Source organism: Mesorhizobium sp. M0601 (genome assembly GCF_040320845.1).
In the GTDB taxonomy this organism is placed as follows: domain Bacteria; phylum Pseudomonadota; class Alphaproteobacteria; order Rhizobiales; family Rhizobiaceae; genus Mesorhizobium.
Genome location: NZ_JAMYQK010000035.1, coordinates 1 through 56,716, shown reverse-complemented (window position 1 = coordinate 56,716; position 56,716 = coordinate 1). Strand labels below are relative to the sequence as shown.

The 56,716-nt window shown below is 62.0% G+C and carries 55 protein-coding genes and 2 tRNA genes (1 of these 57 cut by a window edge); 29 read left to right on the top strand and 28 right to left on the bottom strand.

Annotated features, from left to right (window positions below; genetic code table 11):
* Positions 1–66, top strand: partial view of a DNA topoisomerase IV subunit B gene (parE, locus tag NKI41_RS25335; RefSeq protein WP_352685547.1) — the end only. 1,986 nt of this gene lie to the left of the window's left edge; 66 of the gene's 2,052 nt are visible here — the last part of the coding sequence; the start codon falls outside the window, past its left edge; its stop codon occupies positions 64–66.
* A 42-nt stretch (positions 67–108) separates the two neighbouring features.
* A complete protein-coding gene (locus NKI41_RS25330) occupies positions 109–2,175 on the top strand; it encodes an FUSC family protein (RefSeq protein WP_352685546.1) in 2,067 nt (688 codons plus the stop codon).
* Here NKI41_RS25330 and NKI41_RS25325 read toward each other — a convergent pair.
* Positions 2,172–3,293 carry a DUF2336 domain-containing protein gene (locus NKI41_RS25325; protein ID WP_352685545.1) on the bottom strand — a complete coding sequence of 374 codons (1,122 nt, stop codon included), beginning with the start codon at positions 3,291–3,293 and terminating at the stop codon, positions 2,172–2,174. The genes NKI41_RS25330 and NKI41_RS25325 overlap by 4 nt on opposite strands.
* Positions 3,294–3,403: 110 nt before the next feature.
* Here NKI41_RS25325 and NKI41_RS25320 point away from each other — a divergent pair, with 110 nt between their 5' ends.
* Complete coding sequence (locus NKI41_RS25320; RefSeq protein ID WP_502896453.1) at positions 3,404–3,895, top strand: MaoC family dehydratase; 492 nt, start codon at positions 3,404–3,406, stop codon at positions 3,893–3,895.
* Between the two features lie 3 nt (positions 3,896–3,898).
* Positions 3,899–4,780: an HpcH/HpaI aldolase/citrate lyase family protein gene (locus NKI41_RS25315; protein ID WP_352685543.1), complete on the top strand. Its 882-nt coding sequence runs from the start codon at positions 3,899–3,901 to the stop codon at positions 4,778–4,780.
* Positions 4,781–4,800: 20 nt separating this feature from the next.
* On the opposite strand, the gene NKI41_RS25310 is transcribed toward NKI41_RS25315, so the two are convergent.
* A complete protein-coding gene (locus tag NKI41_RS25310) occupies positions 4,801–5,385 on the bottom strand; it encodes a nitroreductase family protein (protein WP_352500844.1) in 585 nt (194 codons plus the stop codon).
* Between the two features lie 156 nt (positions 5,386–5,541).
* Here NKI41_RS25310 and NKI41_RS25305 point away from each other — a divergent pair, with 156 nt between their 5' ends.
* Complete coding sequence (locus tag NKI41_RS25305; RefSeq protein WP_352685559.1) at positions 5,542–6,507, top strand: RgsD C-terminal domain-containing protein; 966 nt, start codon at positions 5,542–5,544, stop codon at positions 6,505–6,507.
* Between the two features lie 157 nt (positions 6,508–6,664).
* On the opposite strand, the gene thrS is transcribed toward NKI41_RS25305, so the two are convergent.
* The 4 genes from thrS to NKI41_RS25285 form a co-directional block, all read right to left on the bottom strand.
* Positions 6,665–8,638, bottom strand: coding sequence for a threonine--tRNA ligase (gene thrS, locus NKI41_RS25300; RefSeq protein WP_352473907.1), 1,974 nt, complete (start codon positions 8,636–8,638; stop codon positions 6,665–6,667).
* Between the two features lie 167 nt (positions 8,639–8,805).
* On the bottom strand, positions 8,806–9,621 hold the full coding sequence (gene blaOXA / locus NKI41_RS25295; RefSeq protein ID WP_352473908.1) for a class D beta-lactamase: 816 nt from the start codon (positions 9,619–9,621) through the stop codon (positions 8,806–8,808).
* 146 nt (positions 9,622–9,767) lie between these two features.
* Positions 9,768–10,142, bottom strand: coding sequence for a membrane protein insertion efficiency factor YidD (gene yidD, locus NKI41_RS25290; protein ID WP_352685558.1), 375 nt, complete (start codon positions 10,140–10,142; stop codon positions 9,768–9,770).
* A gap of 79 nt (positions 10,143–10,221) precedes the next feature.
* Positions 10,222–10,389, bottom strand: coding sequence for a hypothetical protein (locus tag NKI41_RS25285; RefSeq protein ID WP_352473909.1), 168 nt, complete (start codon positions 10,387–10,389; stop codon positions 10,222–10,224).
* Positions 10,390–10,480: 91 nt separating this feature from the next.
* Between NKI41_RS25285 and NKI41_RS25280 the strand changes: the two genes are divergently transcribed.
* A complete protein-coding gene (locus NKI41_RS25280; RefSeq protein ID WP_352685542.1) occupies positions 10,481–11,395 on the top strand; it encodes a LysR substrate-binding domain-containing protein in 915 nt (304 codons plus the stop codon).
* Here NKI41_RS25280 and NKI41_RS25275 read toward each other — a convergent pair.
* Entirely contained in the window at positions 11,392–11,838 is a 447-nt protein-coding gene (locus NKI41_RS25275) for an iron-sulfur cluster assembly scaffold protein (protein WP_023678879.1), read from the bottom strand. The two genes, NKI41_RS25280 and NKI41_RS25275, sit on opposite strands and share 4 nt — an antisense overlap.
* Before the next feature lie 240 nt (positions 11,839–12,078).
* Between NKI41_RS25275 and folE the strand changes: the two genes are divergently transcribed.
* From folE to NKI41_RS25260, 3 genes are all read left to right on the top strand, one after another.
* On the top strand, positions 12,079–12,714 hold the full coding sequence (gene folE / locus NKI41_RS25270) for a GTP cyclohydrolase I FolE (RefSeq protein WP_352466975.1): 636 nt from the start codon (positions 12,079–12,081) through the stop codon (positions 12,712–12,714).
* Between the two features lie 35 nt (positions 12,715–12,749).
* Complete coding sequence (gene hisI, locus NKI41_RS25265; RefSeq protein WP_352540664.1) at positions 12,750–13,220, top strand: phosphoribosyl-AMP cyclohydrolase; 471 nt, start codon at positions 12,750–12,752, stop codon at positions 13,218–13,220.
* A gap of 84 nt (positions 13,221–13,304) precedes the next feature.
* On the top strand, positions 13,305–14,276 hold the full coding sequence (locus NKI41_RS25260) for a patatin family protein (RefSeq protein WP_023678882.1): 972 nt from the start codon (positions 13,305–13,307) through the stop codon (positions 14,274–14,276).
* A gap of 19 nt (positions 14,277–14,295) precedes the next feature.
* Here the strand turns inward: NKI41_RS25260 and recJ are convergent, their stop codons facing one another.
* The 5 genes from recJ to NKI41_RS25235 all read right to left on the bottom strand — a co-directional run bounded on the left by recJ (position 14,296) and on the right by NKI41_RS25235 (position 20,266).
* Positions 14,296–16,080: a single-stranded-DNA-specific exonuclease RecJ gene (recJ, locus tag NKI41_RS25255; RefSeq protein WP_352685541.1), complete on the bottom strand. Its 1,785-nt coding sequence runs from the start codon at positions 16,078–16,080 to the stop codon at positions 14,296–14,298.
* A 60-nt stretch (positions 16,081–16,140) separates the two neighbouring features.
* On the bottom strand, positions 16,141–17,124 hold the full coding sequence (gene glpX / locus NKI41_RS25250; protein ID WP_352540666.1) for a class II fructose-bisphosphatase: 984 nt from the start codon (positions 17,122–17,124) through the stop codon (positions 16,141–16,143).
* 143 nt (positions 17,125–17,267) lie between these two features.
* Positions 17,268–18,581 carry a homoserine dehydrogenase gene (locus NKI41_RS25245; RefSeq protein WP_352500850.1) on the bottom strand — a complete coding sequence of 438 codons (1,314 nt, stop codon included), beginning with the start codon at positions 18,579–18,581 and terminating at the stop codon, positions 17,268–17,270.
* A gap of 40 nt (positions 18,582–18,621) precedes the next feature.
* The gene (locus NKI41_RS25240; RefSeq protein WP_352451361.1) at positions 18,622–19,839 is read right to left on the bottom strand and encodes an LL-diaminopimelate aminotransferase; all 1,218 of its coding nucleotides are present in this window, start codon (positions 19,837–19,839) and stop codon (positions 18,622–18,624) included.
* A 40-nt stretch (positions 19,840–19,879) separates the two neighbouring features.
* Positions 19,880–20,266: a hypothetical protein gene (locus NKI41_RS25235; RefSeq protein ID WP_352540667.1), complete on the bottom strand. Its 387-nt coding sequence runs from the start codon at positions 20,264–20,266 to the stop codon at positions 19,880–19,882.
* Positions 20,267–20,363: 97 nt separating this feature from the next.
* Between NKI41_RS25235 and phaC the strand changes: the two genes are divergently transcribed.
* From phaC to NKI41_RS25220, 3 genes are all read left to right on the top strand, one after another.
* Positions 20,364–22,199 carry a class I poly(R)-hydroxyalkanoic acid synthase gene (gene phaC, locus NKI41_RS25230; protein WP_352540668.1) on the top strand — a complete coding sequence of 612 codons (1,836 nt, stop codon included), beginning with the start codon at positions 20,364–20,366 and terminating at the stop codon, positions 22,197–22,199.
* Positions 22,200–22,526: 327 nt separating this feature from the next.
* The gene (locus NKI41_RS25225) at positions 22,527–23,645 is read left to right on the top strand and encodes a YcbK family protein (RefSeq protein WP_352685557.1); all 1,119 of its coding nucleotides are present in this window, start codon (positions 22,527–22,529) and stop codon (positions 23,643–23,645) included.
* A 174-nt stretch (positions 23,646–23,819) separates the two neighbouring features.
* Positions 23,820–23,894 (top strand) — tRNA-Glu (locus NKI41_RS25220).
* A gap of 124 nt (positions 23,895–24,018) precedes the next feature.
* Here NKI41_RS25220 and NKI41_RS25215 read toward each other — a convergent pair.
* Positions 24,019–24,315, bottom strand: coding sequence for a DUF982 domain-containing protein (locus NKI41_RS25215; RefSeq protein WP_023678889.1), 297 nt, complete (start codon positions 24,313–24,315; stop codon positions 24,019–24,021).
* A gap of 296 nt (positions 24,316–24,611) precedes the next feature.
* Here NKI41_RS25215 and map point away from each other — a divergent pair, with 296 nt between their 5' ends.
* Both map and radC read left to right on the top strand, forming a co-directional pair.
* On the top strand, positions 24,612–25,439 hold the full coding sequence (gene map, locus NKI41_RS25210) for a type I methionyl aminopeptidase (RefSeq protein ID WP_352451363.1): 828 nt from the start codon (positions 24,612–24,614) through the stop codon (positions 25,437–25,439).
* Between the two features lie 52 nt (positions 25,440–25,491).
* Positions 25,492–26,238, top strand: a complete 747-nt coding sequence (radC, locus tag NKI41_RS25205; RefSeq protein WP_352540669.1) for a RadC family protein — start codon at positions 25,492–25,494, stop codon at positions 26,236–26,238.
* Between the two features lie 88 nt (positions 26,239–26,326).
* Here the strand turns inward: radC and NKI41_RS25200 are convergent, their stop codons facing one another.
* The 3 genes from NKI41_RS25200 to NKI41_RS25190 all read right to left on the bottom strand — a co-directional run bounded on the left by NKI41_RS25200 (position 26,327) and on the right by NKI41_RS25190 (position 31,551).
* Entirely contained in the window at positions 26,327–28,906 is a 2,580-nt protein-coding gene (locus tag NKI41_RS25200; protein WP_352473926.1) for a bifunctional diguanylate cyclase/phosphodiesterase, read from the bottom strand.
* A 447-nt stretch (positions 28,907–29,353) separates the two neighbouring features.
* Entirely contained in the window at positions 29,354–30,397 is a 1,044-nt protein-coding gene (locus NKI41_RS25195; RefSeq protein ID WP_352685540.1) for a class I SAM-dependent methyltransferase, read from the bottom strand.
* A 59-nt stretch (positions 30,398–30,456) separates the two neighbouring features.
* Positions 30,457–31,551, bottom strand: a complete 1,095-nt coding sequence (locus NKI41_RS25190; protein WP_352685539.1) for a glycosyltransferase family 4 protein — start codon at positions 31,549–31,551, stop codon at positions 30,457–30,459.
* A gap of 494 nt (positions 31,552–32,045) precedes the next feature.
* On the opposite strand from NKI41_RS25190, the gene NKI41_RS25185 reads away from it, so the two are divergent.
* The 10 genes from NKI41_RS25185 (at position 32,046) to NKI41_RS25140 (ending at position 39,817) form a co-directional block, all read left to right on the top strand.
* Positions 32,046–32,402, top strand: a complete 357-nt coding sequence (locus NKI41_RS25185) for an SPW repeat protein (RefSeq protein ID WP_352451366.1) — start codon at positions 32,046–32,048, stop codon at positions 32,400–32,402.
* Positions 32,403–32,533: 131 nt separating this feature from the next.
* The gene (locus NKI41_RS25180; RefSeq protein ID WP_352539756.1) at positions 32,534–32,983 is read left to right on the top strand and encodes a DUF2231 domain-containing protein; all 450 of its coding nucleotides are present in this window, start codon (positions 32,534–32,536) and stop codon (positions 32,981–32,983) included.
* A complete protein-coding gene (locus tag NKI41_RS25175; RefSeq protein WP_352685538.1) occupies positions 32,983–34,329 on the top strand; it encodes a PQQ-dependent sugar dehydrogenase in 1,347 nt (448 codons plus the stop codon). The genes NKI41_RS25180 and NKI41_RS25175 overlap by 1 nt, the downstream gene beginning before the upstream one ends.
* 93 nt (positions 34,330–34,422) lie before the next feature.
* Positions 34,423–34,611: a hypothetical protein gene (locus tag NKI41_RS25170; protein WP_352567649.1), complete on the top strand. Its 189-nt coding sequence runs from the start codon at positions 34,423–34,425 to the stop codon at positions 34,609–34,611.
* Between the two features lie 59 nt (positions 34,612–34,670).
* On the top strand, positions 34,671–35,486 hold the full coding sequence (gene coxB, locus NKI41_RS25165) for a cytochrome c oxidase subunit II (protein ID WP_352500857.1): 816 nt from the start codon (positions 34,671–34,673) through the stop codon (positions 35,484–35,486).
* 91 nt (positions 35,487–35,577) lie between these two features.
* Positions 35,578–37,347, top strand: coding sequence for a cytochrome c oxidase subunit I (gene ctaD, locus NKI41_RS25160; RefSeq protein WP_352470447.1), 1,770 nt, complete (start codon positions 35,578–35,580; stop codon positions 37,345–37,347).
* Positions 37,344–38,048, top strand: a complete 705-nt coding sequence (locus tag NKI41_RS25155; protein WP_352539753.1) for a cytochrome c oxidase subunit 3 — start codon at positions 37,344–37,346, stop codon at positions 38,046–38,048. Before ctaD ends, NKI41_RS25155 begins: the two co-directional genes overlap by 4 nt.
* A gap of 13 nt (positions 38,049–38,061) precedes the next feature.
* Positions 38,062–38,784, top strand: a complete 723-nt coding sequence (locus NKI41_RS25150; protein WP_023678903.1) for a heme-copper oxidase subunit III family protein — start codon at positions 38,062–38,064, stop codon at positions 38,782–38,784.
* Between the two features lie 10 nt (positions 38,785–38,794).
* A complete protein-coding gene (locus NKI41_RS25145; protein WP_352470444.1) occupies positions 38,795–39,199 on the top strand; it encodes a cytochrome C oxidase subunit IV family protein in 405 nt (134 codons plus the stop codon).
* A gap of 144 nt (positions 39,200–39,343) precedes the next feature.
* A complete protein-coding gene (locus NKI41_RS25140) occupies positions 39,344–39,817 on the top strand; it encodes an aminoacyl-tRNA deacylase (RefSeq protein ID WP_352470443.1) in 474 nt (157 codons plus the stop codon).
* A 65-nt stretch (positions 39,818–39,882) separates the two neighbouring features.
* Here the strand turns inward: NKI41_RS25140 and NKI41_RS25135 are convergent, their stop codons facing one another.
* From NKI41_RS25135 to tig, 5 genes are all read right to left on the bottom strand, one after another.
* Entirely contained in the window at positions 39,883–40,695 is an 813-nt protein-coding gene (locus tag NKI41_RS25135) for a DUF2189 domain-containing protein (protein WP_352685537.1), read from the bottom strand.
* Between the two features lie 315 nt (positions 40,696–41,010).
* Positions 41,011–41,943, bottom strand: coding sequence for a heme o synthase (locus tag NKI41_RS25130; protein WP_352685536.1), 933 nt, complete (start codon positions 41,941–41,943; stop codon positions 41,011–41,013).
* A 147-nt stretch (positions 41,944–42,090) separates the two neighbouring features.
* Positions 42,091–42,471, bottom strand: a complete 381-nt coding sequence (locus NKI41_RS25125) for a c-type cytochrome (protein WP_352685535.1) — start codon at positions 42,469–42,471, stop codon at positions 42,091–42,093.
* A gap of 185 nt (positions 42,472–42,656) precedes the next feature.
* Positions 42,657–43,178 carry a hypothetical protein gene (locus NKI41_RS25120; protein ID WP_352470439.1) on the bottom strand — a complete coding sequence of 174 codons (522 nt, stop codon included), beginning with the start codon at positions 43,176–43,178 and terminating at the stop codon, positions 42,657–42,659.
* 160 nt (positions 43,179–43,338) lie between these two features.
* Complete coding sequence (gene tig / locus NKI41_RS25115; protein ID WP_352685556.1) at positions 43,339–44,814, bottom strand: trigger factor; 1,476 nt, start codon at positions 44,812–44,814, stop codon at positions 43,339–43,341.
* A gap of 343 nt (positions 44,815–45,157) precedes the next feature.
* On the opposite strand from tig, the gene NKI41_RS25110 reads away from it, so the two are divergent.
* Positions 45,158–45,242 (top strand) — tRNA-Leu (locus NKI41_RS25110).
* A gap of 90 nt (positions 45,243–45,332) precedes the next feature.
* On the opposite strand, the gene NKI41_RS25105 is transcribed toward NKI41_RS25110, so the two are convergent.
* Entirely contained in the window at positions 45,333–45,917 is a 585-nt protein-coding gene (locus tag NKI41_RS25105; protein WP_352614037.1) for a GDYXXLXY domain-containing protein, read from the bottom strand.
* Entirely contained in the window at positions 45,914–47,032 is a 1,119-nt protein-coding gene (locus NKI41_RS25100) for a DUF2157 domain-containing protein (RefSeq protein WP_352685534.1), read from the bottom strand. Before NKI41_RS25100 ends, NKI41_RS25105 begins: the two co-directional genes overlap by 4 nt.
* A 222-nt stretch (positions 47,033–47,254) precedes the next feature.
* Here NKI41_RS25100 and NKI41_RS25095 point away from each other — a divergent pair, with 222 nt between their 5' ends.
* From NKI41_RS25095 to trmFO, 3 genes are all read left to right on the top strand, one after another.
* Positions 47,255–47,395 carry a DUF1127 domain-containing protein gene (locus tag NKI41_RS25095; protein WP_091596947.1) on the top strand — a complete coding sequence of 47 codons (141 nt, stop codon included), beginning with the start codon at positions 47,255–47,257 and terminating at the stop codon, positions 47,393–47,395.
* A 48-nt stretch (positions 47,396–47,443) separates the two neighbouring features.
* A complete protein-coding gene (locus NKI41_RS25090; protein ID WP_023678914.1) occupies positions 47,444–47,584 on the top strand; it encodes a DUF1127 domain-containing protein in 141 nt (46 codons plus the stop codon).
* Between the two features lie 363 nt (positions 47,585–47,947).
* Positions 47,948–49,357, top strand: a complete 1,410-nt coding sequence (trmFO, locus tag NKI41_RS25085) for a methylenetetrahydrofolate--tRNA-(uracil(54)-C(5))-methyltransferase (FADH(2)-oxidizing) TrmFO (RefSeq protein ID WP_352685533.1) — start codon at positions 47,948–47,950, stop codon at positions 49,355–49,357.
* 26 nt (positions 49,358–49,383) lie between these two features.
* On the opposite strand, the gene NKI41_RS25080 is transcribed toward trmFO, so the two are convergent.
* Genes NKI41_RS25080 through yajC form a run of 4 tightly spaced genes read right to left on the bottom strand, consistent with a single transcriptional unit; the run spans position 49,384 to position 53,588 of the window.
* Positions 49,384–50,211 (bottom strand): phytoene/squalene synthase family protein, encoded by an 828-nt coding sequence (locus tag NKI41_RS25080; protein WP_502896454.1) that lies wholly within the window; start codon positions 50,209–50,211, stop codon positions 49,384–49,386.
* 25 nt (positions 50,212–50,236) lie between these two features.
* Complete coding sequence (locus NKI41_RS25075) at positions 50,237–50,626, bottom strand: Mth938-like domain-containing protein (RefSeq protein ID WP_352500864.1); 390 nt, start codon at positions 50,624–50,626, stop codon at positions 50,237–50,239.
* Positions 50,627–50,641: 15 nt separating this feature from the next.
* Entirely contained in the window at positions 50,642–53,194 is a 2,553-nt protein-coding gene (gene secDF / locus NKI41_RS25070; protein ID WP_352470433.1) for a protein translocase subunit SecDF, read from the bottom strand.
* A 52-nt stretch (positions 53,195–53,246) separates the two neighbouring features.
* On the bottom strand, positions 53,247–53,588 hold the full coding sequence (yajC, locus tag NKI41_RS25065; RefSeq protein WP_352451381.1) for a preprotein translocase subunit YajC: 342 nt from the start codon (positions 53,586–53,588) through the stop codon (positions 53,247–53,249).
* 293 nt (positions 53,589–53,881) lie between these two features.
* On the opposite strand from yajC, the gene NKI41_RS25060 reads away from it, so the two are divergent.
* The gene (locus tag NKI41_RS25060; RefSeq protein ID WP_352539745.1) at positions 53,882–54,757 is read left to right on the top strand and encodes an ATP-binding protein; all 876 of its coding nucleotides are present in this window, start codon (positions 53,882–53,884) and stop codon (positions 54,755–54,757) included.
* 96 nt (positions 54,758–54,853) lie between these two features.
* On the opposite strand, the gene NKI41_RS25055 is transcribed toward NKI41_RS25060, so the two are convergent.
* A complete protein-coding gene (locus NKI41_RS25055; protein ID WP_352539744.1) occupies positions 54,854–56,386 on the bottom strand; it encodes a peptidoglycan DD-metalloendopeptidase family protein in 1,533 nt (510 codons plus the stop codon).
* Positions 56,387–56,716: the final 330 nt, after the last annotated feature.

The window sequence follows — 56,716 nt, the reverse complement described above, 5'->3', positions numbered from 1 at the left end:
GAGGCCCGTTTCCGCTTCATCCAGGAACGCGCGGAATTCGCCGAGACGGAAGTGCTGGATATCTGAGCTCCCGCCGCTAGCTTGGCCTTCTGAGCTGGAGACGAGCACTTGACCTGGGCGCGGCTGAAGGACGATATCGGCACGCGGATCGCTGGCCTGACGCGGCCGACGCGTTCGGACTGGATCTTTGCCCTGCGCACCGTTTCGGCCGGCCTCATCGCGATATTGGCCGCCTATGCGCTGAAGCTCGACCACCCGCAATGGGCGATGATGACGGTGTTCATCGTCGCACAGCCGGTCGCCGGCATGGTGCTGGCGAAGGGGTTTTATCGTCTCCTCGGCACGTTTGCCGGCGCGCTGGCGGCGATCGGCATTACCACTCTTTTCGATGCCAACCCCTGGTTGCTGGTTGCAGTTCTTGCCGTCTGGATCGGCATCTGCTCGCTGGTCTCGTCGCTGCTACGCAATCCGGAAGCCTATGGCGCGGCGCTTGCCGGCTACACCGCGATGATCATCGGCCTGCCGGCTTTCGGCCAGCCGCACCTCGTCATCGATCTCGCCGTGGCGCGCTGCGCGGAAATCGTGCTTGGTATCGTCTGCGCTGCGCTGACCAGCCGGCTGATCCTGCCGAAACTGGCCGCCGACGCCATCATCTCAAGACTGAAACGCAGCATTCTCGACCTGGCGGCCTATGCGGACGGCGCTTTTTCCGGCGGCGATACGGAAAAGCTTGCCGGGCTGCACCGCAAGCTGATCGGCGACGTCCAGACGCTCGGCGAGATGCGCACCTACGCAAGGCTGGAGGGGCCGAGCCTCGCCACCCGCGCCTATCCGGTCCGGCGTACCATCGGCCAGCTTCTGTCGGCCCTGTCGGCGGCGCGTGCGCTGCATGCCCATGCCGCTCCGAAGAATGTAGCCCTCATCCCAGTTCGCGCCGAGTTGCAGGCCGTTGTCCGCGAACTGGTAGCCAAGCCGGGCGCGCTGGACGATACGGCGCCCTGGGTGGCGCGGCTCGACGCAATCGCCGGCAAGGCGCGACAGATGCCTGACGTCGCGGCCGGGCAAGACATTAACTGGGCTGGCACTGTCACCCGTCTAACCATTGCCGCCGACTTCGCCGGGGCAATGCAGCAAGTGCTGCGCGGCCTGGATGCACTCCGCTCTCCCCCGTCTCGTGCCAGTCGCGAACGGCGGCAGCCAGCGCTGGTGGTGCACCGCGATTACCGTGCGGCATCGCGCAATGCGGTGCGCGCAGCAATCGCCACGCTCCTGGTCGCCGGCTTCTGGCTGGCGACGAAATGGTCGGACGCGACCGGCACGGTCATTCTGGTCGCCGTTGTCTCCAGCTTGTTCGCCGCGCGCGCCGATCCGATCCGGTCGGCATGGAACTTCTTCGAGGGCACGTTGCTCGCCCTGCCGTTCGCGTTTGTGGTCGGGCAGATAGCACTTCCAGCGCTGCCGGGCTTTGGCTGGTTCATGGTCTTTGTCGTGCCGATCCTGGTACCAGCGGCACTGGCCATGGCCAATCCGCGCTATGTCGGCGTGGCAACGGCCTTTGCGATCAATTTCCTCGCCTTCCTCAGCCCACATCAGGTCATGACCTACGATCCGGAGCCGTTCCTCGCCAATTCGGCAGCGGTCCTTGTCGGCATTCTTCTGGCGATCGGCGTCTTCGCCGTCGTGCTGCCCGCCGACCCTTGGGTTACAGTCAACCGCATCCTGCAAACCATGCGCGAAGATCTTGCACGCCTTTGCCTGCACGACCGCCTGCCGCGGCGATCGGCCTTCGAAAGCCTTGCCTACGACCGGATCAACCAGTTGATGCCACTGCTGCAGAACGCCGGCAAGAAAGGCGACGCGGTTCTCGGCGGCGGCATAGCTGCGGTTACCGTCGGCCTCGAAATCCTGCGGCTGCGCAACGCGCAACAGAGTTCCGCGATCCCACCTCAAACAGCACTTTCCATCGCCAATTTCCTGCGCGGTCTGGCACGCGAGCTGCTGTTCAGGCGGCCCGGCGAGCCGCAGACGGCGACCGTCGCCGTCGCCAGGCAATATGCAGCTGGCATCGCGGAGCGAAGCGAAGCAGCCGAAATGCTGCAGATCGCCGCCTCGCTGCGCATCATTGCCGCCGCGATCGAGGATTTTCCGGATTTTTTCGAGAAAGACCGGGTTTAAGCAGCGGCGATCGCCAGCGCGTGCCCGCGTGCGTTCTCGCGCAGCGCGTCGAGATGGATCGATTTGACCAGCCCGGCGAGATCGCCTTCGGCGGACTGTCCGCCCAATTCCTTCAGCATCAGCCAGCTGACTTCCTGGACGCCGGCGAGGCGTTTGCCATTGGCGACCTCGCGCCAGACCTTCAGCGCGCGCAGAATGATGGCGTGGGTGGCGGCGGCAAGCCCGGCGCTGCGGAACAGTGCCTGCAGAGCCACGTCATGGCCGCCGGCCAGCAGTGCTCTCACCCGTTGTTCGGACTGTTGGCTGAGCACGACCAGCGCCGAACCAAAGAAGTCGACCTTGCCGTGCGCAATGGTGCGGACGACGAAGCTTGCGGTCAGGTCGCCGCGCAGGCGCAGATGTTCGACAAGTGCGGTATGTTCCTCTGTCCGCGTGCCTTCGATCAGCGTCACCGAAGCCTTGATGCAAGCATCGCGCGTGACGCGCTCGGCCCTGGCGGCGCCCATCAGCGCCAGCACCAGCGGCGACCCCTTGAGCATCTCCCCGAGCTTGACCAGCAGCATATGCCGGCAATCGGCGGGCAGCCGGGTGTCGGCGATCAGCGCCTCGCGCACCAGAGGCAGATGGCCGTGCCGCTCGGCCATGCGGCGAAAGCTGACGGATGCGATATCGGCGCCGCTGTTGGCGAGCAGCGTGTTGCAAGCCTCCGGCTCACCGATCTCGGCGATCGCCGCCGCAACCGACATCGAGACACGCGGCCGGTCGGCGATCACCTTCTGCGTCGCTTTCTGGCCGCCGGCAACCCGATCAATCAGGTCGGCATCGGTAAGCAGCGGCGAGCGCGCCAGTACCAAAGCGGCCACCTCGGGCTGGTCCGACGCCAGCGCGCTGACGATCTGCGGCGGCGCGTGGTGGCTCATGGAAAGCGCGTCGGCGATTGCCAGTCGCACCTTCGACGATGCGTCGTCGAGCAGCAGCGTCAGCGCCGCCTCCGCAGCGCAGCGGTCCTCGAAAGGCAGGTCCGAGTCGACATAGGCGCGAGCCAGCGCGCTTGCCGCCGCAGCACGCTCCGACACCTTCGCCGTGTGGATCCATTTCAGGAAATGCGAAACGACCATGTCGCCTGCTTACGCCCTTTGCCAGAAGGTTTCTGGTCCCTGTCGAGACCGTAGGCACAAATGGTTTATGAACGGTTCACCATGTTCGTTAACTGGCTTGCGAGCCCGGTATGCAACGCCTATCAACCCTTAAGCAGCGGAGGAGATCGACCATGGCCGGACTTTACCTTGAGGAGTTCGTTGTCGGCCATGTGTTCAAGCACACGCTGCGCAAGACCGTGACCGAAGGCGACAACATGCTGTTTTCGGTGATGACGCTGAACCCGCAACCGCTGCACATCGATTTCGACTTCGCGGCGAAGAGCGAATGGGGCAAACCGCTGGTCAATTCGCTGTTCACACTGGGCCTGATGATTGGCATTTCAGTCAACGACATCACCGTCGGCACCACTATCGCCAATCTCGGCATGAGAGAGACGGTGTTTCCGCACCCCGTCTTCCATGGCGACACCATTCGCGTCGAGACCACGGTGGTTTCGGTGCGCGAATCCAGGTCGAAGCCGGACCGCGGCATCGTCGAGCTCGAGCATCGCGCCTATAACCAGAACGACGTGCTGGTTGCCAAATGCACGAGGCAAGCCATGATGATGAAAAAGGCATAGCCGATGCGTTCTCTGCTCTTCGTTCCCGGCGATTCGGAAAAGAAGCTGGAGAAGGGCTTTGGCGTAGGCGCCGACGTGGTCATCGTCGACCTTGAGGATTCGATTGCTGCGCAGAACAAGGGGTTGGCGCGCGACACAGCGGCGCGTTTCATCGCCGAGCACAGGCACCGGACCAGCTCCGCGATCTATGTGCGCGTCAATGACCTTTCGACCGGACTGACCGACGACGATCTGGCGGCGCTCGTGCCAGCAAAACCAGACGGCATCATGCTGCCTAAGTCGAATAGCGGACTGGATGTCCAGCATCTCTCGGCCAAGCTCAGGGTGCACGAAGCCGAAAGCGGCCTGCCGGATGGCGCGATAAGGATCCTGCCGATCATCACAGAAACGGCCGCAGGCGTCTTGGCCGCAGCGACCTACGCCCGTGCAAGCGCGCGGCTTGTCGGCGTCACCTGGGGGGCGGAAGATCTGTCGGCGGCGATTGGCGCGCGCGCGACGCGCGACGCGAATGGCCGCTACACGGATGTGTTCCGCCTCGCCCGCACCAGGACCATGCTTGCCGCAAGTGCCGCGGAAGTCGCGGCAATCGACACCGTCTTTCCGGATTTTCGCGACATGGCCGGCTTCGAGGCCGAATGCGCCGAGGCCGAGCGCGACGGTTTCACCGGCAAGATGGCGATCCATCCGGCGCAGGTGCCGGTCATCAACGCCGCCTTCACGCCTTCGGCGCAAGCGGTGAAAAGCGCCCTGGCGATCGTCGAGGCGTTCGAGGCGGCAGGAAATCCAGGCGTCGTCGGCATCGACGGCAAGATGTACGATCGGCCGCATCTCAAGCTCGCAGAGCGGCTCCTGGCGCGAGCCAAGGCAGCGGGGCTTGATCCTTAGGGTCTTGTTCCGCGCCGGAATTATCCCACCCACGGCCCTGAATAGTCGGCATAGAGCTTTGCCGGATCGGGCCGCGGTCGTTCCGGCGCTGGCCCCTGGTAGGAGCCGATATGGACGAAGCCGACGACCCGCTCATGCGGCGCCAGGCCGAGGATCGCCCTGCCCTCGGGCACGTCGGAATACCAGTTGCTGATCATGTTGGTGCCGTAGCCCAGCGCATTGGCGGCAAGCATCAGGTTCATCGCCGCCATGCCGCCGGACAGGAACATCTCCCATTGCGGGATCTTTGGGTTTTCCCTGGGGATAGAAATCACGCCGATGACCAGCGGCGCGCGCGAAAAGCGCGCCAGTTCCTGGTTGCGGCGGCCTTCCGGCAGCGGCCCTTCGCGCTGTTCGGCAAGTGCTGCCAGCTTCTTGCCGATATCGACGCGAGCCTCGCCGCGATAGAGGATGAAACGCCAAGGCTCCAGCCGGCCGTGGTCCGGCACCCGCGAGGCGGCGGCGATCATCGTCGCGATCTCCGCATCGCCCGGTGCCGGTTCTTTCAAATCCGGGATCGGCGCGGAATTTCGGGTCAGCAGAAAATCGATGATCGGCGACGCCATGGGCGCAAGTCTCCTGGAATTTGAGCTGAAGCGCACCATCGGGACATCGGGCGGCTTGGGCATTGGCGCGGCGCGCCGGACAAAGAGCCCTGTAGCAGAAGCCGACCGGACTCTTAAGCCTTGAAATTGCCACCGCCTTGGGCTTCAACGCAAGGCATGTTTGAGGGGACATTGCGTCTTTTCCTGATATGGCTCGCTGCCGCACTGTTGATGGTGCCGGTTTCGCTTGCCGTCGCCCAGGATGTGGACGGCCTTGGCGAGCTGAAGCTTCCCGGAATTTCGGGCTATGCACCTCCGAAAAGCGAGACATCGCTGGCATTGGGCAGCAGCGGGGCGATCACGCTGTCGGCGCAATTGACCGACAAGGGCGCCGACATCACGCGCGGCATAGTCTGGCGCGTCTTCAAACCCGAATCGGCCAGCGACGGCAAGCTGACGATGGTCGCCTCCTCTCATGGCGGCACCGCCATATTCCAGCTCGAGCCGGGTTCGTATCTGGTCCACGCCTCCTACGGGCGGGCCGGCGCCACCAAGCGCATCACCGTCGGCAAGGAAGCCAAGCGCGAGAGCCTCGTGCTCGATGCCGGTGGCCTCAAGCTCGATGCAGTGCTGTCCGGCGGGGTACGCATACCGCCGAAGAAGCTGCGCTTCTCGATCTATGAGAGCCACGCCGCGGCCGATAGCGATCGCGCCCTGATCATACCCGATGTCGAGCCGAACAGCGTCGTGCGGCTCAATGCCGGCACCTACCACGTCGTGTCGACCTATGGCGCGGTGAACGCGGTCATCCGCTCCGACATCCGCGTCGAGGCCGGCAAGCTGACCGAAGCGACCGTCGAGCACCGTGCCGCCGAGATGACCATGAAGCTGGTGCGCGAACCAGGCGGCGAGGCGATCGCCGACACCTCCTGGTCCCTGCTCAACGAATCCGGCGATCCGATCAAGGAAACCGTCGGCGCCTTTGCCTCGATGGTGCTGGCCGAGGGCGACTACACCATCATCGCCAAGAACCGCGACCGCATCTACCAGAAGGATTTTACGGTGGTGGCTGGGCACAACCAGGACATCGAGGTTCTGGCCACCGAGGCTTCGGCCATCGATTCCGAGGAAGGCGCCGACTGAGACGCGCCCCTCTAAGCTGCCTTGTGCATGGGTCGCGCCAGCGCGTCGCCGACGCGCACGTCGATCGATTTGCCAGATAGGCGTGCGGCGTGACAGGCATACAAAATATAAAATGGCGGTGGATCGCTCCACCGCCATTCATTGCTCGTCGACTGGTTCAGGCCGCGCGGCGCTTGCGGTCGGGTGTCACCGCCTCGTCGGCAAGCAGCCTCACGGCGGCTGCGAGGCCGAGTGATTCCTGGTCACGCGACCCGAGACGACGGATATTGACCGTTTCTTCCTCGGCCTCGCGCTTGCCGCAGACGAGGATGACCGGCACCTTGGCCAGCGAATGCTCGCGGACCTTGTAGTTGATCTTCTCGTTGCGCAGATCGGCTTCGGCGATCAGCCCCGCCGCCTTCAGCTGCGCAACGACCTTCTGGGCGTAATCGTCGGCATCGGAAGTGATCGTCGCCACCACCACCTGCAGCGGCGCGAACCAGAGCGGGAAATGGCCGGAATAATTCTCGATCAGGATGCCGAGAAACCGCTCCATCGAGCCGCAGATGGCGCGATGCACCATCACCGGCTGCTTCTTTTCCGAATCCGAGCCGATGTAGAAGGCGCCGAACCGTTCAGGCAGGTTGAAATCAACCTGCGTGGTGCCGCATTGCCAGTCGCGGCCGATGGCGTCCTTCAGCACATATTCGAACTTCGGCCCGTAGAACGTGCCCTCGCCCGGATTGACGCCCGTCTTGATCCGGTTGCCCGACCGCGCCGCGATCTTGTCGAGCACGTCCTGCAGCACGCCCTCGGCATGATCCCACATCGCGTCGGTGCCGACCCGTTTTTCGGGGCGGGTCGCCAGCTTGACGGTGATTTCGTCGAAGCCGAAATCGGCATAGGTCGAGAGGATCAGATCGTTGATCTTGATGCACTCGTCGGCGAGCTGTTCCTCGGTGCAGAAGATGTGCGCATCATCCTGGGTAAAGCCGCGCACGCGCATCAGCCCGTGCAGCGCGCCGGACGGCTCATAGCGATGCACATTGCCGAATTCCGCAAGTTTTACCGGCAGATCGCGGTAGGATTTCAGCCCGTGCTTGAAGATTTGGACGTGACCGGGGCAGTTCATCGGCTTCAGCGCAAACACCCGGTCGTCGTCGGTGTCGTCGCCAGCAACGGTCACCTTGAACATGTTGTCCCGGTACCAGCCCCAGTGGCCTGACGTCTCCCACAGGCTCTTGTCGAGCACCTGCGGCGCGTTGACTTCCTGATAGCCCTGCTCGTCGAGGCGGCGACGCATGTAATTGACCAGGTTCTGGAACATCCTCCAGCCCTTGGCGTGCCAGAAGACGACCCCGGGGCCCTCCTCCTGGAAGTGGAACAGGTCCATCTCACGGCCGAGCTTCCTGTGGTCGCGCTTCTCGGCCTCCTCCAGCATCGTCTGATAGGCTTCGAGCTGCGCCTGATCGGCCCAGGCCGTGCCGTAGATGCGGGTCAGCATCGGATTGTTGCTGTCGCCGCGCCAATAGGCGCCGGCGACCTTCATCAGCTTGAAGGCGCTGCCGATCTGGCCGGTCGCGGCCATATGCGGGCCGCGGCAGAGGTCGAACCAGTCGCCCTGTGCATAGATCTTGAGATCCTGGTCCTCGGCGATGGCGTCGATCAACTCGAGCTTGTAGCGCTCGCCCTTGTCGGCAAAGATCCTTTTCGCCTTTTCGCGCGACCAGACCTCCTTGGTGAACGGCTTGTTGCGTGCAATGATCTCGCGCATCTTCTTCTCGATCACCGGGAAATCGTCGGGCGTGAACGGCTCGTTGCGGGCAAAATCGTAGTAGAACCCGTTTTCGATCACCGGCCCGATGGTCACCTGCGTTCCCGGCCAAAGTTCCTGCACGGCTTCGGCCAGCACATGGGCTGCATCGTGGCGGATGAGCTCCAGCGCACGCGGGTCCTCGCGGGTGATGATCTCGACTTTGCCCGATCTGCCGATCGGGTCGGAAAGATCGCGCAGCGTGCCGTCGATCGAATAGGCAACGGCCTTCTTGGCCAGCGACTTCGAGATCGATTCCGCCAGGCCGGCGCCGGTCATCGCCGCGTCGTAATCGCGAACGGAACCATCGGGAAATGTCAGGGAAACGGAATTCAGCATAAGATTCTCCTATCCAGTCCCGCAAACGAGCGCGGGTGGTAAAATGCATGTCGCCCAAGACTGCTTAGCGGTTTTGGCGCTACGACATGCATCAGTAAGAGCCGGATGCGTCCGGCGGCGAGCGGTCTTTTATGGGCAGTTTTCGGCGCCGTAAAGCCGGATGTAGGTCACCTGAGGAGATTCGGCAGATCTTTCAGGAACATCGCCCGCGTCTTGAGTCCCTTTGGCGTGTCGGAACGTTTCGTATCGACTACCAGGCGGGCAAAGACGATCTTGCGAGCATCGGTCTGCGCCCAGCCGACAAACCAGCCAAGCGAGCGCTTGTCGGCGCTGTCGCCGAGCCTGGTCGTTCCGGTCTTGCCCTGCACCGTCCAGCCGCCTGCCCGGAAGGTCGGGACAATCGCGCTGGTCATCGCATGGGCCTTGTCCGAAACCGGCAGTTTTCGCGCCAGCAGCTTGCGCAGGAAATCGACCTGCTCGACCGGCGATATCTTGAGCGAAGAATTCACCCAGGAATGGGTGAGGCCGTCATTCTTGCCGGCAGTGCCGGAGACTTCGGTGTTGCCATAGTCCAATCTGGACACATAGCCGGCAAACTGTTTGCTGCCGAGCCGGCGCGTAATCTCGCGTGAGAACCAAAGGACCGAATCCCTTTCCCAGATCGTCGGGTCGACGGTCTTGCGGTCCCGTTTCGGGGCATTGAACTCTGCCTTGTACTCCCAGCTTGGCGTATGCTCGTCGCTCAGGATTCCAGCATCATAGCCGATCAGCGCCAGCGGAACCTTGAATGTCGAGGCGGGGCTGAAGCGCTGATCACAGGTCCCTTGGCGATACAGCGTCTCGCCGCTTGCGGCGTCGACGATCAGCGTGCATTCGACGTCCCCGAGCGGCGCCGATTGCGCACGGATCGGAAAACCCATCAGCCACGCCAGGACGTAGAGAACCACGGCGAAAATGAAGGGACGACGATCTATCCGGCGCATTTGGTAATCTCTCCTGAAGGGTGTCAGGAGCGGCTTAGCGAGGTGTCTTGTCTCGATTTTGTCTCAAATGCGCTATGTCAGCGCAAGCTGCGGTTAACCCTACCAGATCGTAAAAAGCGACCCCTCTGTGCACCGCACAGTTGCGGTCAACTGTCCAGGTCGCCACGTTTTTTCCCGATCCGCCAGTACCGCCATGGCATGAACCAGAGGTAGCGATCAGCCAGTGCCTCAGGCACCCGGTCGATGCCGTGCGTGCCGAACGGTCCGCAGCGCAGCACCCGGAAAAACCCCATCCAGCCGCCGGCCCACAGCCCGTGGCGGGCGATCGCTTCGTACGCGTATTCGGAACAGGTCGGCAGATGCCGGCAGGAATTGCCGACGAAGCCGGACAGCGTCAGCTGGTAAAGTCGGACAAGCGACGTGCCGAAGACGCGGCCCGGCGTCTTGCGCCACGGGCCGGACCAGTTGCGTCCTTGTCGAATCGGCCTGGCGCCGTGCGCATGCCGATGTTGGCCGACCACCGCAGTCTCCACATCGCGTTTCCCTACGCGATAGATGTGCGCATCGGGCCAGGAACGCAATGCCGTTCCGGCAATCCCGTCATGGCCTGGTAGGGCGAACCGGATAGCGGTCGGGCGTCGGCCTTCGGCATACGGCGACGCTGGTCGGCGGCCTCTCCTCGCACCAATCCCTATGCGGTTTCTCGTCGTACCATTGAAACGTCGCGATCCGCATCACATCGCCCAGAATGTTGAGAAACTGGATCATGGCGGCACTCCTTGAGCACCGATTAGAGCGCCGCTGGCCTTGCTCTTCAAACGAGTATAACGTCCACGTCAGATAACTCTGAGTTATGCGAATGAAGCGCGGACACCTCCCCCTGACGGCTCTGAGAAGCTTCGAAGCAGCCGGTCGTCAGCTGAGCTTCAGCCGTGCGGCCGAGGAGCTTTATGTTTCGCAGGCGGCGATCAGCCGACAGATCCGCGAGCTCGAAACCTTCCTGCGCCAACCTTTGTTCTTCCGCCATCATCGCCGCGTCGAGTTGACCGACACCGGCCAGCGGCTGCTCGACCAGTTGGTCAGAAGTTTCGAGGGCATCGACAGGCTGCTTTCGGAATTGACGGCGGCCCCGACGCAGTCCGTGGTGCGTGTCAGCGTCGAGCCATCGCTTGCATCCGTATGGCTGGTGCCGCGGCTCAACCGCTTTCGCGAGTTGCGACCCGACATCGACGTTTCCCTTGAGGTCGACCCGAGATTGATAGAGTTTCGCAGCGATCAGCCCGAACTTGCCCTGCGTTTCAGTGCGCACGCCACCTCATGGCCACGCAGCGAAGCCGAACAGCTTGCCGCGGTCGTCGATTCCCCAGTTCTGTCGCCGGCACTTCTTGCATCCGGCCCAGCTCTGGAAAAGCCGATCGACCTTGGTCGCTATACGTTGCTGCACGAAGAAAACCGTCAGGCTTGGGCACGCTGGTTCGAAGCGGCGGGCGTGACGGCTGATGCCGTGCCTGCGCGCGGTCCGATGCTGGCCGATGCTTCGCTTTCGAAGCAGGCAGCCTTGCTTGGACATGGTGTCGCGCTGGGCGATCTATTGCAGATCGGCGAAGAACTTGCGTCCGGCGCGCTGATCAAGCCTTTCGACATCGACGTCGCGTCGGGCGCCTATTGGCTAGTGGCCAGAAGGCTGAATGACCTTTCCGAGCCAGCCAGGGCTTTTGCCGACTGGGTCCGGGCGGAATTCGCCGAAAGCCGGCGTTTTCTCGCCAAGGTTTAAGCCGCCTCTTCCGCCCGCTTCTTTTCGATCTGGCCGATGGCGTCGACCACTGCGTCGAAGGTCAGCATGGTCGAGGCGTGGCGTGCCTTATAGTCGCGCACCGGCTCCAGGTATTTCAGGTCGGCGAAGCGGCCTTCGGGCGGCGGGCCATTTTCCTTCAGCATCTTCAGCATCGTCTCGCGCACGCTGCGCAATTCTTCTGCACTGGCGCCGACGACATGCTGCGCCATGATCGAAGACGACGCCTGGCCAAGCGCACAGGCTTTCACGTCATGCGCGAAATCGCTGACGACGCCATCATCCATCTTCAGATCGACGGTCACCGTCGAGCCGCACAGCTTGGAATGTGCTCGTGCGGTTGCGTCGGGCCGGTCGAGCCGGCCGATCCGTGCGATGTTTCCGGCAAAACCCAGAATTTTCGCATTGTAGACATCGTCGATCATATTTTTCCAATCCGTCGCCGCCCAGCGAACAGTCATTGCCGCTCTGGCGTCTTCCTTTCGCTCGGCACGAACATATATAATGGCGGTAGTCGGGTATCGACAAGGCGACCACAAACCTCGTCATACCCAATTCTGTTCACGCCACTTACGGGCTGGAAACCGGGCGAGTTTCTGACACCCGAAAGGTCGTGGTCCGTTCAACTCGTTCCTCCTGAGAGAGGAACTACGGGAGACGCCTTTATGGACGCCGTTATCAAGAAACTCATGCCGCGGTCTGCCTATATGGAAAAGCCGGTCACCGACCGGCCGAGCGAGGCCGAAGTCGAAGCCGCTGTGCGCACCTTGTTGCGCTGGACCGGCGACAACCCTGACCGCGAGGGCCTGATCGACACGCCGAAGCGCGTCACCAAGGCGTTCAGCGAAATGTTCAACGGTTATGATATGTGCCCAGCCGAGGAACTTGGCCGCACCTTTGAGGAAGTTGCCGGCTATGACGACCTCGTTCTCGTCAAGGACATATCCTTCCACTCGCATTGCGAGCATCACATGGTGCCGATCATCGGCAAGGCGCATGTCGGCTATCTGCCTGACGGCAAGGTTGTCGGCCTGTCCAAGATAGCCCGTGTCGTCGACATCTTCGCCCATCGCTTGCAGACCCAGGAAGCGATGACCGCGCAGATTGCCGGCGTCATCCAGGACGTGCTCAATCCGCGCGGTGTGGCCGTTATGCTTGAGGCCGAGCATATGTGCATGGCCATGCGCGGCATCCGCAAGCAGGGCTCCACCACGCTGACCTCAACCTTCACCGGCGTCTTCAAGGACACACCCGAAGAGCAGGTCCGCTTCGTCACCATGGTGCGCGGCGGCAGGATCTGATCGGCCTGCCGGCTTCGCTAGATAAGGACCGGCGAATGTCGGCATTGGAATTCCCGAAAGCTCCAACAGACAAGAAGGCACTCGAGGAAGGCGCGGTCCTTTCACCGCGCTTCGATGCTGCCGGCCTCGTCACTGTCGTGGTCACCGATGCCGAAGACGGCGTGCTGCTGATGGTCGCGCATATGAATGCCGAGGCGCTGGCGCTGACGCTCGAGACCGGCATCGCGCACTACTGGTCGCGTTCGCGCAACGCGCTGTGGAAGAAGGGCGAAACCTCGGGCAATGTCCAGCAGGTCGTCGAGATGCTCACGGATTGTGACCAGGACGCGATATGGTTGCGCGTCAAAATGCTGGGTCACCAAGCAACTTGTCACACCGGCCGACGTTCATGCTTTTATCGGACGGTGGGGCTGAGCGATGGCAAAGGGACGCTTGCCAGCGACGGCAGCAAGCCGCTGTTCGATGCGGAAAAAACCTATCGAAAGCCCAATACACCATCAATATGAACCATTCGCAGCACTTCAGCCACGTATATTCATGATTTCGATACGGCCCGCCTATAGGATGACCGTGGGACAAGGGAGATTGTGATGCTCGACTGGGCGTCATTGCGCAACAGACCTGACGTTCGGGAGGCCAATGGCCTCTCCTCGGCCGCGGGCGCATCCGAAACCAAATCTCCGGGCAAAACTGGGATTTCGCTGGCATTGGGTGGCGGCTGTGCGCGCGGCTGGGCGCATATCGGCGTGCTGCGCGCGCTTGATGAAGCCGGCATCGAAGTGTCGATGATCGCCGGCACCTCGATCGGCGCGCTGGTCGGCGGCTGCTATGTTGCCGGCAAGCTCGACGAGTTGGAAGAATTCGCGCGCAGCCTGACCAGGCGGCGCATTTTTGGCCTTCTCGACCTCAATCTACGCGGCAGCGGCCTGTTCGGTGGCATGAAGCTCGATGCGCGGCTGCGCGAGCACATAGCCGGCATCCGCTTCGAGGACCTGCCAAAACCATTCGTCTGCGTCGCTTCGGAAATCCGCACCGGCCATGAGATCTGGCTGTCGAGCGGCTCGTTGAGCACCGCAATGCGCGCCTCCTACGCGCTGCCCGGCGTGTTCGAGCCGGTCGCCTGCAATGGGCGTGTGCTGGTTGACGGCGCACTGGTCAATCCGGTGCCGGTCTCGGTCTGCCGTGCCTACGAGCAGCCGCTCGTAGTTGCGGTGAACCTTCACTACGATCTGTTCGGCCGCGCCGCGGTGATCAAGCACAATGCCGGCGAGCTGGTCATCGAGAAAGACGCGCCGAGGGCCGGCCACGCCGATCCCGAACGCCAGTCGCGCGAGACGCGGCTCGGCATTACCGGCGTCATGGTCGAGGCCTTTAACATCATCCAGGACCGCATTTCGCGCGCCAGGCTGGCCGGCGACCCGCCGGACATATCGCTGCAGCCGAAGCTCAGCCATATCGGCCTGACCGAATTCCACCGCGCCGACGAAGCGATCCGTATCGGCTACCAGGCAACGATGGCGCAGATCGGCGACCTGACCCGGCTGCAGACCGTCCTCGCTTAGGCAGGGCGGCAGCGAGCTCTCAGGCAAGCGCCGCGTCGATGATGCGGAACTGCACCGTGCGGTTGCCGTTCCAGTGATTGCCCGACAGCGAGCCGGCGACGTGCACCGGTTTGCCCCTGTTCTTGAACAGGAATTCGCCGAGCGCAGTATCGACGGCGCGAAAGGCGATCGCCTGGATGCGGCCGCCGCTTTCCGACTGCAGGTCGGCGCGGATGTGGTTGCTGCCGACCGCCCGCGCATCGACAAGCCGGTGGCGCGGCAGCGCGAACACCGGCGCAACATGCCCGGCGCCGAACGGCCCTGCCCTCTCAAGCGCATCGAGCAGCGCAAGCGTCGCGCCCTCGGCGGCAAGCGCGCCGTCGATCGCCAGGCTCTCCTCGCCTTGCAGGCGGAACACATCCACCGCCGCGCGCTCTTCGAAGAAAGCCCTGAGTTCGCCGAGCTTCGCCCGCTCGACAGTGATGCCGGCCGCCATTCCGTGGCCGCCGCCCTTGACGATAAGCCCGGCATCGGCAGCCTCGCGCACCAGCCGGCCGAGGTCGAAGCCCGACACCGAACGGCCTGACCCCGTACCGACACCATTGGCGTTGAAGGCGATGGCAAAGGCCGGCCGTCTTGCATGGTCCTTGAGCCGCGAGGCAAGCAGGCCGACAATGCCAGGATGCCAGTTGCTGCTGGCTGTCACCACGATGGCCGGACCATTGCCGCCGGCAAGCTCGGCATCGGCCTCTGAGCGCGCGGCGGCCAGCATCTCCTGCTCCATCGACTGCCGTTCCTGGTTGAGCCGATCCAGCGTCTCGGCGATGGTGCGGGCCTCGAGCGGGTCGTCGGTTGCAAGCAGGCGGCTGCCAAGTGCTGCGTCGCCGATGCGCCCGCCGGCGTTGATGCGCGGACCGATCAGAAAGGCCAGATGGAACGTGCTGATCGGCTCGCCTATACGCGAGACCCGCGCCAACGCCGCCAGCCCTTCGTTTCTCTGCTGCCGCGCCACCTGCAGCCCCTTGACCACGAAGGCGCGGTTGACGCCGGTGAGCGGCACCACGTCGCAGACTGTGCCCAGCGCCACCAGGTCGAGCAGGCCAAGCAGGTCCGGCGGTGCGGCATCCGGCAAGCGGCCGCGCAGGATCTTCGCGGTCTGCACCAGGCAAAGGAAGACGACGCCGGCGGCACAAAGATGACCTTGGCCGGAAAGGTCGTCCTCGCGATTTGGGTTGACGACCGCAGCCGCCGCCGGCAGCGGCCCGCCGACCTGATGGTGATCGAGCACCACGACGTCGGCGCCGGCGGCCTTTGCGGCGTCGATGGAAGCAGCACTGTTGGTGCCACAATCGACGGTGACGATCAGCGTCGCGCCGCGCGAGACGAGTTCGCGCATCGCTTCCGGATTGGGGCCGTAACCCTCGAAGATGCGGTCCGGTATGTAGATCTCCGACGCCACCGAGAAATATGCGAGAAAGCGCTTGAGCAGCGCCGACGAGGCGGCGCCGTCGACATCGTAGTCGCCAAAGATCGCCACTTTTTCCCTGGCCATCACCGCCTGGGCGATGCGAGCGGCGGCCCTGTCCATGTCGGTCAGCGATGCCGGGTCGGGCAGCAGATTGCGGATGGTCGGATCCAGAAACCGCTCGGTCTGCTCGGCGGTGACACCACGCCCGGCCAGCACACGTGCCACGATGTCAGGCACGCCATACCCTTGCGCGATGGCGAGCGCGGCCATGTCCTGACGCTCGGTCAGCCGGTGTTCCCAGGAAACGCCGGTGGCCGACTGCCTGACATCGAGGAAAAAGCGTCTTTCCCCCGTCACGTGACGCGCCGTCTGCAATTTGTCATTGCGCACAATATGCAACGGCTAACTGAGTCGAAATCAAAACTTTTCCAGATCCTGATGCCTGGCTTTGATTTCGCGCACGGTCCGCGATGACGAGCGCAGCACGATCGTGTGCGTGGTGATGAAATTGCGGCCGAACTTGACGCCGGCCAGCATATTGCCGTCGGTAACGCCGGTCGCGGCAAACAGCACGTCGCCGCGTGCCATGTCTTGCGTGTGGTAGATCCGTTTAGGGTCGGAGATGCCCATCTTGGCGGCGCGCGCCAGCTTTTCCGGCGTATCGAGGATCAACCTGCCCTGCATCTGGCCGCCGGTGCAGCGCAAGGCGGCAGCTGCGAGCACGCCTTCGGGCGCGCCTCCGGTGCCGAGATAAATGTCGATGCCGGTTTCGTCCGGGTCGGTGGTGTGGATGACCCCGGCGACATCACCGTCGCCGATCAGACGGATCGCGGCTCCGGTCGCCCGCACGGCTTCGATCAACGCGCCATGGCGTGGCCGGTCGAGAATACAGGCGGTGATCTCCGCCACCGGCACGCCCTTGGCCCTGGCGAGGCTGGCGATGTTTTCGGCCGGCGAGGCATCGATGTCGATGATGCCGTCGGCATAACCCGGACCGATCGCGATCTTGTCCATATAGACGTCCGGCGCGAACAAAAGGCTGCCTTTTTCGGCAATGGCGATAACGGCCAGTGCGTTGGGCAGGTTCTTGGCGCAGATCGTCGTGCCTTCGAGCGGATCAAGCGCGATGTCGACAGCCGGGCCTTGGCCGGTACCGACCTCCTCGCCGATATAAAGCATCGGCGCCTCGTCGCGCTCGCCTTCGCCGATCACCACCGTGCCGTTGATGGCAAGACGGTTGAGCTCCTGCCGCATGGCATCGACCGCGACCTGGTCGGCGGCTTTCTCGTCGCCGCGTCCGCGCAATCTGGCGGCCGCGACCGCGGCGCGTTCGGTGACGCGCACCAATTCCATGGTCAGTATCCGGTCGAGGCCGGCGACAATGTTCTGGGCCACATTCATCGATGGACAATCCTCGTTGGCAGTTTAGCCTCCCGCCAGAGACGCGCTTCTTGTGTCAAAGCCCCGTGACAACAGCAAGACCTGCGTTGGACCTTTTTGAAAGCGCAGCAATATCAATCGATTAAACGCAAAATGTGAGACTGCTATCCGGCCCGCTCGATGCGGATGACTTGCGGCTTGTCGGTCAGAAGGCTGTCCCTGGTGATGCCGTCGACGGCCTTGCGCACCGCCGCCTCGGTCGTCTCGTGGGTCACCAGGATGACCGTCTTCTGTGCCTCGGTTTCCGGCCCGGCGGCATGCTGGACAATCGATTCCAGCGAAATGTCGTTGTCGGCCATGCGCTTGGCTATTGCCGCGAAGACGCCGAGGCGGTCGTGCACGGTCAGCCGGATGAAATAGCCGCCGGCATGGCTGCGCATCTGCGCCTTCTTGTAAGGCTTCAATTCCTTTGCCGGCCGGCCGAAGACCGGACCATGCTGGAAGCCAGGCCGGCTCTTGGCGATGTCGGCAATGTCGCCGATCACCGCCGACGCGGTGGCGTTGCCGCCGGCGCCAGGGCCCGAAAGCAGCAATTCGCCGAGGATGTCGGTTTCTATCGCCACCGCGTTGGTGACGCCGTGTACCTGCGCGATGACCGAGGCCGTCGGCACCATGGTCGGGTGCACGCGCTGCTCGATGCCGCTTTCGGTGCGTTGGGCGACGCCAAGCAGCTTGATCCGGTAGCCGAGATCGCCGGCCGCGCGGATGTCGGCCTGGCTGATGTTGGAGATGCCTTCCATATAGATATCGTTGGCGGCGATCCTCGTACCGAAGGCAAGGCTGGTCAGGATCGACAGCTTGTGCGCGGTGTCGTGGCCCTCGATGTCGAAGGTCGGGTCGGCTTCGGCATAGCCCAGCCGTTGCGCATCCTTCAGGCAGGCATCAAAGGACAGGCCCTCGGCTTCCATGCGCGTCAAAATATAATTGCAGGTACCGTTGAGGATGCCGAAAACGCGGGTCACCGAATTGCCGGCCATCGCCTCGCGCATCGTCTTGATGACCGGAATGCCGCCGGCCACCGCCGCCTCGTAATTGAGCAGCACGCCTTTCCTCTCGGCGATCTCGGCCAATGCCACCCCGTGCTTGGCAAGCAGTGCCTTGTTGGCGGTGACGACGTGGCGGCCGGCCTCGAGCGCCGCTTTGACGGACGAGCGTGACGGGCCTTCGTCGCCGCCAATCAGCTCGACGAAGACATCGATCTCGGCGGTCTGCGCCATCTTGACGGCGTCGTCGAACCACTGTGCTGTGCCAAGATCAACGCCGCGGTCGCGTTTGGGATCGCGGGCCGAAACCGCCGACACGACGATGTCGCGCCCGCACTGCCGCGTCAGTTCGGCCGCCTTGTCGCGTAGCACGCGGGCCACCGACGCACCGACGGTGCCGAGCCCGGCAATTCCAACACGCAACGCTTCAGCCATGTCCGGCGACGCCCCATTCAGTCGGTTGATGTGTAGAAAATCAGCGATGCGCGGCGAGCGGCACGACATTGTTTGGCTGCTTGGCGCTGGACGTCAGGAAGCGCTTGATGTTGCGCGCCGCTTGCCGGATCCGGTGCTCGTTTTCGACCAGCGCGATGCGCACGTGATCGTCGCCATGCTCGCCGAAGCCGACGCCCGGCGCCACCGCGACGTCGGCGTGCTCGATCAGGAGCTTGGAGAATTCAAGCGAGCCAAGGTGCTTGAACGGCTCCGGGATCGGCGCCCAGGCGAACATCGATGCCGCCGGTGCGGGAATGGTCCAGCCGGCGCGGCTGAAAGCGTCGACCATGACATCGCGGCGTTTGCGGTAGACGTCGCGCACTTCCGCGATGTCGGCGCCATCGCCGTTGAGTGCATGCGCCGCCGCCACCTGGATCGGCGTGAAGGCGCCGTAGTCGAGATAGGATTTCACTCGCGTCAGCGCCGAGATCAGCCGTTCATTGCCGACCGCAAAACCCATGCGCCAACCCGGCATCGAAAAGGTCTTCGACATCGAGGTGAACTCGACGGCGACGTCTATGGCGCCCGGCACCTGCAGCACCGAAGGCGGCGGATTGCCGTCGAAATAGATCTCCGAATAGGCAAGATCCGACAGGATGATGATGTCGTTCTTCCTCGCGAAGGCCACCACCTCCTTGTAGAAATCGAGCGAAGCGACCAGTGCCGTCGGATTGGACGGATAATTGAGGATCAGTGCCAGCGGCTTCGGGATCGAATGGCGGATGCCGCGCTCCAGGGCCGGGATGAAGCCGTCGTCCGGCTCGACCTGCAGCGAGCGGATGACGCCGCCCGACATGATGAAGCCGAACGCATGGATCGGATAGGTCGGATTAGGGCAAAGGATCACGTCGCCGGGGGCGGTGATCGCCTGCGCCATATTGGCGAAGCCCTCCTTCGAGCCGAGCGTCGCCACCACCTGGCTGTCCGGGTCGAGCTTCACACCGAAGCGGCGGGCATAGTAGTTGGCCTGGGCACGACGCAGGCCCGGAATGCCGCGCGACGACGAATAGCGGTGCGTGCGCGGATCGCGTACCACCTCGCAGAGTTTGTCGACGATGGCCTTGGGCGTCGGCAGGTCCGGATTGCCCATGCCAAGGTCGATGATGTCGGCGCCGCGCGAACGGGCGCTGGCCTTCAGCCGGTTGACCTGTTCGAAGACATAGGGCGGAAGCCGGCGGACCTTGTGAAATTCTTCCATGGCAGTTCCAGACAGTGAGGTTGCGGTCGCGCGTATAAGCTTATTTGCAACTAGGGTCGAGAGCGGGGTCGCATTTGCCTTCGATCTGCTTCAGCGCCTCGGCGCCGTGTTTTTTTGCCAGCTGGTCCAGCGCTGCCTGGTCCGCAACCTTGACGCCCCCGCCCTTGGCGGCCTGGCTCTGTTCCTCGGCCTTCAGTTGGGCGAGCTTGGCGTTCTTTTCCTCGTCGGTGAATTGTTCGGCCGCCACCTGCGGCCGGATGTTCAGGTTCGGATAGGAACCGGTGTCCTTCGCGCCGACAAGGCCGGTGGCGGGCGCCGCACCTTCCATGTTGCTGCTCGTGCAACCGGCCATCGCCAACAGGACGAGCGCCATGCGGCAAAAACGACCAGTGCCGGAAAAAACGTTCTTGCCAATATTAATCGTCATATTGTTTTCCTGGCGGCCGGGTTAGAGCACATTGGACCCTGTTCGATATCCCATGGTAATATGTCAACAAAACGCTTCGGGAGGAACCCCGCGAACCATGGCCAAAACACCCGATTCGGGCAAAGCGGAAGATGACCAACCTTCGACCGTCGAGCAATATCTGGTGAAGGACCCGGAACGCTTCGCGCTGAACATGGCTCGCATGATCGAGCAGGCCGGCAAGGCCGCCTCGGCATGGGCCGAGCCGCGGGAAAAAGGCGAGGTGCGCGATCATGTCGCTGAGCCGGTCGTCGACATGGTGAAGACGTTCTCCAAGCTCACCGAGTACTGGCTCTCCGACCCGCAGCGCGCGCTGGAGGCGCAAACGCGGCTGTTTTCCGGCTACATGACCGTCTGGGCCAACGCCGTCCAGCGCATCGGCGCCGGCGCCGAGGACGCCGAGGACGCGGTCAAGCCCGAGCGCGGTGACAAGCGTTTCCAGGACCCGGAATGGGGCCGCAACGCCTTCTTCGATTTCCTCAAACAGGCGTATCTGGTCACCTCGCGCTGGGCGGCCGAACTGGTCGAGCACGCCGATGGCCTGGACGAGCACACCCGCCACAAGGCCGGCTTTTATGTCAAGCAGGTGTCCAATGCCATCTCGCCGTCGAATTTCATCCTGACCAATCCGGAATTGTTTCGCGAGACTGTCGCCTCCAACGGCGAAAACCTGGTGCGCGGCATGAAGATGCTTGCCGAGGACATCGCCGCGGGCAAGGGTGACCTGAAGCTGCGGCAGGCAGATTATTCGCCCTTCGAGATCGGCAAGAATCTCGCCGCCACCCCGGGTAAGGTGGTCGGCCGCAGCGACGTCGCCGAAATCCTGCAATACGAACCGACTACCGACACCGTGCTCAAGCGGCCGCTGCTGATCTGCCCGCCATGGATCAACAAATACTACATCCTCGACCTCAACCCGCAAAAATCCTTCATTCGCTGGGCAGTCGAGCAAGGCCACACCGTCTTCATCATCTCCTGGATCAACCCGGACGAGCGGCACGGCGCCAAGAGCTGGGAGGCCTATATCAGGGAGGGCCTGCAATACGGCCTCGACACGATCGAGAAGGCCACCGGCGAAAGGCAAGTCAACGCCATCGGCTATTGCGTCGGCGGCACGCTGTTGGCGGCAGCGCTGGCCTTGATGGCGCAGGAAGGCGACCACCGCATCAAATCGGCGACCTTCTTCACCACCCAGGTCGATTTCACCTATGCCGGCGATCTAAAAGTGTTCGTCGACGAGGAGCAGGTCGCGGCCGTCGAAAAGGCGATGAACGAGAAAGGCTATCTCGACGGCACCAAGATGGCGACCGCCTTCAACATGCTGCGCTCGGGCGACCTGATCTGGCCCTATGTCGTCAACAACTACATGCGCGGCAAGGATCCCCTGCCCTTCGACCTGCTCTACTGGAATGCCGATTCGACCCGCATGGGCGCTGCCAACCATTCTTTCTATTTGCGCAATTGCTATCTCGAGAACAGGCTTTCGCAAGGCATGATGGAACTGGCGGGCCGCACGGTTTCGCTGAAGGACGTTACCATGCCGGTCTACAACCTCGCCTCTAAGGAGGACCATATCGCGCCGGCGCTGTCGGTATTCCTCGGCTCGAAATATTTCGGCGGCGAGGTCGATTACGTCATGGCCGGCTCCGGCCACATCGCCGGGGTCGTCAATCCGCCGGCGGCGCAGAAATATCACTACTGGACCGGCGGCAAGCCGGCCGGCGACTTCGACCAGTGGCTCGCCGGGGCCACCGACCATCCCGGTTCCTGGTGGCCGCACTGGCAACGCTGGATCGAAGCCAAGGACAATACCCGCGTACCGGCCCGCAAACCGGGCGAGCATATGCAAGTTCTAGGCGAAGCCCCCGGCACCTATGTCAAGGTGCGCGTGTAACCATCTGTAATGTGTGGTGAGTTGACGCGCCGCCAAAAGCGGGCGAAATGGTGCCGTCAACCCTGAGCAGCCTTGATTCATCCTCTAGCCGCCAAATTACTTTGAGGCTTGCAGATTTGACACAGGTCTCGTCTCCGGTTCGGGGAACAAGGGTCATTTCGACGAGACGTTTCGACGCCGCGCCAATGACGAACCGGTCGGATATCGAGGGGGAATTTTGTTTTGAGATCAGCAGGATCGCGCCTCGCGAAGGGAGAAAGCCGCGCCATTGTGGCGGCGCTTTTCTCGGTGCTCCTGGCGTCCTGCACCTCGGCCGGCGACCCGACCATGTCGGTCGGCATGCCAGGCTATAATACCTCGGCTACCGAAATCAGCACGGCCGCCGGTGCGCCCCAGGCCAGCACGGCTGCATCATCGTCGCAGATGATAACCGCACAAATGACGATGAATGCCGACGGTGACGCCAACCTTCCCGAGCAGGTCGCCTATGTGCCAGTGGCCAAGCCAGGGGCCAAGCCCGATGCCGGCTTCCCGATCGCCGTTCCCACGGCAGCCGAGACGATCGCGGCACACACGACGCAGCCGCTGCAACCAAACGCCCAGACGGCTGAACAGGCCGAGGCACAGAACAGTGCTGATGCATCGAAGCCCGACGCCAAGGCCGCCGCGCCGGCGATGAACAACCCGGTTTATGTGACCGCCGGCGAGATGCCGCAGCCACAGGCCTACGCACCGAAGAAAAATTTCCTGGCCTCGCTGTTCAGCGCCACGCCTGCTTCGGCGGCACCTTCTTCGCCGGCCAACAGCAGATCGGGCGGGCAGCCAACGGTCATGCAGGCCAAGGCGACGCCTGCGGCAAAACCCACCGTCACCCTGGCTTCGGCCGATCCGGCTGAAAAGCCGGTGCAGCTGGTGTCGACGGGCGATACCAGCCACTTCACGGCCGATGCCCTGCCCGGCGTGCGCCAGACGGCGCTGTTCGAGATCAAGCGCAAATCCGGCCTCGACGATGAGAGTGACGTCGATCTCAACGAAGACGAAGGTTCGGGTGGCGCCTACCAGGTCGCCTCCGCCGCCGGCCTCGCCCGGCTGGCGCCCAACGGCCTCCTGAAACAGAACGAAAGCGTCGATGTCGCCTGCTTGAAGCCGTCGCTGGTTCGCGTGCTGAAGACGATCGAAGGCCACTACGGCCGCAAGATGACGGTCACCTCCGGCTATCGCGATCCGGCCCGCAACCGCCGCGCCAACGGCGCCAAGAATTCGCTGCACATGTACTGCGCGGCCGCCGACATCCAGGTCCCCGGCGTCTCGAAGTGGGAACTGGCGAGCTACATCCGCACCATGCCGGGCCGCGGCGGCGTCGGCACCTACTGCCACACCGAATCCGTTCACGTCGATGTCGGACCGGAGCGCGACTGGAACTGGCGCTGCCGCAGGCGCGGCTAGGGCGAGGATCTTCCGTCACCGCGAAGGCCCTTCGGCGGCGTTGCATCATGCCGCAAAAACCAGCTTGGCTGTCGGAAAGACGCGGTTTGGAGCCAAAGGAAAAAAGTTGTCGCAGCCGGCGGCAGACGGGTTGCCGGTTTGTCGCGACGCAACTATAAGCGCTCACATCTGAGCGCGCCCATCGTCTAGCGGTCAGGACACCGCCCTTTCACGGCGGTAACAGGGGTTCGATTCCCCTTGGGCGTACCAGCATTTCAACTTGGCATATGTCTATCGCCAGCGTGATGCTGCGCCAGCTCTGCTGGGCCCGCCACTCTGATAGGGATGTCGGCAAGAAGAGACGAAGACGACTGAGGACTACGTCGAAGGCTGTCTAAGCCCGCAGTCCCCTCGCCTCGCCGCCGCGCTTGCGCGGAACCATCATGTCCCTGGCAAGCAGGCCGCTCACCCGGCAAAAGGCCATGAAGGCCCGCCATGCGTCTTCGGTCTCGACGATGTCCACCGTGGCGCCAAAACAGGCATTGAACGCGGCCTGATAGGTTGGTCCCTTCCGGCGAACCGGCCACGTTTGCAGGAAATCGAGCGCCTGCTCGACACTGTAGATTTCCTCGACCGGCTGGCCGGGCACAGGCGCGATCCGCACCGGCACCTCGAATTGCAGTCTGTCCATTCGATCTCTCCCGAACTGACACCCCCGCAGCAACGCCGTTCGTCGCAAAAAATTGCCGTGGCGGCTTAATGCTTGGGCCGCTTCTCACCTAGAAATGTGTCGTCACTACGGTGGTCAATGAACCTGGCGAAGCATGGGCCGTTAGAGGCAAAGAGAATGCCCCCAGGCGTGAATATCGCCGGTCTTCGGCGGTCGCCGGCAGTTCGTCCTTGAACCTTGCGCTTTCCAGTGCCAAATCTGGGAAGGTTTCTCTCGCGGAGGCTCATCCAGCCCCGCATCCCTGCAAGACGGATAAAATGGTCACCTATCTCGACGCCGCCACGGCACCGCTCAGAAACACCGGCCAGATCCGTCTTTACGACGAGGAAGGTTTTGTCGGCATGCGCAAGGCTTGCGATCTCACCGCGCGCTGCCTCGACGAACTGGTACCGATTGTGGCGCCCGGCGTCACCACCGAAGCGATTGATCGCTTCGTCTTCGAGTTCGGGATGGACCATGGCGCGCTTCCGGCGACGCTCAACTACCGTGGCTATACGAAATCATCCTGCACCTCGATCAACCACGTCGTCTGTCACGGCATACCCGACAACAAGCCGTTGAAGGATGGCGACATCGTCAATATCGACGTCACCTATATCCTCGACGGCTGGCATGGCGACTCCTCGCGCATGTATCCGGTGGGCACGATCAAGCGTGCCGCAGAGCGGCTGCTCGAAGTCACGTATGAGTGCCTGATGCGCGGCATCGCGGCAATCAAGCCGGGCGCCCGAACCGGCGCCATCGGCGCCGCCATCCAGACCTATGCCGAAGCCGAGCGTTGCTCGGTGGTGCGCGATTTCTGCGGCCACGGGGTTGGCCGGCTGTTTCACGACGCGCCGAATATCCTGCATTACGGCAGCGCCAGCGAAGGCGTCGAGATGCGGCCGGGCATGATCTTCACCGTCGAGCCGATGATCAATCTCGGCCGGCCGCATGTGAAAGTGCTGTCGGACGGCTGGACCGCGGTGACGCGCGACCGTTCGCTGTCGGCGCAGTACGAGCACACGATCGGCGTCACCGAGACCGGCTGCGAGATCTTCACGCTGTCGCCAAAAAACCTCGACCGCCCCGGCCTGCGGGCCTAGTGTCTGGCAGATCGGGCGTTACCTTGCCCGGCAAATGCTGGGTGGGGCAGCCATGAACGGCAACGACGACGAGCGGGCCTTCTTTCCCGAAAGGCCAGTGCGATCCCACGCGAAGGCGGTGGCCGCCGACAAGCCGCATTATCTCGGCCATCGCGACCGCCTGCGCGAGCGCTTCGCCGCCGGTGCCAACACCCTCCCCGACTACGAACTGCTCGAGCTTCTTTTGTTCCGGCTGATCCCGCGCGCCGACACCAAGCCGGTCGCCAAGGCATTGCTGGCACGCTTCGGTACATTGGCCGAGGTCCTCGGTGCGTCCGTCGAGCGCCTGCAGGAGGTGAAGGGCATCGGCCCGGCGGTGGCGCTCGACCTCAAGGTGGTTGCGGCAACGGCGCAGCGCATGGCGCGCGGCGAGATCGCCGGCCGCGAGCTGTTGTCGACCTGGACGCAGGTTCTCGAATACTGCCGGTCGGTGATGGCCTTCGAGGAGCGCGAGCAGTTCCGCATCCTGTTCCTCGACAAGAAAAACGCGCTGATCGCCGACGAAGTCCAGCAGGTCGGCACCGTCGACCACACACCGGTCTATCCGCGCGAGGTGGTCAGGCGCGCCTTGGAGCTCTCCGCCACGGCGATCATTCTGGCGCACAACCATCCGTCGGGAGACCCGACGCCGTCGCGCGCCGACATCGAGATGACCAAGCTGATCATCGAGACGGCCAAACCGCTTGGCATTGCCGTTCACGACCACATCATCATCGGCAGGAAAGGCCACTCCAGCATGAAGGGCCTGCTGCTGATCTGAGGTTTGGCGTTGTCTTCAGCTTTGTCCGCTGTGCGCCTATGTACCGCAACGTGAAGGCGGTCGGCTCGATAAATTCTGGCGCCGAGGCTCAGCTGGCCGTGCGCAGGCGTCGCGATCGGACAAAGGTCTTAAGTCCCTCGGAATCGAACGCGTGGCCGAAGGCATAACCCTGCAATATGTCGCAGCCCAGGCCCTTGAGTAGCCGTGCATGCTGCATCGTCTCGACGCCTTCCGCCACGACCTCGATACCCAGCGACTTGCCGATTTCAATGATCGACGAGACAACCTGCCTTCTCTGCGGCGATTTGACGATTGGGGTGACCAGCTGCCGATCTATCTTCAGCCGGCGCGGCTGCAACTTCAGCAAACTGACCATTGAAGCGTAACCGGTACCAAAATCGTCTATTTCGATGTCAATCCCCAGTTCTTTTATCTGCTCGATGTTCCACGTGACAAGGTCGTCGTTCTCGTCCAGGAAAATCGACTCAACAAGCTCAAACGAAACTGTTCCCTTCTTGATATTTTGCTCTCGCAGGCTCTTGATGAGCTCCTCATCCTGAAGGCGCCTGGCCGAGACATTGACCGACACCCGCGGAATGTGAAGTTTTGCAGCGGACCACGCTTCGAAATCCGAAAGCGATTGCTTCAATATGGCTTGGTCGATGATCGAGACAACGTTCAGTTCTTCTGCAATCCTCAGGAAGACGTCGGGCGCCAAAATACCCTTTATTGGATGTTTCCACCTCGCCAGCGCCTCAACCCCAACGATTTCGAGCGTCTTTGCGTCAAATTGGGGCTGGTAGAACGGGATGAACTCGTTGCGCTCGAGGCCGCCGAGAATTTCGTCGGCAATCCGCTTGGTATCGACGATTTCGCTTTGCATCGCGTCTGTGAAGAATTCGTATCGATTGCGCCCCCGCCCCTTTGCTCGGTAAAGCGCGATATCGGCGTTCACCAGCAGGTGTTTGGCTTCGACATCTTTTCCGTTGTCGACAGCGATTCCCACGCTGACACCAAAACGGCATCGATGACCCTGATAGTAGACCGGTTCGCGCATCTGGCTGATGACGCGGTCGGCGAGCAGCGCCAGCTGCTTGGTATCGTCGCGCACCACGCACAGAACGATGAATTCGTCTCCCCCGATACGGGCGACGAATCCCTCGTCGCCGACCTTCGACCTGAGCACGGTTGACGCGTGAACCAACATCGCGTCACCGGCGGCGTGGCCCAGCGTATCGTTGATGTGCTTGAACCGATCCAGATCTATGTGAAGCAGTGCCGCGTGCCCGCCTGAGCGCCTGGCGTTTGCCGCGTAATGTTCCAGTACCTGGTCGAGGTAACGCCGGTTGGGCAAGCCGGTCAGCGAATCATGAAGCGCGATGTGCTCTATGCGCGCTTTGGCTGACTCGAGTTCTGCATTTTTCGACTCGGACAGCTGTTTTGCACGAACCAGATCCTTGTTCAGCAGGACGTCGGAAGTCACGTCCCATTCCGCGCCGATCATTTTTGGGGTGTCGTTTGCGACCCGGTAAACGATCGCCTTGGACCGGACATGACGGATCTCGCCATCCTGACGCACAATCCGGTACTCCGACAAATATGGTCGTCCGCTGGCCACCGCCCTGTCGAAGTCCGCGTTGGCGCCAGCCAAATCATCTGGGTGTATTGCTCCCGCCCAGTCTGGATAGCCCCGGTGCTCGCCGGTTGGTTTGCCATATATTTCGTTGACGCGATCATCCCACGTAAGCTCGTTGGTCGCTAGATCGTGTTCCCAAACCCCAATAGCCGACGCTTCCAGGGCGAGTTCCAAGCGTCGTGACAATCGACGCAACTCCGCATAATTGCGCTGTCTTTCGCCAATCAGGCGGCCTGTGACCAGGAAAGGGAACACAACCAAGGCTCCGGCCGTCGCCATGATAGCGCGCAACAACCATGCGTTGCTTGGCGTCGAAGGCCAGCCATTTTTGGGAATGGCCGCGATTTGCCACGAACCGGACGGGAGCACAACGTCGGCTGTCACCGGATCGCTTTTGCTGATCCGCTCATTACCGTAGAATTGGTCTCCATTTTGGCCGAGAGCGTCCCTGCCGATCAGCGCTATGTCAATCCCGAGATCGTCGTCAAGCAGCCCGCTCGCCCGATAAAGACGCTGCACGTCGACAACGGCGGAAATGATGCCCCAGAATCTTTCCGTATTGCCCGCGCTCCGCACGAAAACCGGAAAGCGGCCGATGAAGCCTTGTCCTCCCTGCTTCAGCTCGACGGGACCGGCAAGCACCAGCTTGCGTTCGTCTCGCGCCCTTAGCGCAGCCGCACGCTGTCGCTCGTTCTTGCGGTAATCCAGGCCCATCGCCTGCTCGTTACCCTCCATCGGGTACATCAGGGAAACGACCAGATCGGGCGCGCCGGCAATATTGTTCAATTGCGAGTCGGCGCCAAACAGATTGCTCGCGAGCGAGGCGAAGCGTTGCTGACCCATATAGGGCTCGGTCACGACCGCGGCGACCAATCCACGCACGAGTTGAAGGTTTCCGTTGATATTGCCTTCGAGCTTGGCGCGGATGAGGTTGACCTTGGTCAGCACGTCCGCACGGACGGCCTGGTCCGAGACGATTTTGTTCTGGTGCTCCGCGAAGGCAGCGCTGATAAGTATGACGACAAGCGCGATCGCCGCCGGAATATTTGCCGACGAAAAGACGACCTCCTTGATGCCGCCGAACCTAGCGCGGAAAAAAGCCAATAGGCGATTCCTCAAGTGCCATTTCAGGTTTTCGGGTCGACCCGATGAGGAACATTAGCTTTCAATGTTTAATTTGACCTTCACGCTCCTTAGAGCTTTTGCACTTCCGACCGTTGCTGATGTTGCAGGCCCGAGCGGTTGGAGCCAGCTGCCGACTTCCACTGCCATGGTCCCACTGATTGAGATGCGCTGGCGCCGGCGATCCAGCGTCTGTCGACCATTCGCGAGGAGATCTGCTCATCTCAAGGCGCTCGTCTGTGGAAGCGGACCGAGAGAGAGGCCGGCTAGACCTGGCTTGCTCGGAAGATCGAGGAGCGCGAGCGCGATTGCACAAGTCGACGCTCCGACCCGAGTACTCTGGAGCGTTGACCTGGACTAGTGCCCCTCAATCGCCTTGGGAGACACAAGGTATGGTATCTTGCCGACGCTGCGCTTCGTCGCGCCAATGGAATAAGCCATCGGTATCTTGGGAGAGTTCTCCGGCAAGCCGTACATATCCTTGCCGGCCCGCACGGCAAATGAAAAGTGCTGCCACGAAACCGTGTCATGCTCATTGAGAAAATCGAGCGTCAGACCAGCTGAAATCAGCGCATTCACCACGTCACTGATCGGGTGGATCCATTCATAATAGCGAGGATGCTTCAAGATGCGATCATCGCCGGTGTAGGTCAGTTCCTCGTTCCAGGCGAGCGGCCGAGCTATCGGCGTTCGCCAGTCGTGCTTCAATTCCAGGGCCGCGGCCTTTCGATCGCACTGAAACAGCAATGGATGGCCCTCGGCCATGTAGAGGCGGCCGCCGGGTCGCAGAAGATCGGCAACCACCCGCGCCCAACGGAACACGTCGTCCAGCCAGTTTACCGAACCCCAGGTAACGTAAGCGATATCAAAGGTCCGGCCGAGCGCTTCCACCGCCTCGAACAGTGGCGCTTCCACGAAGCGCACGTCGGTGCCTGCCTTCGCAGCAAAATCCCGCGCCGCCACGATCGCCGTCGGTGAAAAGTCGAGCCCGGTCACGCTGCCTGCGCCGAGATTCTTCAGGCTGATCGTGTCAAGACCAATGTGACACTGCAGGTGGACGATATCCTTGCCGGCGATATCGCCGAGCTCGCGCGTTTCCAGCTCATAGAGATTGGATCCGCCGGCCAGCACATTCTCGATGTGGTAGCTGCCCGTTGTGTCGGTCGAGTGCAGTTCGGCCCGATCATCCCAATTAAGGCGGTTCGCGCCCAGAAACCGTTCCAAATTCCCCCACCCCTGACCGACGCATGGTAAACAAGTCGTTAAAGCACCTTTGCAGCGAAAGTAGCGCGCGTCAATCCGGACCGGGCGGCAGTACGACGCCGCTCGCGAAAGCATTAGTCCCGGGAAGGCTTGCTGCTGATCAAAGGCTTCTGGCGCGATCGCCGCGCCCGGCGACAAGACCCCGCAGGCGCTCCCGGACTCCGCCGTCGTGGTCTGTATGTGGATCAGTCGGTTCCTCAGCCCGGCACAGCCACCATCGCGATATTTCTGGAGAGCTCGTTTGTGGGGGCAACTGCGTCTGCCGTGCCGCTCGTGAGTGCTCGGTAGAGTGCCAGATAATCGCTGCACATGCGCTCGACCGTGAACCGCTTCTCGAACGTCTGCCGCACTCGTGCGCGATCGAGGCTGTCTATGCGCCGGAGCGCGCCCACGGCTTCCTCCACCGTATCCACGATCCATCCGGACACACCGTCATCGATGATCTCCGGGACGGCGCCACGCCGGAACGCAACCACCGGCGTACCGCAGGCCATTGCTTCGATCGTTACGAGACCGAAGGGTTCCGGCCAGTCGATCGGAAACAAAAGCGCTTTCGCATTGCCCAGAAAATCCGCCTTTTGCCGCTCATCGATCTCGCCAATGAACTCCACGTTCGAATGCCGCAGCACTTGCGGCTCGACCCTTTCCTTCCAGAACGACTGGTCCACCTTGTCGATTTTGGCGGCGATCTTCAGGGGAAACCCGGCCCGCGCTGCTATTTGTATGGCGGCTTCCGGCCCCTTTTCCGGCGAGATGCGACCGAGAAACGCAAGATAGCCAGAGGTGTTCGGGTGGAATGGCAGAAGATCGCGGGGTAGGCCATGATGCACGGTTCCAACCCAATTGACGGGCGGCATGGGCCGGCGCTGGTCGAAGGAAATCGAGACCAGGGGAACGTCGTCGAACATCGCATAAAGCTGCGCCAGATCGGGCAGGTCGAGCCTGCCGTGAAGCGTGGTAACCGTTCGTCTGGCAAAATCCCGAATTATGGGGAAGTGCAGAACATCGACGTGGAAATGCAAAACGTCGAATTCACCGGCTCGCCGGCGCACCCGTTCAAGCATCATCACATGGTGCGGACCACCGTCCTGGACCCTGGGGTTCAGGCGCAGCGCGACGTCGCAACACGGCACCAGCTCGGCTGAGGTACGAGAATCGGCGCTGGCGAACAGCGTCACCTCGTGGCCCTGTCGGACAAGTTCTTCGGTCAGATACGAAACAATTCGCTCGGTTCCACCGTAGGTTCGGGGCGGCACGGATTCGGTTAGCGGTGCGATCTGGGCTATTTTCATCTAGAAAATCTTTTCGGCGGCGATCGCCGTCTTTCAAACAAGCTTCGGCGGCAACCAAGACAAGCGAGAGCTTCCCGTTGCGAAGTATTCTATGCAGAGCGCATTTATAGTTGTGCCGTCCGTGCTCCTCCCGTGCAATCAGGTTTCCCTTATTCAACTCCTCTGCATCCAAGAACTGCGATCCACGAGAAATGTTTCACCGGCTCGATAAAAAGACAGAATGAGCTACGCGCCGCCGCCCCGCCGCCCCTGACAGGCAGCCTTTGGATCGCTCGATCACCACCAATTGATCCAGGCGTGCCGGTGCCGAATGGAACATAAAGCCCGGAATTCAGTTAGATAGCTGGATTTGGCTGGAGTACCGCCAGATGCGGAATTCCAGCCGGGCAGGGCACTACCTTGACACGGAGTGAGCGGCTTCGGGCGCATCTCACCGAACTCAGGCACCACCTTGCCGAACTCAGGAGCCATAAACGCTCCTTATGGAGGATGCCATGAACCAGTGGACAAACGCCAGGCTCTGTGACGTAGCCAACCTGATCCTTGGGGCAATTCTGTTCTTCTCCCCCTGGATCTTCACCTTTGCGGCAGGCCCGCAGACGCAGAACGCCCTCGGCAGCGGAATCTTGATTGTCGTGCTTTCGGTTGCCGCCCTCGCAGCATTTGCCGTGTGGGAAGAGTGGGTGAACCTGGTCGTCGGACTGTGGGTTCTCGCATCGCCTTGGGTGCTTGGATTCCAGGCGACCACGGCGATGACCGTGCATGTCGTGATCGGCATTCTGGTCGCCGTGCTGGCGGCGATCGAGCTCTGGATGATGTATCAGAACCCGCCGACCCAGTCCGCCGCCTAACAGGCGCAGCCAGCCAGCGCCCTTTTTTGGGCCTGACGGATCTATCGGTCGTCTGCCGGTCTCTCGGCAACAGCCGCCGGAGGCCGGGCACGCGGCGTTTGTTTGGACGAGAATAGGAAGGATGGCGCATTATGGTCGGTGGCAATCCGCGTTCGACGGCCAGGATTGCGGGACATCCTATTCATCCGATGCTCGTGCCATTTCCGATCGCCTGCTTCGTCGGCACCCTGCTGACGGATCTAGCCTATTGGCGAACAGCGGAGATGATGTGGGCTGACTTCTCCGCTTGGCTGGTTACCGTCGGCGTGATCATGGGCTGCCTAGCAGCGATCGCGGGGCTGATCGATTTCCTGGCCAATCCGCTAATAAGGGCACAGCCCCCCGCCTGGCCGCACGTGCTCGGCAATCTTCTGGCGCTGGCGTTATCCATCATCAACATGCTCGTGCACACCCGCGATGCATGGACCTCCATCGTTCCTACAGGCTTGATCCTCTCGGCGGTTGTCGTGCTCGTCCTCATCTTCACTGGTTGGCTGGGCTGGTCCATGGTGTACAGGCATCACGTCGGAGTGGCGGATTGATGCGCATAGCAAGCTCCATCGGTCATGCCAGGCGCATCGCGGTGTCCGTCCTCGTTTGCACTGCGGCGATCACTCTTGCAGCGTGCAGCGGCAACGACCCGGACCCCAGCAGTCAGATAGGGCCGAATCCAAAACTGCCGGACCCGATCCAATATTTCTTCCCGGCCATGCATCTCGCTTCCGTGGTCGGATGGAAGAGCGACGAGAAGCCGACAGTCGCGCAGGGGCTGCAGATCCAGGTTTTTGCCCACGGCTTGCAGCATCCGCGGTCGCTTTATGTGCTGCCCAATGGCGACGTGCTGGTGGTCGAGTCCAAGGCGCCGGGTGGCGAACCGATCAAACGGCCCAAGGATTTGGTGATGGGCTGGATCGAATCCTGGGTCACCTCGGGCGGCGACAGCGGCCCAAGCAACCGCATTACGCTGCTGCGCGACGCCGATGGCGATGGCAAGCCGGAGCTGACCAGCGTATTCCTCGACCACCTGAGCTCCCCCTTTGGCGTGGCGCTGGTGGGAAGCGATCTCTACGTCGCCAATACCGACTCCATCGTCCGCTATCCCTACAACACCGGTGACACAAAGATCACCGCGCCCGGGACGCCGCTAACCGCCCTGCCCGGCGGCCCGATCGACCACCATTGGACGAAGAGCCTGGTGGCAAGCCCCGACGGCTCGCTGCTCTATGTCGGCATCGGCTCGAACAGCAACGTCGCCGAAAACGGCATCGAGGCGGAGAAGAACCGCGCCGCCATCTGGCAGGTAGACAGGGCCACCGGCCGGTCGCGCATTTTCGCCAGCGGTTTGCGCAATCCAAACGGCCTGAGCTGGGAGCCGCAGACCGGGGCGCTCTGGGCAGTGATCAATGAACGCGACGAGCTCGGCCCCAATCTCGTGCCGGATTATCTGACCTCGGTAAAGGATGGCGGCTTCTACGGATGGCCATACAGCTATTACGGCCAGCATCTCGATCCCCGCGTCATGCCCCAACGTCCGGACCTGGTCGCAAAAGCGATCGTTCCGGATTATGCACTGAGTTCCCACGTCGCCCCTCTGGGGCTGGCCTTCTATGCGGCAACCAGCCTTCCCGAGGCATATCGCGGCGGCGCCTTCGTTGGCGAGCATGGCAGCTGGAACCGCACGCGCTTCAATGGCTACAAGGTAGTTTTCGTACCATTCAGCGGCGGCCGTCCGAGCGGCGTCGCTACCGACGTGGTGACTGACTTCCTGGACAAGGACAACAAGGCGCGCGGCCGGCCTGTCGGCCTGGCTGTCGACAAAACCGGGGCCCTGCTCATCGCCGACGACGTCGGCAACACAGTTTGGCGGGTGACATCTGCCGGCCAATAAAGTGGCTCCACTCCCTTCGTCGAGCTGTCGGTCGAGCAGGTGGAGGGATCCCCGACGATCGCCGTTCCGGTGGTTCTGCTAGGCGCATTCGGCGTGCCCGCCATTGCCGGCTACTCCACGCTGACGATGTTTGCCGCGTGGCCGCATCGGGCGGGTGAGCTGGAAATAGATGAGGGCCTGCCGCTGATCACCGCCGAACCGAAGGACCGCCAGCGCCGCGAAATGGTATTTTTGCCCTTCCCACAGCCGGCTCTAGAATTTTCATCGCAAATCAAGTTATGATGCACTTGGTATTTCCCGGGACGGCTTGCGCCGCTTGGAATACCGGGAGGAACCGGGACATGGCCGTTGCGCTTGTACTCGTTCTGATAGTCGTGGGCTCGGTGTTGTTCCACTTCCTGAGCCCATGGTGGTGGACGCCGATTGCCTCGAACTGGGACTATATCGACAACACCATCATCATAACTTTCTGGATCACCGGTGTCGTCTTCGCCGCCGTGGTTCTTTTCATGGCCTATTGCGTCTTCCGCTTCCGTCATCGGGAAGGCAATCAGGCGGCATACGAACCTGAGAACAGGCGGCTCGAATCCTGGCTGACGGTCGTCACCGCGGTCGGTGTCACCGCTTTGCTCGTTCCAGGCCTGTTCGTCTGGAGCCGGTTCGTTACCGTTCCAAGCGACGCAACCGAGGTCGAAGTCGTCGGCCAGCAGTGGCAATGGAGTTTCCGCCTCCCCGGCAAGGACGGCAAGCTCGGCACATCCGACACTCGCGACGTCAACGCTGAAAATCCACTCGGCGTCATCGCCACCGATGCCAACGGTCAGGACGATGTCGTAGTGGAAGCGGCCGACCTGCACCTCCCGGTAGGCAAACCGGTCAAGATGCTGCTCCGCTCGATCGATGTGCTGCACGATTTCTACGTGCCGGAATTCCGCGCCAAGATGGACATGATCCCGGGCTCGGTCACCTATTTCTGGTTCACTCCGACCAAGACCGGAACCTTCCAGGTCCTGTGTGCCGAACTCTGCGGCCAGGGACATCCGATGATGCATGGCGTGGTCATGGTCGATACTCAGGAAGACTATCTGGCGTGGCTTGGCCAGCAGCAGACTTTTGCGCAGCTGTCCGCGCCCCAGCAGATGGGCTCGGCAGAGTAGGAAACCGGAACGACGGCCCGCCGTCGGGATTGAAGTTAATGCGGCAAGTCCGAACTGTCGGGCTGGCCGAGAAGGGCACGGAGGTGTTCCTATGGTCGATATCACACCTGCAGATGCGGTACCGCCGGCCGAAGTCGCGGAAATGGAACTCTACCATCCGCACAGCTGGTGGACGAAATACGTTTTCTCGCAGGACGCCAAGGTCATCGCCATCCAGTATTCGGCGACGGCGACAGCGATCGGCATGGTCGCGCTGGTGCTATCCTGGCTGATGCGGCTGCAACTCGGCTTCCCCGGCACATTCGACTTCATCACCCCGGAAGCCTACTACCAGTTCATCACCATGCACGGCATGATCATGGTGATCTACCTGCTCACGGCACTCTTCCTGGGCGGCTTCGGCAACTATCTGATCCCGTTGATGGTTGGTGCTCGCGACATGGTCTTTCCCTATGTCAACATGCTGAGCTACTGGATCTATCTGCTCGCCGTGCTGGTCCTGGTGTCGAGCTTCTTTGCGCCCGGCGGACCGACGGGTGCCGGCTGGACGCTCTATCCGCCGCAGGCGATCATGACCGGTACGCCAGGCGGCCAGGACTGGGGCATCATCCTGATGCTTGTCTCGCTGATCCTGTTCATCGTCGGCTTTACCATGGGCGGCTTGAACTATGTCGTGACGGTGCTGCAGGGGCGCACGCGCGGCATGACGCTGATGCGCCTTCCGCTTACTGTCTGGGGTATTTTCACCGCCACCGTCATGGCACTGCTCGCCTTCCCGGCGCTGTTCGTCGCCTGCGTGATGATGCTGCTCGACCGGGCGCTCGGCACCAGCTTCTTCATGCCGGCGATCGTCGAGATGGGCGAACAGTTGCAGCACGGCGGCGGCAGCCCGATCCTGTTCCAGCATCTGTTCTGGTTCTTCGGCCATCCGGAGGTCTACATCGTGGCGCTTCCGGCCTTCGGCATCGTATCCGACCTGATCAGCACCCATGCGCGCAAGAACATCTTCGGCTACCGCATGATGGTCTGGGCCATCGTCGGCATCGGCGCGCTGAGCTTCGTGGTCTGGGCGCACCACATGTATGTCAGTGGCATGCATCCCTATTTCGGCTTTTTCTTCGCCACAACGACATTGATCATCGCCGTCCCAACAGCCATCAAGGTCTACAATTGGGTGCTGACGCTGTGGCGCGGCGACATCCACCTCACCATACCGATGCTTTTTGCCTTGGCCTTCATCGTCACCTTCGTCAATGGCGGGTTGACTGGGCTATTTCTTGGCAATGTCGTCGTCGACGTTCCGCTTTCGGACACGATGTTCGTCGTCGCCCATTTCCATATGGTCATGGGGGTTGCCCCGATCATCGTAATCTTCGGCGCGATCTATCACTGGTATCCGAAGGTCACCGGCCGGATGCTGAACGAGACACTGGGCCGGTTCCATTTCTGGGTCACCTTCCTCGGCGCCTATCTGATCTTCTTTCCCATGCACTATCTCGGCTTGATGGGCGTGCCGCGGCGGTACAACGAATTGACCGACATGACGATCATGACGGAATCGGCCCACCACCTGAACTCGTTTATCAGCATCATGGCTTTTATAGTCGGTTTTGCTCAGATTGTGTTTCTGTTCAATCTCATCTGGAGCATCCGCCATGGCCGTGAGGCTGGCGGCAATCCGTGGCGGGCAACGACGCTCGAGTGGCAGACGCCCGAAACACCGCCCGCCCACGGCAATTTCGGCAAGGATCTGCCGATCGTCTATCGCTGGGCCTATGACTACAGCGTACCGGGAGCCAAGGAGGACTTCATACCGCAAAACGTTCCGGGCTCCTTCGCGCCCTCCAGGGAGCCGGCATGAGCGTAATCCTGGTCTTCCTGCTCGTGATCGCCGGTATTGCCGGGTGGTGGCTTTCCCATCAGCGGCTAATGACGAAGCCGTGGCTCGAGCAAGGTATGACCGGGGATTTTGTCGCTCTGGACCGATCGGCGCTGCCGACCGCAAAGATCGGTCTCGGCGTCTTCCTTGCCGTCGTCGGCTGCCTGTTCGCGCTGTTCACCAGTGCTTACTTCATGCGCATGGCGCTGTCGGATTGGCGGCCGCTGCCCATCCCGCCCCTGCTCTGGCTTAACACCGGCGTACTGGTCTTGAGCAGCATCGCGATACAGTGCGCTTCGCTCGCGGCGCGCAAGGGTCAAGTGGACATGGTCAGGCTCGGCCTCGCCACCGCTGGACTCACGGCGCTCGTCTTCCTGATTGGACAGCTTGTGGCATGGCGGGAACTGAGTGCGGATGGCTATTTTCTGGCATCCAATCCGGCCAACAGCTTCTTCTACCTGCTAACGGGAATGCATGGCCTGCATATACTGGGAGGACTGGTCGGGCTGGGCAGAACGAGCGTCGGCGCCTGGAACGGAGCGCAGCCGCAGCGGCTTCGCCTCAGTGTCGAGCTGTGCGCCATGTATTGGCATTTCCTGCTTTTCGTCTGGCTCGCCATCTTTGCGCTTCTGGCCGGCTGGGCTTCGACTTTAATCGACATTTGCCGAGGGTTGCTGACCTAGGAGGAACGGGCGGATGGCAGAGACGACACTGGCCCACATCGGCCGAACAGAGCCGCGGCCCGCAGGCTGGCAAGGCATCGCCGCCGACTGGTCCTCGGATCAGCGGGCGTTCAAAAACGTGTCCTGGGGCAAGGCCATGATGTGGATCTTCCTGCTCAGCGACACGTTCATCTTCGGCTGCTTCCTGCTCTCCTACATGACCGCGCGTATCTCAACACGTGTGCCGTGGCCCAATCCGAGCGAGGTCTTCGCCCTGCGCATCGGTGGCTCCGACATTCCACTGATCCTTATCGCCATCATGACCTTCGTGCTGATCTCGAGCAGCGGAACGATGGCCATGGCGGTCAATTTCGGCTACCGCCGCGACCGCCGCAAGACGGCAGTGCTGATGCTCTTGACCGCAGCACTCGGCGCGACCTTTGTCGGCATGCAGGCCTTCGAATGGACCAAGCTGATCACCGAGGGCGTGCGGCCTTGGGGCAATCCCTGGGGCGCTGCCCAGTTCGGCGCATCCTTTTTCATGATCACCGGCTTCCACGGCACGCACGTGACGATCGGGGTGATCTTCCTGATCATCGTGGCGCGAAAGGTCTGGCGCGGGGATTACGATGTCGGACGGCCCGGCTTCTTCACCAGCCGAAGGGGCCGCTACGAGAACGTCGAAATCATGGGGCTTTACTGGCATTTCGTCGACCTGGTCTGGGTGTTCATTTTCGCATTTTTCTATCTTTGGTGAGAGGCAGGACATGGCTGAAGCAACCGCAAACGGCCTGGGACAACACGCACTGGACAGCGCCCGTACCCATGATGCGACGACGACCGGCGTTACCCCGGCGGAGGTTCATCAGGAGCACCCGATCAAGCTCTATCTGGTGGTCTGGGCGTGGTTGTTCATCCTCAGCACCTGCTCCTATCTGGTCGACTATTTCGGTCTCCACGGCTATCTCAGATGGTCGCTGATCCTGATCTTCATGATCCTCAAGGCAGGACTGATCGTCGCCATCTTCATGCACATGGCCTGGGAACGGCTGGCACTGGCATATGCAATTATTCTGCCGCCGGTGCTGGTTCTGGTGTTCGTGACGATGATGGTCTTCGAAGCGGACTACACGCTTCTCACCCGAATGGCGTTTTTCGGGGCCGGGCCCTGACATGCAATCCGGATCCGGGCCGTCCGGTCCTGGAGCCTTCGCCTTGAAACAATCCACGGCTGGTCCATTTCTGTTGGTATCGGAAACGACAGGCGATGCCGGCGTTTCCACATGCGTCGCGAACACCAGCAAGGGGCGCCCAAGATGACCATCGCAACCAGACTGAAGGACTTCATCGATAGGAAAGGAATTTCCTACGACACCGTCGAGCATCACCGCACGGCGACAAGCAGACAATCCGCCATTGCGGCACATGTGCCTGGCAGCATAATGGCCAAATCGGTGGTCGTTCACCACGATCGTGGCTACGCGCTCGCCGTGGTTCCAAGCACGCACAGGATAGAACTCGCGACATTGCAGGATGTCATGGAGAAGCCTCTTGGACTTGCCTCCGAAGACGAGGTGGTCTCGTTGTTCGGCGATTGCGATGTCGGCGCTGTGCCACCGATCGGCGCTGCCTATGATGTGCCAGTGGTCCTCGATGAAAGCCTCGGCGACGCTCCCGAAATCTATTTCGAGGGCGGTGATCATAGGACGCTGGTGCATGTGAGCGGCAGGGATTTTCGCGACCTGACAAAGGACGCGCGCCAGGCCCGTTTCAGCCACCCGGCGTATTGAAAGCTCTGCCCCACCTGCCCGCACCGGCACTTTCACCGGTGCGCGCAGGGCTGGTTTTTTTCAGCTCACGGTCTGGTGGCCGGCGGCGATTCCACAACTTTCCGATAGACATGCCAGGTCGCATGACCAAGGATCGGCAGCACGACTGCCAACCCGGCGAACACTGGCAGCGAGCCGACGATCAGGGCGACGGCGACGATAAGGCCCCACACGGCCATCACGATCGGGTTGGCCAGGACAACGCGCACCGAGGTGTGGATGGCTTCGTAGGCGCCGACATCGCGGTCGAGCAACAACGGGAATGCGACGACCGTGGTGCACAACACAACCGCGGCGAACACGAAGCCGATGGCGTGACCCAGGATGATGAGCGTCCAGCCGCGTCCCGTGGCGAATATTTCACTGATGAAGCTGGACAGCGATTGCGGCGGCGCCGGGCCGAACAGGGTCTGGTAGAATATCTGGGCCGTCAAAAGCCAGGCGACAAAGATCGCAAGCAGCATGACGCCGACCGCTGCAATAGCCGGCAGTGCAGGAGAACTCCTGACCTCAAAGGCGTGCCTCCACGAGGCGTCGAGCCCGGCTTCCCGTCGCCGGCTGATCTCATAGAGGCCGATCGCCGCGAACGGACCAATCAGTGCAAAGCCGGACACAAGCGGAAACAGCAATGGCAGCGTGTTGTTACCTGACGTCCAGACAGCAAGCACGACACCCGCAATCGGATAGATCAGGCAGAGAAAAACGATGTGCGACGGCTTGACCATGAAATCATCGACGCCACGCCTGAGCGCATCAAAAAGATCGGAGACACCGATTTTTCGAATTCTGGTGTGTTCCAGCGTCTCGCTGGCGCCTGCTATTACGTGAAAGCTTGCCATGACCATTCCTCCAGACCAGGTCCGGTAAGGTCGCGTTTTACGGTGCTGCCGTTCCGCATGATTGGCCCACGCAAACCGCGACCTGCACCATGATCAATATACTCTCATGCGGGGGACTTGTCGCGCTTTGTAGGAAGGCCCGGGAGTAAGAGGTCCCGGGTAGCCTGACTAGCTACGGACGCCGTTCTTCGATATGCTCTTCTAGTCGAAGGTGAAGGTCATGGACGGAAGGACAGTTCTCATACTCGGCCTTGGCGTCGTTATTCTGCTGTTGCTGGGATTTTGTGCTCTGCCAATGTGATGTTTTGAGCCGGGTCAATAGTCGGCTGAAGCGATCACTCGCATTACAATGGTGTCGGCAAGCAACGCTGCAAATATTGCGAAAAGATAGACAATCGAATACGCAAACAGCGCCTTTGCCGGCTTCATCTCCTTGTCGGCGACGAGAACCTTCCAGGCCTGCCAAATGAAACCTGCACCCAACGCGGCTGAAGCAGTGCCGTAATATCCGCTCGCGAAGCCGAGGCCCCAAGGGAGCACGCCGATTGGCGCCAAGAGCAGCGAATAGGCGAAGATTTGTTTTCTGGTCGAGTGCTGGCCGGCCACATTCGGCATCATCGGGACCCCAGCCGCGGCATAGTCACCGACCTTGAAAAGGGCCAGCGCCCAGAAATGAGGCGGCGTCCAGAGGAAAATGATCAGAAACAGGATGAGACTTTCAATGCCGATTGCGCCGGTTGCAGCAACCCACCCGATCACCGGAGGAAGGGCGCCTGCCGCGCCGCCTATGACGATATTCTGTGGCGTCGAGCGCTTCAGCCACATCGTGTAGATAACGACATAGAAAAAGATGGTGAACGCCAACAACGATGCGGCGAGCCACCCCACCAGCACGCCGAGCGTCATGACCGACAGTGCGGAAAGCACCAGACCGAAGCTGAGAGCTTCGGCAGGCGTGACGCGACCGGACGGAATTGGTCGCTTGGACGTGCGAGACATCAAGGCGTCTATGTCTGCGTCGTACCACATATTGAGCGCGCCGGCGGCTCCCGCTCCAACCGCGATTGCGCCGATGGCAATTAAGGCGATAACTGGATTCATCACGCCGGGCGCCATCATCAGGCCGACGAAGGCAGTAAACACGGCGAGCGCCATGACGCGTGGTTTCAAAAGCGCAAAGAAATCACCCGCCGTCGCCTCCGAGAGGCGGATGCCGGTATCCTTGAGACGGCTTTCTTCAGTCGACATTCAGACGACCACCGATGGGAATGGCAGCCTAGCCGGCCAATGTCTTTTTTGCAACGAGTCGCCCTCCCCACCGACACTGCCGGCAGATTGCGGCCGAGGCTATGCCTCGACCTGTTTGCTATACCAAGATCCGGCGGAAGAGCCGGGCTATTTGGAGAATTGCTTCAGATAAGCAATGACATTGGCGACGTCCTCGTCCTTCTTGAGGCCGGGGAATGCCATCTTGGTTCCTTTGACCATCGCCTTGGGATCGTGAAGGTAGGTCGTCAGCGTGGCCTCATCCCATTTGACGCCGGACTTGCCGGCCTCGGTCATGGCCTTGGAATAGCTGAACCCTGGATGCGTGCCGGCCGTTCGGCCGATGACGCCGTTCAAGGACGGGCCGACCTTGTTCTGATCCTTGTCCGCGATATGGCAGACCTTGCATTTGGCGAAGACCTTCTCACCCGCCGCGGCATCCTGTGCCCGCGAGGGGCTGGCAATGACGGTGGCGACGGACATGATGACAAAAAACACAAAGGCACGCATGGCATTTCCTCCCTGATCGCCAATTTGCCCTGGCTGACCTGCACAGGCCGACATTTAGTCCGCTGGCATGCGCTCTTGAATGGCAGAACGGATATCCACTGCCTGGGGTTGCGGCACCTACATACCACAGAACCCGGCCGGCAGATAGAGTTCGGCCGTGCCAAGGTTTAATGCGGACAATCTGCTCAAGGCAATTTGGTGTTGCAGCTGGCGGCGATCCGGCCGATCGCCTCTTCAACTCCGGTGAGGTCAAACTCGGCTTTGCCGCGCCCCGACAGCAGCCCGAACCGCCAGGACAGCAGCAGCCGGTCCGCGGCAATCAGTCGCCTGATGCCGTCGGCACCGTCGCGGACCAGCATCCTGCTGCGCGGGCCGACCGACCAGCTTTCGTTGAGCTTGCCGGATTGGCCGACAGTCACTGACATGGCGATGGTTCGGCTCGCGGAAACGGTGTCGCTCAGCTGCAGCCATTCGCTCCAACGCGGTTCGCCGGCGGTCCGGCACGCGATCGTCAAAACCGGGCTGTAGCTCAATGCGCCGCCGCCGGTGATGAGCTTGTTGGTCGCGTAAAGCGAGGCGGTGACAAGGCCATCGCTGCTCTTGTCGAACCGCCAGTTGTCGAGAACCGTATCAGCCTGGGCAATGCCACAGACCGACGCAAGCAGGAACGCCGCCGCCACGCTTCCGATACCGAAGAACTGTCTCAACGATGCCTCCAACAACCGCTGCGGTCAGCAACCCAGCGCAGATAATCATCAAAGCTTCATATCGCTACCTCGAGCGCCAGATGCGTGAAATCCGTTGCGTCTGCGCCACAACGAAAAAGGCCGCCTCGAGAAGGCGGCCTTTCGGAATTCAGCAGAGACGTTATTCAGCGTCCTTGGCGGCCTTCTTCTTCGGCGCGGCCTTTTTCTTCGGCTCTTCAGCGTCGTCGTCGGCCTTCTTGGTGTCCGCTTTTTTCGCAGCCGCCTTCTTCGCCGGCTTGGCCTTGGTTGTCTCCGTATCCTCCTCGTCGGCCAGCAGCTCTTCCTTGCTGACCTTGACGTCGGTGACCGAAATCTGGCCGAGCAGATGGTCGACCACCTTCTCTTCGAACATCGGCGCGCGCAACGTGTTCAGCGCTTCGGGATTGTTGCGATAGAATTCGAAGGCCTCCTGCTGCTGGTTGGCCGGATAGCGACGCACCTGCTCGAAGAGGCCGCGCTGCAATTCCTCGTCCGTCACCGTGACGCCGGCCTTCTCGCCGATTTCGGCGAGAACCAGGCCGAGACGCACGCGGCGCTCGGCAAGCCGCATGTATTCTGCACGCGCTTCTTCTTCCGTCGTCTCTTCGTCGGCAAAGGTCCGCCCGGCAGCTTCGAGATCGCGATTGACCTGGTTCCAGATGTTGTTGAACTCGGCCTCGACTAGCTTGGACGGCGCCTCGAACGAGTAGGCAGCGTCGAGCTGGTCGAGCAACTGCCGCTTGACTTTCTGGCGCGTTATCGAGCCGAACTGGTTCTCGATCTGACCGCGCACCACCTCGCGCAGGCGCTCCAGCGATTCAAGGCCGAGATTTTTGGCCATCTCGTCGTTGATCTCAAGCGCGCCGGGCTTCGACACTTCCTTGACCGTCACGTCAAAAGTGGCTTCCTTGCCGGCCAGATGCGCCCCCTGGTAGTTTTCCGGGAAGGTAACCGTGACCTGCTTCTCGTCGCCGGCCTTGCTGCCGACCAGCTGGTCCTCGAAGCCGGGGATGAATTCCTTCGAGCCGAGCACCAGCGGCTGATCGGTGCCGGCGCCGCCGCCGAAGGCTTCGCCGTCGATCTTGCCGACATAATCGATGGTCACACGGTCGCCTTCGGCGGCCTTGCCGGTTTTCGGCTCGTAAGTGCGGGCGGATTCAGCGACACGCTTGACCTGCTCGTCGATCTCTTCATCCGGCACGTCGAACACCTGGCGCGTCACCTTGATGTCGGAGAAATCCTTGATCTCGATCGGCGGAATGACCTCATAGTTCAGGCGGAACTCGAAATCGGCACCGCCTGCCAGGATCTTCTCGGCTTCCTTCTCGTCCTCGGTCATGATCACTTCGGGCTGCATGGCGGCCTTTTCGCCGCGCCCGGTGATGATCGAACGGGTCGAATCATTGAGGATCTCGTTGACCACTTCGGCCATGAACGACTTGCCGTAGACTTTGCGCAGATGCTGCACCGGCACCTTGCCGGGGCGGAAGCCGTTGATGCGGACCTTGTTCCTGGCATCGGAGAGCCGCGCCATCAGCTTGGCTTCCATGTCACCGGCCGGCACGGTGATCTTGATCTCGCGCTTGAGACCGGAGTTGAGCGTTTCGGTGACCTGCATCATAAAACCTTTGTTTCCACCAATGAGGCCGTCAAACGGCCCCTGCCGTTTACAGCCTGCCGGTATGATCTTGCCGGGAATGGCTTTTGGTGCGGGACTTGGCGATCTGTCCGCTCAACGCGGCACAAATCCTCCAGAAATACGCTCCAAAACGTGAATAAGTCTTTGTTTTTCCTACTTCTTATCACATTCTGCAGAAGCGGATCGTCGCGTCCCGTCACATTCGACACGCCTTTTGTCACAGGCGACGCTGATTTTCAACCATCTTTGCATTCCGGCCAAGGATACCGATATCAGCCCTGACATTGACAGAATGATGGCTACATGGGATTGGCCGGGCAATGCGGATGTGGCGGAATTGGTAGACGCCCTGGATTTAGGTTCCAGTGCCGAAAGGCGTGGGGGTTCGAGTCCCTTCATCCGCACCACCCTTCGCTCTTCGAGCTTGGGGTGGCAGGCCACTCGAAGCTCCTCCGAAGCCTTGGCGCAGGAGATCATTGCCAAGGCCGTGGCGCGATCTAGTAAAGCGGCTCCTCGAACAGTGTCTTGTCGCCATCCACCAGCGCCTTGATCTGCGCCGTGCCGTTGGCCGCAATCGCCACCCGGATGCCGAACGGCCGCACCCGCATATCGTTCTGGATCGCCATCCCCTCGCCTTCCGGCAGATAGAAGCGCTCGATGCCGTACTCCGGCGCGATCGTCGTTGCTCCCTGGCCGATATTCCAGCCCTCGGAGACGTGTCCGACGATATCGGCTTCATCGGATGCTGCCGGCGCCGGCGCTTGCCCGAACCAGGCCGCGGTCGGGCCCCAATAGCCATCGGCGCCCTGCTTCAGCCTGACCACGATCGACGTTTCCTCGCTGGAAAGCTTGCCGGCCGGAATGTTGCCGATCAGTTTCACCGGTATGCGCGAAATATCGTAGCCGAGCAGAATGTAGTCACCGCGCAAGAGATCGCGCGGATCGATCGGCTCGACCTTGAGCAGGACCTGCTTGCCATCGCGCAGGATCGCCGCGCGTCCGGCGATGATCCAGCTCAGAAAGCCGATCTGGACGAGCGCCAGGACCAGCGCCGAGATGATCAGTCTTTTGCCGGTCATCATGCCGCCGCTCCTGTCATGTTCGAGGCGTTCATGCGCCTTTCTATGCGGATGATAATGAAAGCAAGAACGGCGAGCAGCACCGCCGCCGCAAGGAAGAAGCCTGCCGTGTCGAGCATTGATTGCAGCATCACCACATAGATGATGGCGAGTTCGAAGGCGAAGCCCGCATAGGCAACCCAGCGCAGTCCCCGGCTCTCGCGGCCGCCCAGCACGATCGCCGCGATGATGCCGGCCAGCGCAACAGCCGAGGCAATGGCGAAGCCGCTATTGTAGCTGCTTTCATCCGCCAGTTCGAATTGGATCATCGCCAGTCCGGTGAGAAAGCCGATCAGCGCGTGCAAGGGCAACCTGCCGCCGAGTTGCAAAACCCTCTCGACCGGCCCGGCAGCAAAGATCGCAGCGGTAAAAAGCAGCACCGACGCGGCAACGAGCGGGATGGCGACTTGCAGCGTGTCGTATTCCATGGCCAACAGCACGAGGTAGAAAAGGACCGACAGGATGATCAGGTGGCGCGCCGCCTGGCTGCGCGTCCAGAACGAAACGGCGAACAGTATTAGCGCCATGACCACGAAGAGATGCGGAAATTCCGTGCGCCGGAAGTAGTCGAACCCTCTCAGGAACAGCCAGGCATCGGCGATGCCGACGGCAGCGACGGTCAGTGGGTTTGAGCGCAGCGCCACCGCCGCCAGCGCCGTGCCGGCCCCCCAGGTGATCAAGGCCGAGGCCTCGTCGCCCGACAAATGATACATCTGGCCGATCAGCGCGATCGAACCGCCGAATGCCGCCGCCGCGACGATCCACAGTGCTTCGCCGATCGCCGCATGGTCGCGCATCTTCAACACCGCGCCGCCGACATAGCCGGCAAGGATAACGGCAAAAAGTGCCGCGACCCGCACCAGCCGCGGGATGACTTCCCAGTTGGCGGCGATGAAGATCAGGATAGCCGCGCCGAACAGCAGCGCCGCCATCATCGCCAGGATCGAGCCGAAACTCAGCGATTTGCGTTCGTTTGCCTCGACGTCGCGCGTTAGAGCCTCGGCTGTCGGCGCGTCGATCAGGCCGGCCTGCTGCCATCGCGCGATATCCGACCTGACCCGTGACGAATAGCTCGCCATGCCCCTCCCCCTTTCCTTGGTTCTTTTAGCTCGTCCGGCCAAGCGTTTGACCTAACGGCATTTTCCGATCTGGGCGGAAAACTGGACGCGCGCTAATGCTGCATTGCACAATTTGCATTGCTGCCATGCACCAATAGCGCTTTCAAATCGATATGACCCCACCTATTTTCACGGTGCACACAAAGACGGAATGATCCGAAAGAAAGACGAAACGAGACTACCATGAACCTGATCCGCAACTATCGCAACTGGCGCCGCTATAGGGACACCGTGTCCGAGCTGAGCCGCCTGAGCACCCGTGAACTGACCGATCTCGGCATCAGCCGCAGCGACATTCACTACGTCGCCCGCAAGGCGGTCTAATCCTTCGGGCCGCAAATGGCCCGAACCAGTTTTGAAAAGAGAACGACAATGAACCTGATCCGCAACTATCGTAACTGGCGCGTCTACCGCGAGACGGTTACCGAGCTGGGTCGCCTGTCGAACCGCCAGCTCAACGATCTCGGCATCGTCCGCGACGAGATCAAGATGGTCGCTCGCAGGGCGATCTAACAACAAGAATTTCGCCAGGGTCGACCTCCTCCCCGACCCTGACGGATACGGTCAGCCTTCACCTCCTCCCGAGGGTTGACCACAAAAACGGCGCCCGCCGGACCTCCTCCCCCGGCGGGCGCTGTTTCTAAAAAGGGTTTCGCGCCCTTTCAAATGGCGAAAGGAATTTCGTCAAAGCCGACCTCCTCCCCGGCGATGACGAATACGGTCGATCTTCACCTCCTCCCGAGGATCGACCAACAAAACGACACCCGCCGGACCTCCTCCCCCGGCGGGTGTTGTTGTTTTGGGGCGGCTTCCCCCGTCAGCCATTCTCCCGCGTGGCAATTGCAATCCTTGCGCCAAGCGACTATTTCGGCGCTCATGGACAAGAACCCCATTCACGTTATCGGCGGCGGTCTCGCCGGCTCCGAAGCCGCCTGGCAGGCGGCCGAAGCCGGCGTTCCAGTTGTCCTGCATGAAATGCGTCCCGTCCGCGGTACCGACGCGCACAAGACCGACGGGCTGGCCGAGCTCGTCTGTTCCAACTCCTTCCGCTCCGACGATGCGCAAACCAATGCCGTCGGCCTGCTGCACGCCGAAATGCGGCTGGCCGGTTCGCTGATCATGAGCGCCGGCGACGCGCATCAGGTGCCGGCCGGCGGAGCGCTGGCCGTCGACCGCGACGGATTTTCCGAAGCGGTCACCAGAAAGCTCGAAGCGCACCCGCTCATCACCATTCGTCGCGAGGAAGTGCCCGGCCTGCCGTCGGCGGACTGGGACCAGGCGATCGTTGCCACCGGCCCGCTGACGGCGCCTTCGCTCGCCCAATCGATTGCGGAAGCAACCGGCGCCGACGCGCTCGCCTTTTTCGATGCCATCGCGCCGATCGTCCATTTCGACACGATCGATATGGATATCTGCTGGTTCCAGTCGCGCTACGACAAGGTCGGTCCCGGCGGCACCGGCAAGGATTACATCAACTGCCCGATGGATAAGGAGCAGTACCTTGCCTTCGTGCAGGCGCTGGTCGACGGCCAGAAAACCGAATTCAAGCAATGGGAAGGCACGCCCTATTTCGACGGCTGCCTGCCGATCGAGGTGATGGCCGAGCGCGGCGTCGAGACATTGCGCTACGGGCCGATGAAGCCGATGGGACTGACCAATGCGCATAATCCGTCTGTAAAGGCGTATGCCGTCGTCCAGCTCCGCCAGGACAATGCGCTGGGCACGCTCTACAACATGGTCGGCTTCCAGACCAAGCTGAAGCATGCCGAGCAGGTGCGCATATTCCGCACCATCCCCGGGCTGGAACACGCCGAGTTCGCCCGCCTCGGCGGCCTGCACCGCAACACCTATATCAATTCGCCGACGCTGCTCGACGCGTCGCTGCAGTTGAAGTCGCGGCCCGGCCTGCGCTTTGCCGGCCAGATCACCGGCTGCGAGGGCTACGTCGAGAGCGCCGCCATCGGCCTGCTCGCCGGGCGCTTTGCCGCCGCCGAAAGGCTTGGCCATGCGCCGTCGCTGCCGCCCTTGACCACCGCCTTCGGCGCCTTGCTCAACCACATCACCGGCGGCCATATCGTTTCAGACGATGAGCCGGGAAAGCGCTCCTTCCAGCCGATGAACGTCAATTTCGGCCTGTTTCCGCCGGTGGACGCGCCGAAGATCGAAGGCAAGCGGCTGCGCGGCAAGGACAAGACGGTTGCCAAGCGGCACGCGGTGACATCGCGCGCGCTCGCCGACTGCCGCGAATGGCTGGGGCTGCCTTTTCGGGCGGAAGCGGCGGAATAACGGTCGGGTTGGCTACGCGGCAGCCTCTATGCGACCGGCCAGCCCCGCGTCGCGCGCCGGAACAAGAGCCAATGCCGGCGCAAGACAGAGAGCCGCGCCACCTCCTTGACAGGCGAGCGGCGGGCGCGCTCCATTTTGTCGAGATAGGCGCCCGAAAGAGCCAGCGGCAGAAACGCCGGGCGCAGCGAAACCGGTAGAGCGGACGCCCCCTGCTCGAAGGCGGAAAGATGTTCCCGTGCCAGCGCGATTATCGCGGCAGCGGCGCGTTCCGCGCCCGGCCCGCCGTCACCTGTAACGAATTCTTCCGGCGAGGATCCCGCCGCCGCCAAAATATCGGCCGGCACAAAGCACTGTCCCCGCTCGCGATGTAGCGGCAGCAGAAGCAGCAGACCGGTCATCGCCTGCGCACAACCTGCCCTGCCGGCAAGCTCGGCAAAGCGCGGTGCTTCGACCGGATCGAGCACCATCGCCGCAAGCTGGATAAGTGCTGCGGCAGTCTCGCCGCAATAGCCTTCGAGGTCGGTGCGCGACGGCATCGGGTCGTCATAGAGATCGAAGATGCGCGCTTCGAGCATGTTTTCGAAAGCGGCCTTGGGCAGATGGTGGGCGGAAATAGTCGCCTTCAGCGCGTCCGCCACGGGATGGCCGACCTCAGCCCCATCCTCTTCGACTGCGATGACGTCGCGCCACCATTGCAGCCGCACCTCGCCCGGCAGCGCCTCGTGGATGCGGTCGCGTATGCCGGCAATTTCGGCGTTGAAGGCATAGAGCGAAAACAGCGCGTCCCGCTTGTCTTCGGGCGCGTAGAGCGCGGTCAGGTAGCGGTCATGATCAGCGGCGCGCACCGTCTCCATGACGAGTTTGGTGTTTTCGGCCACGTCAGTCGACGGCGATGAGTGCTGCGGCCACCGCGCGGTCTTCAGCCAGCAGCACATTGTAGGTCCGCACAGCCGCCCCGGTCGACATCGGATCGGCGGAAATGCCGGCATCCTTCAGCGCGGCACGCAGCGCGGCCGGCAACGGCCTCAGATCCTTGCCGCTGCCGACCAGCAGGATCTCGACCTTGTCTGCCTCGTTGAACAGCTTGGCGAAATCCGCTGCCGTCAGCGCCAGCGGATCGGCCGGCTCCCAGCCATAGATGCCCGAAGGCAGGCACAGCAGCGAGCCGCGATGCGACATGTCGGCAAAGCGGAAACCGCCATTGCCGTAAGCCTCGATCGGTGCGCGGCCGGGGAAATGCGCCTCGCGGATGACGATACCCTTGGCCACTTTTGAGGCAAGCCGTCAGGTGGCTATGGCTTTGCCGCCGCCCACCGGCTTTTCCTCGTCCGACGCTGTGGCCTGCGGCCGCAGCTTGAACAGGATAAGCAGTGGCGCGGCGATAAAGATCGACGAATAGGTGCCGAACACGACGCCGAACAGCATGGCCATGGTGAACGAGCGGATCACCTCGCCGCCGAACAGCACCAGCGCCAGCAGCGCCAGGATCGTCGTCACCGAGGTCAGCGTCGTCCTCGACAGCGTCTCGTTGATGGCATTGTTCAGCAGTTGCGGCAGCGGCATTCGCTTGTATTTTCGCAGATCCTCGCGAACACGGTCATAGACGACAATCGTGTCGTTGAGCGAATAACCGATGATGGTAAGGATCGCCGCCAGCGACGACTGGTTGAATTCGAGGCCGGTGAGGACGAAGAAGCCGATCGTCATGACCACGTCGTGAACGGTCGCAACGATGGCGCCGACCGCGAACTGCCATTCGAAGCGGAACCAGACATAGATCAGGATGCCGAGCAGCGCGACCAGCATGGCAATGGTGCCTTGCTTGGCAAGCTCGCCCGAGACCGTCGGCCCGACCACTTCGACGCGGCGGAAATCATACTGGTCCTGCAGCTCGCCGCGCACCTTGTCGATGACGGTCTGCTCGGCATTCTCGCCGCCCTCCTGGGTACCGACGCGGATCAGAACGTCGTTCGGCTCGCCGAATTGCTGAACCTGCACCTCGCCGATATTGAGTTCCGTCAGCCTGCCGCGGATGTCGGCCAGATCGGCATTGCCGGCCTTGGACTGCACCTCGATCAGCGAGCCGCCCTTGAAATCGATGCCGTAATTGATGTCGATGGTCATGAAGCCGATGACCGACAGCACCGAAAGCACGCTCGACAGCGTGAACGTCCAGCGGCGGATGCCCATGAACGGAATTTTCGTTCCCGGCGGAATGAAGGTCACCGGCGCGCGTGGCAACTCCTTCGGACGGGCCCGGCGAAGCCAGATCGACACCAGCAGGCGGGTGAAGGTGAAGGCGGTGAAGACCGTGGTCAGGATGCCGATGGCATAGGTGACGGCAAAACCCTTCACCGGCCCGGTGCCGAGGTAGAACAGCACCACGGTGGCAATCAGCGAAGTGACGTTGGAATCGACGATGGTCGCCAGCGCCTTGCTGAAGCCGGTATCGATCGCCTGGATCACCGAGCGGCCGGCACGTCGCTCCTCGCGAATACGCTCATAGATCAGCACGTTCGAATCGACCGCCATGCCGATGGTCAGCACGATACCGGCGATACCCGGCAAGGTCAGCGTCGCGCCAAGCAGCGACAGCAGCCCGACGATCATCGCGACATGCACCGCCAGCGCGATGTTGGCGAGGAAGCCGAGGAAACCGTAGGCGACGAACATGAACGCCACGACCAGGATCGAGCCGATGATGCCGGCGACCTTGCCGGCATGGATGGAGTCCTGGCCGAGGCCAGGGCCAACCGTGCGCTCCTCGATCACGGTGAGCGTCGCCGGCAAGGCGCCGGCGCGCAGCAGCACGGCGAGATCGTTGGCGCTCTCGGCAGTGAAATTCCCCGATATCTGGCCGGAACCGCCAGGGATCGGTTCGTTGATCCGCGGCGCCGAAATCACCTGATTGTCGAGGATGATGGCAAACAGCTTGCCGACATTCTGCGCTGTCGCCTGGCCGAACCGCTGCGCCCCCTTGGAATCGAAGCGGAACGAAACCACCGGCTCATTGGTCTGCGAGTTGAACGTCGCCTGGGCATCGACGAGGTTTTCACCCGAAACGATGACGCGGTTCTCGATCAGATACGGAACCGGCGGATCGTCCTGCGAATACAGCACCGAGGACCCCGGCGGCGGACGGCCGTTCAGCGCATCCTGCACCGGCATCGATTGGTCGACCATCTGGAAGGTCAGCTTGGCGGTCTGGCCGAGAATTTCCTTCAGCCGTTGCGGGTCCTGCAAACCAGGCACCTGCACAAGGATGCGGTCGTCGCCTTGCCGCTGCACGATCGGCTCGGTCGTTCCCAGTTCGTTGACACGACGGCTGACAACCTCGATCGACTGGGTCAGCGCCGTCGACGTACGGTATTTGATGCCGGCATCGGTGACGGTGAATTTAAGCAGGCCGGCCTCGGAATCATCCAGGGTCATCTCCTGGATGGACCCGCCGCTGAACAGGCCGGCCGCCACCGGATTGGTCAACGGCTTCAGTGCGTTCTTGGCGGCGTCGATCTGTGCGGGATCGGTGATGCGGACCTGCACCGTGCGCCCCGACCCGGCAAGGCCGGTATAGCCGATCTTGGCATCGCGCAGCAGCGTCCTGATTTCGTCGCGCGTCGTCTCCAGCCGATCCTTGATCAGATCGTTCGGATCCATCCTGAGCAGGATGTGCGAGCCGCCCTGCAGGTCGAGGCCGAGCGTCATCTGCCGCTTCGGCACCCAACTGGGCAGTTGGGCCAACGTGCTTGCCGAGAAAAGATTGGGCGCAGCGAGGACCACTGTGGCGGCCACGGCCAGCCAGATCAGGATCATCTTGAAGCGCGAAAAATAGAGCATTGGTTATCGTCCGTTCAGGCGTACAAGCGGCTGCGTTCCGCCTTCAATTCGGTTATTTCTTGGCGTTCTGGTTTGCCACCGGCTCGCCCTTGACGCGTACGTCGGCGATCGTCGAGCGCAGCGCCGTCACCTTGGTGCCGCCGCCAAGGTCGATCTCCAGCTCGTTATCGTCGATCACCTTGGTCACCTTGCCGACCAAGCCGCCGCCGGTGACAACGGTATCGCCGCGACGAACCGCCGCCAGCATCTCGCCGCGCTTCTTTAGCTGCGTGCGCTGCGGCCGGATGATCAGAAAATACATGATCACGAAAATCAGAGCAAACGGCACGATCTGGATAAACATTGCGGACGAGTCCCCGCCGATGCCTTGGGCGTATGCCGGTGTCACGAACATCGAGGTACTCCTGAATTTTAAAAACAGCCGCCTTAACCGTTCTGGGAATTTGACGGCCCCGCCAAATTTGGCCGGAATATAGTCGGTAACGTTGCCAATGCAACTGCGCCGCCGGGCAAATCGGCTGCTTTTCCGGCCTGGTGAGCCGTGTTAGAGGGTGATCCCGAAAAGCGACGCTCGGTTTCCGCAAAAGATCATGCCCGAACAAATGCTTGGGACGAGTTTCGAAACCGCTGAAATCAGGTAGGTTGGCCTGCCGCACCATCCCGAAAGCGAAACAAAAAAGACAAGAGATGACCGACAGCACCATCGATACCCTGAGCCAGAAGCTCGACCGCCTGATCGAGGCGGTCGCTCGCCTCGCCCCGCCGCCGGTGCCGCAAACCGACCTGGGCGAGGCCGATTGCTTCGTCTGGCAGGCCGATCCCGGCTATCTGGAGCCGGTGCTCAAGGTCAACCGCGTCGACATCGGCCTGATCCGCGGGGTCGACCGCGTCCGCGACATATTGGTCGACAACACCGAGCGCTTCGCGTCAGGCTATGCCGCCAACAACGTGCTGTTGTGGGGCGCGCGCGGCATGGGCAAATCGTCGCTGGTCAAGGCGGTGCACGCCGCGGTCAACGCTTCGGCCAAGCTCGACCTGCCGCTCAAGCTTATCGAGATCCATCGCGAAGACATCGACACGCTGCCGAAGCTGATGGGACTGCTGAAGGCGGCACCCTTCCGCTTCATCCTGTTCTGCGACGACCTGTCATTCGACCATGACGACACGTCCTATAAATCGCTGAAGGCAGCGCTTGAAGGCGGCGTCGAGGGCCGCCCGGCCAACGTCATCTTCTACGCCACCTCGAACCGGCGGCATCTGTTGCCGCGCGACATGATCGACAATGAGCGCTCGACGGCGATCAATCCGTCCGAAGCGGTCGAGGAAAAGGTTTCGCTGTCGGACCGTTTCGGCCTGTGGCTTGGCTTCCACAAATGTTCGCAGGACGAATATCTCGATATGATCGACGGCTATGTCCGCCATCACGATCTCGCCATCGATCCCGAGATGCTGCGCGCCGAGGCGCTGGAATGGGCGACGACGCGCGGCAGCCGTTCGGGCCGCGTCGCCTGGCAGTTCACCCAGGATCTGGCAGGCCGGCTCGGCAAGCCGCTCAAGGATTAGCCGCTCAACGACTAACAGCAGAAGAAGCCCGCACCTTGCGGAGCGGACTTCCTCGGCGGGCTGAAGGTCAGGTGGCCCGCAAATCGCTTTCGTCATCTATTCGAGATAGGTCGAAGGATCGACCGGCGCCGAGTTCTTGCGCACTTCGAAATGCAGTTTCGGCGAGTCGGTGGTGCCGCTCATGCCGGACAGGGCGATTTCCTGGCCGCGCTTGACCTTCTGGCCGCGCTGCACCTCGATCGAGCTGGTGTGGCCGTAGACGGTGACCAGGCCGTTTTCGTGACGCACCAGCACTGTGTTGCCGAATTCCTTGAGGCCGTCACCGGCATAGATGACGACGCCGTTTTCAGCTGCCTTGACCGGCGTCCCCTCGGGCACGGCAATGTCGACGCCGTCCTTGCCGCCGCCGAAGCTTGAGATCACGCGGCCGCGCACCGGCCAGCGCATCTTGCCGATGCCCGTTGCGTCCGGCGCCACCGCGTCGTCGTCCTCGGCCTGCTGGATGACTTTCGCGTCCTTCTTTGGCGGCGTGTAGGAGGCGAGCGTCTGCGTCGGCGTGGCCTTGGCAGGCGGCTGGGTGGTGGCCGTCGTCACCGGATCGACCTTTGCCGGCTTCGCACCGGCGACAACAGCGGTTCCGCCTGCCGGCACTTTCAGGGTCTGGCCGATCTTGAGCAGTCCATCCTGCATGCCGTTCGCCTGCTTCAACGCGACGACGCCGACGCCGGTCTTTCGGGCGATGGCCGACAGCGTATCGCCTTGCTGAACCGTGTAGGTGCCGCCGGCACCGGCTGGCTTGGCCGTCGCCGAAGCCACTTTGGGCGCGGCCTTTCCATCCTTCGGCTGGCTCGCGGCAGCCGAGGCGTCCACCTGCGCGGCAGACTTGCCTTCCCTGAGCTTCGGTTGCTGCGGCAGCACGGCCACCTTCTCCGGCGCGTCGGCCGGCTGGTCGTGCCTGGTGCCGTTCGCGGGCTTGGCGTCGGCGACTTTCGGCGTGGCGCCGTTGCTCGAATACGCATAGGCCGGGATGACGAGCTTCTGGCCGGTCTTCAGCCCCTTGGTCGCGCTCAGCCCGTTGACTTTCATGATGGCATCGGCCGGCACGCCGTAGCGCCGCGACAGGCCGGAAATGGTCTCGCCGTCCTTGACGACGATCTCGGTTGCATGCGGTGCGCCGGCGGCCGTCGCCATGCGCGGCGCGTCGGGCTCGGCGTTCTTGAACGGCCTTGCCGCCGGAGCGACGGTGCCGGTTGCCGTCCTGTCGACACGAGGAGCGGCAGGCGCCATCGCCGGCGCGGCAGCGGTACGCACCGGGCGGGCGGCGGGTGCCAGGGCGGGAGCCGGCGGTGGCAACTGCTGCGCCGTAACCGGTTCGAGGCTTGAGCGGCTGACCGACTGGGTGTGGCTGCCGTCGACCGGCGCGGCCGCAACATCGCCCGGATAGGGCTGGGCAGCATCCTGCTTGTCGATGATGGCGCGCTGGTTGTTGGTCGAGGCGGTGAACACGTCATCGACGCTGTTGAACCGCGCCACCTGGGAACTACACCCCGTCGCAGCGCCTGCGATCATGAGGACGGCGCAGCCACGCGCCAGATTGCGTCCGTTTGCCTTCAAAACACTGAATTGCATCGCACTAACCCGCACAGACCCGGTACAACTGAGTGTGATTAAAGCGCGTTAATGTTACCGGTCGGTTAAACCTGTAGAATCAGACGCAAATTTTCTTAAAATATTCGAGGAAGGCTCTCAACTTCGTCGTCCTAGAGCGGAGCAGGAGCGAAGCTCCGTCGCGGAGACCCTGGGACCCATTCCGTGACCTTGGCCGAATAATGCGGCGGAGCAGCATTCTGCACCCTTGCAACGCCTCAAGGGCGCGGCATGATGGGGTGGACGGCGCCCGACGGCATCGGATGTGCCAGAATGAGTTCGTTGAGATCTCAAACAAGGGAGCCGTCCGTG

Bases quoted from the DNA above. Each gene is read 5' to 3' on its own strand.
- NKI41_RS25325 (WP_352685545.1), bottom strand. From the start codon at position 3,293: ATGGTCGTTTCGCATTTCCTGAAATGGATCCACACGGCGAAGGTGTCG.
- NKI41_RS25320 (WP_502896453.1), top strand. From the start codon at position 3,404: ATGCAACGCCTATCAACCCTTAAGCAGCGGAGGAGATCGACCATGGCC.
- NKI41_RS25315 (WP_352685543.1), top strand. From the start codon at position 3,899: ATGCGTTCTCTGCTCTTCGTTCCCGGCGATTCGGAAAAGAAGCTGGAG.
- NKI41_RS25310 (WP_352500844.1), bottom strand. From the start codon at position 5,385: ATGGCGTCGCCGATCATCGATTTTCTGCTGACCCGAAATTCCGCGCCG.
- NKI41_RS25305 (WP_352685559.1), top strand. From the start codon at position 5,542: ATGTTTGAGGGGACATTGCGTCTTTTCCTGATATGGCTCGCTGCCGCA.
- thrS (WP_352473907.1), bottom strand. From the start codon at position 8,638: ATGCTGAATTCCGTTTCCCTGACATTTCCCGATGGTTCCGTTCGCGAT.
- blaOXA (WP_352473908.1), bottom strand. From the start codon at position 9,621: ATGCGCCGGATAGATCGTCGTCCCTTCATTTTCGCCGTGGTTCTCTAC.
- NKI41_RS25285 (WP_352473909.1), bottom strand. From the start codon at position 10,389: ATGATCCAGTTTCTCAACATTCTGGGCGATGTGATGCGGATCGCGACG.
- NKI41_RS25280 (WP_352685542.1), top strand. From the start codon at position 10,481: ATGAAGCGCGGACACCTCCCCCTGACGGCTCTGAGAAGCTTCGAAGCA.
- NKI41_RS25275 (WP_023678879.1), bottom strand. From the start codon at position 11,838: ATGATCGACGATGTCTACAATGCGAAAATTCTGGGTTTTGCCGGAAAC.
- folE (WP_352466975.1), top strand. From the start codon at position 12,079: ATGGACGCCGTTATCAAGAAACTCATGCCGCGGTCTGCCTATATGGAA.
- hisI (WP_352540664.1), top strand. From the start codon at position 12,750: ATGTCGGCATTGGAATTCCCGAAAGCTCCAACAGACAAGAAGGCACTC.
- NKI41_RS25260 (WP_023678882.1), top strand. From the start codon at position 13,305: ATGCTCGACTGGGCGTCATTGCGCAACAGACCTGACGTTCGGGAGGCC.
- glpX (WP_352540666.1), bottom strand. From the start codon at position 17,124: ATGAATGTGGCCCAGAACATTGTCGCCGGCCTCGACCGGATACTGACC.
- NKI41_RS25245 (WP_352500850.1), bottom strand. From the start codon at position 18,581: ATGGCTGAAGCGTTGCGTGTTGGAATTGCCGGGCTCGGCACCGTCGGT.
- NKI41_RS25240 (WP_352451361.1), bottom strand. From the start codon at position 19,839: ATGGAAGAATTTCACAAGGTCCGCCGGCTTCCGCCCTATGTCTTCGAA.
- NKI41_RS25235 (WP_352540667.1), bottom strand. From the start codon at position 20,266: ATGACGATTAATATTGGCAAGAACGTTTTTTCCGGCACTGGTCGTTTT.
- phaC (WP_352540668.1), top strand. From the start codon at position 20,364: ATGGCCAAAACACCCGATTCGGGCAAAGCGGAAGATGACCAACCTTCG.
- NKI41_RS25225 (WP_352685557.1), top strand. From the start codon at position 22,527: ATGTCGGTCGGCATGCCAGGCTATAATACCTCGGCTACCGAAATCAGC.
- NKI41_RS25215 (WP_023678889.1), bottom strand. From the start codon at position 24,315: ATGGACAGACTGCAATTCGAGGTGCCGGTGCGGATCGCGCCTGTGCCC.
- map (WP_352451363.1), top strand. From the start codon at position 24,612: ATGGTCACCTATCTCGACGCCGCCACGGCACCGCTCAGAAACACCGGC.
- radC (WP_352540669.1), top strand. From the start codon at position 25,492: ATGAACGGCAACGACGACGAGCGGGCCTTCTTTCCCGAAAGGCCAGTG.
- NKI41_RS25190 (WP_352685539.1), bottom strand. From the start codon at position 31,551: ATGAAAATAGCCCAGATCGCACCGCTAACCGAATCCGTGCCGCCCCGA.
- NKI41_RS25185 (WP_352451366.1), top strand. From the start codon at position 32,046: ATGAACCAGTGGACAAACGCCAGGCTCTGTGACGTAGCCAACCTGATC.
- NKI41_RS25180 (WP_352539756.1), top strand. From the start codon at position 32,534: ATGGTCGGTGGCAATCCGCGTTCGACGGCCAGGATTGCGGGACATCCT.
- NKI41_RS25175 (WP_352685538.1), top strand. From the start codon at position 32,983: ATGCGCATAGCAAGCTCCATCGGTCATGCCAGGCGCATCGCGGTGTCC.
- coxB (WP_352500857.1), top strand. From the start codon at position 34,671: ATGGCCGTTGCGCTTGTACTCGTTCTGATAGTCGTGGGCTCGGTGTTG.
- ctaD (WP_352470447.1), top strand. From the start codon at position 35,578: ATGGTCGATATCACACCTGCAGATGCGGTACCGCCGGCCGAAGTCGCG.
- NKI41_RS25155 (WP_352539753.1), top strand. From the start codon at position 37,344: ATGAGCGTAATCCTGGTCTTCCTGCTCGTGATCGCCGGTATTGCCGGG.
- NKI41_RS25150 (WP_023678903.1), top strand. From the start codon at position 38,062: ATGGCAGAGACGACACTGGCCCACATCGGCCGAACAGAGCCGCGGCCC.
- NKI41_RS25145 (WP_352470444.1), top strand. From the start codon at position 38,795: ATGGCTGAAGCAACCGCAAACGGCCTGGGACAACACGCACTGGACAGC.
- NKI41_RS25140 (WP_352470443.1), top strand. From the start codon at position 39,344: ATGACCATCGCAACCAGACTGAAGGACTTCATCGATAGGAAAGGAATT.
- NKI41_RS25135 (WP_352685537.1), bottom strand. From the start codon at position 40,695: ATGGCAAGCTTTCACGTAATAGCAGGCGCCAGCGAGACGCTGGAACAC.
- NKI41_RS25130 (WP_352685536.1), bottom strand. From the start codon at position 41,943: ATGTCGACTGAAGAAAGCCGTCTCAAGGATACCGGCATCCGCCTCTCG.
- NKI41_RS25125 (WP_352685535.1), bottom strand. From the start codon at position 42,471: ATGCGTGCCTTTGTGTTTTTTGTCATCATGTCCGTCGCCACCGTCATT.
- tig (WP_352685556.1), bottom strand. From the start codon at position 44,814: ATGCAGGTCACCGAAACGCTCAACTCCGGTCTCAAGCGCGAGATCAAG.
- NKI41_RS25105 (WP_352614037.1), bottom strand. From the start codon at position 45,917: ATGATGACCGGCAAAAGACTGATCATCTCGGCGCTGGTCCTGGCGCTC.
- NKI41_RS25100 (WP_352685534.1), bottom strand. From the start codon at position 47,032: ATGGCGAGCTATTCGTCACGGGTCAGGTCGGATATCGCGCGATGGCAG.
- NKI41_RS25095 (WP_091596947.1), top strand. From the start codon at position 47,255: ATGAACCTGATCCGCAACTATCGCAACTGGCGCCGCTATAGGGACACC.
- NKI41_RS25090 (WP_023678914.1), top strand. From the start codon at position 47,444: ATGAACCTGATCCGCAACTATCGTAACTGGCGCGTCTACCGCGAGACG.
- trmFO (WP_352685533.1), top strand. From the start codon at position 47,948: ATGGACAAGAACCCCATTCACGTTATCGGCGGCGGTCTCGCCGGCTCC.
- NKI41_RS25080 (WP_502896454.1), bottom strand. From the start codon at position 50,211: ATGGAGACGGTGCGCGCCGCTGATCATGACCGCTACCTGACCGCGCTC.
- secDF (WP_352470433.1), bottom strand. From the start codon at position 53,194: ATGCTCTATTTTTCGCGCTTCAAGATGATCCTGATCTGGCTGGCCGTG.
- yajC (WP_352451381.1), bottom strand. From the start codon at position 53,588: ATGTTCGTGACACCGGCATACGCCCAAGGCATCGGCGGGGACTCGTCC.
- NKI41_RS25060 (WP_352539745.1), top strand. From the start codon at position 53,882: ATGACCGACAGCACCATCGATACCCTGAGCCAGAAGCTCGACCGCCTG.
- NKI41_RS25055 (WP_352539744.1), bottom strand. From the start codon at position 56,386: ATGCAATTCAGTGTTTTGAAGGCAAACGGACGCAATCTGGCGCGTGGC.